We start from the raw sequence: 57,671 nt of genomic DNA, 5'->3' as shown, positions 1-57,671 counted from the left end.
TGACCGGCACCGTTATCAACCATTTCTTTTAATCCAGCATAATAGGGCTTCAATCGTAAGTCCGGACTATTTTTCATTTCCTCAATGGTATCTATTACCGTCTTCCTCTTGTTTTTATCTGACATGAGGTTCACATTATTACCATTTTCACCTATGATGGTCATATCGACTATCCCGTTTTCAAGCTGACTAATGGTGGTGAATTGGGAGTCGACCTTTTTAAATAAGTCAATCTTATCGATTAGATCAGTGGATTTTAAATACTGATGAACATCCATATTGTAAGAGGTATTAATGACCAATCCGTCAATATTCTCGATTTGAGATTGGATATATTGTGTAATTTTATCCAAAAGTTCGATCGAATACTCTTCGTTTTTTTCATAAATCATTTTCTTAGATTGAGAATAAGTCAAGAGCATGACCACTGCGACGACCGATACGAAAAGAATAAATATCATTAAAAATTGTAACTTAATAGGCCTTTTCTTCAAATAATCCATCGAATTTCCTCCCTGATCAGATGGGGGATTGTAACATACGACTTACCAATTTCCCCCAATATATCATTCCCGCGAAACAGAGGCAATATTATAATAGAATTAATAGATAGCGGCAGAATCAACTGGTTACAGCAAAAAAAACCGCCAGTAGGGCGGTTTTTTTTTGCTGTTAAATGTCGGGGAGTCTGGTCGTCAAATCCGCTTCGACGTACTGCAGCCGTTCGAGAATGAACGCACAATTCAGCTTCTTTTCCTTCAAATCTTGAATCGTATAGTAATAATGATTGCTCGCTTCAAAGCCGATCCGCGAATCCCGGATAACAAGTTCGTACAACTGCTGAACGTTATCCGCCTCCATGCGGACGAGCTTCATCAGCCTACGGCATGCCTTAAGCTGGGTATCTATGTGCTTCACAGCCAAGTAGCGATTGCGTGTTCTCACAAATGTGATCTGCAAATATGTGCTGTGAAAATGAAGATAAGCTGCGGTAGCCGTTGTCATCAGGTCATCGAATTCGTGTGCGGCTTCCGGCGGCACGCGTTTGCGAGCTTTTTCTAGTTGTTGCAGTCCTTTCTTCCATCCGTTTGCTAGCTTCTTGAACTGAGCAGCGAAGACGGATTCCGGATAAATTCCACGCCAACCCTGAAGATCATCGTATGGAAATCCAATCATCGTCGCTGCCTGACCCGTAGGCTCTAGATACAGCAGATTTGCGGAACCGTAATTTTGCGGAGCGACATACAGCACACTTAGATCGAACGGAAATTCCCGGAATGCTCGGCTGAATGCGGCCGAAGCGGCTTCGATCACTAGACCCGCGTCGCTTCCAAATTTACCCTGTAGCAGTTTACGAATACCACTCTTAGCTACATTGCCAACGTCCATCTCCATATCCCAGTAGTATTCTGCCGCTAGCTCTAAATTGAGGGAAGGGTAACCTCCCAGCGTCCAACTTAACATCAAACTATCAATTCCTGAATCATGTAAACGATTCAGATGCTCCTCCAGCTGCTGAAAAACAGGTAAAAATGGAACTGCAGAGCATTCCCATGTATTATTGAACTGTACCTTCGCCGCCGTCCGCAGCCCTCGCGATTTGGCCTCTCGCCACGTACTTAATGCCTTCTCTCCCGGTCCAATGTTGGACATCGAGTAATCGATCACCTTGCCTTGAATGCCGGCAACGTTCGTCGGAATTGCTTCCTCGCTTGTACACATGACAATCGCATGATCAGGTAGTGCTGCAATTGCAGTTGAGAAATCGCTCTCCTTCCAACCCCAAACCGTACTCCACCCCCATGTCCAACAAAGAATGCGTGCATCTTTCTTTTCTTTGTACGCGCCTTCTGCAATTAGTCGGTTCACTTCACCTGTCACTTCACCAGGTGACCTCAGACTGCATCGAGGACAATTAGTCTTACCGTCAGCCGCTCGAGAATAGCAATGAGTCCAATTTTCCGACATGGTAATCGTAAACAAGCCTGCCAAATTGGGCACCTCGCGGAACAAACGGGAAATTGCGCTGCTGAGCAGCTCTTGTATGTCTGGATTAGACGTACATAGCATCGCTTGTCCGTCCTCGATATGCCCCTGCCAATCCGATTTATCCGCGAAGAAAGAAACGGGCATGGACCTCGGCTCATTGCAGTACAGATAGACACCGATACCATATCGCGCAGCACGTTCCACAAGCAGACGTAATCCGATGATGCGCTTCTCCCAATTGTGGGATAATTCCGGTGCTGGTTCCCATGGCACCAGGCTGTACAGCACGCTTTGCAGCCAGACCCCGTTGACACCCAGATCGGACAGCCTCTCAAGCAGCTCGTCCGGGTATGGGTCCAACTCGGGTTCGAAAAGCGGATCCCCGTAAACTGCGCTATAGGAGTAAATAATGCGCGTATCGAATTTGGAACTGCGACGATAATCTCCCACAGTTAAATAGGGAACACCGACTTTTTGCATCTGCCCGGCAAGCCATTGCAGCGCACGCATCACACCGGCTTCATCGACGGCACTAATCATAATCTCATCAGCTTTTACCGAGATCCTATGGCTTTCTGCAAGTAGGGAATAATTCGGCGCAATTTCGACATGCAAGACAGGTCCTTCTAACGCAGATTCTCGCCTTAGCACCCACTTGCTGCCCCATACCTGCTCATGCTTGTTCACGAAACGTTCCGCAGCAGCCTCAATCAGAGATTTCCCTTCCGGAAACACAATCGTCCATGGAACATCCAGCCTTACCTCATCCGAACGTGGATCCCGTATCGAAACACGGCGCTTTGCATTCTCCTTATACTGTGTTAGAAAATCGAAAGGCTGTTCGAGTCGATCCGAAAAAGCAGTCGTAGCTTCTTCTATTGATTCAAAGTGCGTCACTGCTGTCTCTTTTATCCATCGCGTCCGTTCACGCTCCTCCGGATTCAATGGACGGTAGTGTACCGGTTCGATCCAAGGCTTCTTGCTGCCCAGCTTAATCCACAGGAAATCATCTTCCTTCAAAGTGAAGGCTAGTTGCTCCTCTGTCCAACCGAGCAGTTGCAGCAGTTGCTTGAACTGCAGCAGATGCCAGTTGGCGCGAATAATCGTAATATAGCCTCTTTCCAGCCATTTCACTTCGTTCCTATACGGCGATTCTTCAAGCCCAAGCTCCCAGGCAGCTTCCCTAATTTGCGCCTCCGTAGCGCCAAGCACCGACGCTATTCTGCTAATCGGCACGAGCCCCCAATTTCGCCAAATAACAGCCTGCATTCGTGTTGGGAAATGCGGCAATGTTAAAGCTAGCTGGTCCACGCTTTCCTGCAGCTCCAAAATCATCTCAAACACCTCATCCCAATCATTTCAACGCTACCTGACACGCCTATCCAATCGCAACCTCTTGTCCTGTCTCGCACGATGCGACTATCGCGTCTGCGACCTCGACACCATGTACAGCGTCGGCGAACGAAATGACGGACGGCTCCTCACCCTGCGCAATACAACGACAAATATAGGTCAACTGCTCACGCAAGCTTCCTACTGTTTGTCCATGAAGCTTTACATGTATATTCATATCAGGGGTTAGTCTGCCACCACCATCCCAAATGTGCAAGCCAGAATGGCTCGTTTCGAAGTGCGCCGTTCCGCTTTGGCCGATCACTTCGATCGCGTCGGCAATTTCAATGCCTGCCGCGTCCGGCGTCATCCAGTTGCTGTGAAGGACGGCAATCGCGCCGTTCTCGAATTCGAGGTTTGCCCACAGCACTTCAGGGGAGGAAGCGCCCGACACAGTTCTTCCGTAAGCCTTTACCTTCTTAACCCGGCACCCGGCATACCAGATGGCCAAGTCGATATCGTGTATCATCAGCTCGTAAACCGTATGCACCCGCTTAAAGGTTTCAAATAAAAAGTGCTCCCGGGCCCGTTTCATATACATGCTCACCGGAGTGCCGACCTTATCCGACTGAATCGCCTCTTTGATCGCCGCATAACGGGGATCGAAGCGCAGCAGATGTCCAGGCAGCAGCAGCCTGCCGCTGGCTGCGGCGGCAGCCTGCATTTCCCGCGCCTCTTCAGGCCGGGTCGTTACCGGCTTCTCGACAAGGACATGCTTGCCTGAGTGAAGCGCTTTCAAGGTCGGCTCCAGATGCTGGCTTTCAAAGGTAACTACACTGATCAAATCGATATCATCGTTCAGCAACAGGTCATCCGCATTGGAATAAAGTTGCTTAATGCCGTATTCTCTGCCGGCGCGCTCTAACCGTTCTGAAGAACTGTCGCATATCGCCGTCACTTCAGCCTGCCCGAGTGAGCTGAAAGCCTCAAGATGACACATGCCCCATCTGCCCAAGCCGATAATTCCCACTTTCACCTTATTCATCCGTTCCAACTCCCATTCACAAATTAGGCGGCACATCCAGCCGTTCGAAGCAATCATACGCTTTTTCAACATGCTTCCAAGCGTCGGTCAACAGAAAAGATCCATGCCCGGGAAATAGGCTATCGATGTGGAGTTGGTGCAGCTTAGCGGCCGTATCCGCATATTCGGGAATGATACAATCCCAGATATTCTGAATAACAACTTTACCACCGGCAAAAATAGAATCGCCGCCGAACAGCAGCTTTCTCCCCTCCCGCTCGATCAAAAAGGAGAGATGCCCCCGCGCATGTCCCGGCGTTTCCAACACCTTCAGCACGACGCTCCCAATCGTAATTTCATCGTTCTCTTCGACGCCTCTAGCAACCGGGCACGACGGAAATTCATAATCCAAAGGATATACGCCTGCCCGAATCGCAGCAGGAACACTGAACTTCTCCAAATCCCCATCGGCAAGCCAGCGTGAGACTTCCTTGGAAGCGATGACTTGCAATCCGAACTTTCGATAAAAAAAAGCCGCTCCAGCCGCATGATCTCCATGTCCATGGGTTAGTAGCAAATATTTGATTTGCTCGGGTTCGATGCCGATACTTTCGATATTTGCGAGGATCCGCTCTGGATTCACGCCGCCTCCAGCATCGATCAGCGCAAATTCCCCATTACCTCCATCCAGCAAATAGATGTTGCAGTCCATCGAATCACTGATCTGAGCGCCAAATTTACCGCTGCCAACCATGTAAATGCCCTTGTCGAGCTTGATCATGACGGTATATAGGCGATGCATTCGATTTCGACTCTCATTCCGAGGGGAAATTTGCCGATTTCAATCGTACTGCGAGCAGGTGGTTCTTCCTGGAATAATGATCCATAAACGCGGTTATACGCCTGGAATTCGTCCAAATCATCGAGGAACGCTGTCACTTTGACGACATGTTCCAATGAAGTTCCTGCTACCTGCAATATTTCCTGTATATACTCCAGCACGACACGCGTCTGCTGCTCCATATCTCCTGAATACAGCACCGCCCCCGTCGTCAGATCGAACGGGCATGTTCCTGCCACATACACCATATCGCCAAGCTTTATGGCCTGCGAATAAGCACCGCTCGGTTTCGGCGCCCTATCTGTATGTATGATTTCTTTTCTCATCGGTGAACCCACTCCTCTTGGTTAACCTTATAGTTGCAAGCCAATTGATAGTAAAATTCTGCCGCCCGTATGACCTCTTCGACCGGAACCCATTCTTCTGCGGAATGCGCCTGCTCGATCGAGCCTGGACCATACACAATAGAAGGAATTCCTTTCCAGGCTTGAAGCTTGCTTGCATTGCTGCCGTATGATACGCCTCGCAGCGATGAATTCATGCCAAGCGTATCGGCAACCTGCTGCGCCGACCGCACAACCGCAGCGTCGTGAGGCGTGTATAAAGCGGGATCGAGCAGCAGCGGTTCTACGGTTAGCCTCAATTGGCTCAACTCTGCCCTTATCCCCCGTTCAAATTCGGATAAAACATGCTCGGGCGACTCTCCCGGCACAATACGGCGATCCACGCGAATTTCGCAGGCTTCTGGAACGATGTTAATCTGACTGCCGCCGCTGATCGTGCTTACAACGATCGTGGGTTTCCCGCACAATTTGCTGCTGATCCCCGCCAGCCTCGGCTCCACCCGCTCCCGCACATAGCGGACGACGTCCATCATCGCATAGATGGCGTTCTCTCCCTTGTGCGGAACCGAACTGTGAGCAGCCTTGCCATGCGTCCGGACCGCGAATCGCGCGCAGCCCTTATGCTCCACGACGATACCAAGCTCCGTAGGCTCCCCAACGACTGCGCCAGAAATCGGAATATCCAGTGACATAAATGCTGTAAGTCCCCGAAATGCATACTCCTCATCTACCGAAGCGCAGAACACAAGATCAGCGCCAAGAAGCTCCGGATGTAGAGCGCAGCGCTCCATCATATGGATCATTCCCGCCAAAGCACCCTTCGTGTCACAAGCTCCCCTGCCATACAATCGACCATCGCGATAGGTTGGCACAAGCGCATCTTCCATGCTGCCGATCGACACCGTATCCATATGCGCTTCGAACAATAGCGTAGACTCTGGCTTACCGACGCGCAATTCGGCAATGATATTGTCGCGTCCGTCGGATACGGACTGACGAGTGACCCTCAGTCCCGCTTTTCGCATCCTTGCTTCAATATAATCGGCAACGTCCCGTTCTCCCCGAGCGTCCTCCCCATAATAGGGATTAACGCTTTGTATGCGCACTAGATCGTCCAATATTCGAACAACAGGATGCGTTGCACCTTCCGCTTCAATCCCCGATAAATCCATTCATCTCACCCCTAGAACCAGTTGATGTCATCGTACTCCCAATCCTTCGCCTCTGGCAGCTCTCTAAATTCGTTGAATGATCGAAGAATATGCCCCCGCATCACCTTCTCGGCATAATCCGGATCGCGGCGTACAAGTGCGTCAATCAGCTCTGCGTGCTGGTCGACTTCCTTCTGCTTCGTCGAGACTCTCCCCAGTATTCGTCCGGCCAGTGAAATATGGAACGTAATTGAATCATAACTTGCGCTTAACCTGGAATGATTGGAAAGCCGAATTATGCTTTGATGAATAAATACGGAATCTTCCAACAAGGAATCTACCGAATCATCCGCCATCTTTCTCTTCATCTCTTCGAAATGCTGCACCAGTCCCTCAACTTCCACATCCGATGCAAGCTGGACGGCCAATCGAATCGCTAGACCTTCCAGCATAGAGCGGAGAGAATACACCTCAAAAATATCCTTTATGTCGAACGTGCGCACCATCGGCCCCTTATTCGGCACGATCGTAATAATGCCTTCGCCGGACAACTGCCGGATCGCTTCCCGTACAGGCGTCTGACTGATGCCGAGTTCCTTCGCAACCTTCGTCTCCACGATCCGGTCGCCGGGATTCAGCTTCCCATCAAGTATTTGCTGCTTGATATATTCCGCCAAATCGACGCTCATACTCTGCTTTTCCAGAAATGTCTGTCTTGTGATCTGTTCTTTCATCCGAGATTACCAACTTTCCATCGCATAATTAGTTACATGTCTATATAATACATTATATACAAAAGGATCGTATAGAATGTTCACACGATAGACTATAAATATCCTACTATGGCTTTAACAAAATTTTCCCACTCGTTACCTTGCCTGCAACCAATTGTTCAAAAGCCTGAGATCCTTCAGCAAGTGAACGAATCTCTGTCCATCCAATCTCTGTGACTTTTCCTGAGACCAATAAATCTACTGCATCCTGAAAATCCTGCCTCGTATAACAGAACGATCCAAGGATCTCGATTTCCTGACGAATCGCATAATTGATCGGCAGTACCGTTTCATCTATACCAAGACCAATGTTCATCAAGGTTCCACCAGGATTAATTAGCTTTACAGCCGCTTCTCTTGTCGGTTGGAAGCCTGCCGCATCGATAATGACATCGATTCCTTTGGAGCCAAACGCTTGCTTCGCTTTTTCCTCCAGATCATCCTTTCGTGCATTTGCAGTCTCAGCAATGCCGATCCCTCGGCTCATCTCCAATCTCTCCTGATTCGTATCAACGATCATCACCTTTGAAGCGCCAAGAAGCACAGCTGATTTCGCACATAGAAGGCCGATGCCGCCAGCGCCGAAGACAATCACATTCGCAAAGGGATGCCGCTCCATCGCCCTTCTCGTCGCCCTTAGTGAGCAGGCAAGTGGCTCCGCAAGCGCGGCGCGAAATGCGCTCAAGGACTCTGGCACTTCTACCACCGCCGAAGCCGGAACGACCGCCCACTCCGCGAACGCACCGGGACGATGAATGCCTATAATTTTTCTACTCTCGCATAATTGTGTTAGTCCTTTGCGGCAGCAGTCGCATTGTCCGCAGTACATCAGAGGATTTACGACAATCTTCCTGCCGATCAATGCGTCGTTCATCGAATTGCCCACCTGCTCCACAATACCGCAAAACTCATGTCCCATAATTAAAGGAGGTTTGCGAAGGCTGTTATGTCCCAGGTATCCTTCGATTTCTGAGCCACATATTCCGACTGCCTCGATCCGCACCAGCACCTCATCCGCCAATGGAACGGGACGCTCTCGATCCTCCCAATTCATTGTTTCCGCGGCACTCCACACTAAAGCCTTCACCAGCGAACCTCCATTCTTCTAAAAACAAATTTACATTTCTTTATCCTTATAAGACGCCAGCGCGTTAAATAACTTATCAATATCTTCTTCATCGTTGAACAAATGTACAGATACTCGAAACCGTCCATCTCCACCCCAGACGTATATATTGCGATCGCCCAAATATTGGGCAATAATATCCCCATCTTCTGCAACAATGCTAATGTTGCCCGCTCTCTTTTCAGGCTCCAACGGTGTCATTACTTCGAAGCCGCAATCAAGGAACCGCTCGATCACTTGGCCGCCAAGCGATAAAATATGCTTTTCAATCCGATCGATTCCTTGCTCCAGCAACAGGCCTGTAGAGAAATTCGTTACGTATACGGTTGGATAACTTGGATAACCAAGTTCAAATCTGCGCGCATCATCATGAAACGTGAACGTTTCAAAGCGATCCGCCGCGAACATATCGGTTACGCTTCTCCAGCCAACCGCACGCGGCATGAAATCTGCAACACGCGCGCGATTAATGGCAAGGATCCCCATACCGTGCGTTGATAGCAGCCACTTATAGGTGCTGGATACAACAAAATCAGCATCATTCATGTCTACAGGTACTGCGCCAAGCGACTGCGTCGCATCGAGAAATAACAGCGTACGAGTATCCTTTAGCCGAGCATATAAGGAACGGTAATCCAATCTCATACCGGACTTGTAGCTCACATGACTGGTCATGACCAATCTTGTGCGCTCATCTACCTGAGTCATGATGTCTTCCACCGTAACTTGCCAGTTCGTATGATGAACAACGCGAACCTCCAGCCCTTTCTGGTTAAGTAGTACCCAGGGCAGCACGCCCGCAGGAAATTCCAAGTCATTGATCACGACATTATCACCCTCTTGGAAGTCAAGCGAATGAGCGATCATAGAAATTACTTCTGATGAATTGGAGAGCAGCGCGATATCAGAAGACTTGCCATTTAACAAACTTGCTATATTAACCTTGCAAGAATGCTCGATTTCCGCATTTCTGTCACGTCCGTGCGGTCCCTTTCCACGGTAATGAAAGTACTCAGTTACAGCATTGAGACAGCCATTATGGGGCGGAACCTCCGCTCCACTATATAGCCATGTACAGTCTTGCAAGCCAATGAAACGATTTTTATCGATTAACGCTTTCATAAATGGTCTCCTTCTCCATGCCCTATTAACCTAATAGTTTTCTATTATTCCTTTACGCTTCCGATAACGATACCTTGAATAAAATACTTTTGCAGGAACGGATACACTAATAATATGGGGAGTGATCCCATGAAAATTTGCGCAGCCTTCAACGTTCTGTCATTGATTTCAGCTAACATCTTAATCTCCTGCTCCGTAATCGACGTAAAGTTTTTCTGAATGACGACTGTTTGCAAATAGCTTTGCATCGGATAATGATCCGGAGAGTTCATTAGGATCAGTCCGTCAAACCAAGAATTCCAATGCCCTACGATGGTGAACAATATTAACGTAGCAAGCGCAGGCATCGAAAGTGGGACAAAGATTCGGAATAAGGTCGTGAAATGTCCAGCTCCATCAATGAACGAAGCTTCTTCCATCTCCTTGGGCAGATTGCGAAAAAAATTCAATAGTAGGATGACATTAAATACCGGGACAGCGCTCGGAATGATCAAAGCCCAGATCGTATCCAGCAGACCAGTCGCGCGAATCGTCATATACCATGGAATCAGGCCGCCGCTGAATAGAATTGATACAAACAGCACCCAAACATATATGGTACGCCATTTAAATGACGTTACTTCCTTGGAAAGCGGGTACGCCATCAGGATGGTCAGGAACATATTGATCGCTGTTCCTAGCGCAACACGTTCGATCGTAATCCAGAATGAAGCGACAAACTCTTGTTTGGAGAGGACGAATCCATAGGACTTGAGCGTGAAGCCGACAGGCCATAGCTTGACGACTCCTGCCGATGCCTCCGTGTTGCTGCTGAGCGATACGGCAAGTACATGTATGAGCGGCAGCAAACAAAGCAAGGATATGCCTATTAGAAAGGTATAGTTGCATAAATTGAATATTTTCCGGCTTAAAGATGCACTATGGGGCACAACTAACCCTCCTAAAAGATGCGATATTTAGCAAAGCGGTAAGCAAGATAATAGGTCAAGGAAATTAAAATGGCTGCCACGACCGAGCTAAGCAATCCTACTGCCGTAGCCGGTCCGTACTGGGCGTCAATTAAACCCATCCTGTAAACGAATGTTTCAATAATATCTCCGCTTTCATACACTTGAGGACTATACAAATTAAATACTTGATCGAATCCGGCATTTAAAATGCCACCTAAGCTGAGCGTTGCCATTAACACGATAATCGGTCTCATCCCCGGAAGCGTGACGTGCCACGTTTGCTTGATTCGGTTTGCTCCATCGATCACTGCGGCTTCATACAAGGTAGGATTGATGCTCGTTAATGCCGCCAAATAAATAATCGTACTGAACCCAAATTCCTTCCATAAATGCGATAAAACAAGAACGTAAGGGAACCACTGATTGTCGCCCAAAAAGTATATCGATTTGATCCCAAATAGGTCCAAGAAATAGTTGACGATGCCGCTTGAAGGTGACAAAATATCGATCAGAATTCCGCCAAGTATGACCCATGATAGAAAATGAGGCAAATAAATCAGCGTTTGAATGCCACGTTTAATAAATTTATGAATCACCTCATTCAATAGGAGCGAAACGGTGATCGGCGCAATGAGGCCCGTAACGATTTTCATCATGGCGATAAACAACGTATTTTTGAATACCTGCAGCGTATCGGGCAAGCTAAAGAAAAATTTAAAATTCGCTAACCCAATCCACTGCGAGTCAAAAAATCCTTTGGCTGGTATATACTTTTGAAACGCGATGACGATACCGAGCATGGGACCGTAGCTGAAGATAAGGACTATAATCAAACCAGGCCACAGCATGAGATGCAAGGGGAAACTGGATGTTCTGCTTTTCAATCGAAACCCACCTTCAGCAATTTTGATCATTTAAAGGGGAAAGCGGGGAAGAGCGACCCATTTTTAGCGTTCCCTTCCCTCAGCTTCGTTCCTGAGTATGGATGATTACTTATTGTTCGCCGCCCATTCGTTTACTTGCTTCGCAACTTCGTCTCCGCCGTACTTGTTCCAGTCGCTGATGAATTTATCGAATTCGTCGATTGACATTTTACCCAAAATAATCTTCGTAAACGTCTCGTTCTCCAGCTTCGATAACGTCGGACCCTTATCGACCGAAGCCGATACAGCCGCACCGTAGAACGCATTGGTTTGGTACAAATTGTTTTTGCGATATTCGTTCGCCTGACCGAGCGATCCTTCCACGCCGTAAACTTTTTTCCATGACCACAATGCACGGTCGCCGTCTAACGCGGTTTGCACGTTTTTCAGAACCGTTTTATCGCCTGCGCCTAAACCAGAAGTGTCTCCCGATTTTAATGCTCCCGAAATTCTCAGCCATCCATCGGAGTTTCCAAATGATTTGCTGGCGAGAATCGCGTTCATTTGCCAAATTTCCGCACCTTCTTCACCTATCATCATTTCCGATATAACTTCTGGATCGATACTTTCGTTAAGGGCGAGATAATAATCAAGCATCTTCAGCATCGCCTCTGGACGAGCGGAGCCTTTCTTCACGACCCAATAACCGAATGTGGGATTTACGCCAAGCTCCGCTTGGAATTTGGCTGGTTCGGAATCAATGGATACGATCGGATAAAACTTCCATTCCGCTTTCGGGTCTTTATCTGCGTTTGTTTGAAGCGGATACATAGGTGCCCAGAACGGGTTGTAAAGCATTCCGATCTTTCCAGCCGCAATATCTTCTCCAACTTTATCGAACGCTTTGGAGCCGAATTCCGGATCAATCTGGCCGTTCTTAAACATTTCCTGGAGCACACTTAATGCTTGTTTCATTTGCGGTTGAATTGTGCTGTATACAAGTTGGCCGCTGTTATCGTCGAGCCAGATGCCTTTGTAAGCGTGAAACCCGTTCAGAAATCCGTTGATGGCAGCGAAGTCTTTGTCGAGCGCCAATCCAAACGTATCATTCTTGTTGTTGCCGTCCGGATCCTGCGTTGTGAACGCTTCGGCTATCGCCAGCACGTCCTGCATCGTCTTAGGCTCGGGCAGATTCAGCTTCTCCATCCAGTCAGAACGGATCCAGATCATCTCGGCCGCTTCTCTTGTAGGAAAAGTATAAGGAACTGCCATCAGCTTCCCGTCGTAGGTTGCAGACTTCATCACAACATCCCCTGCATCCTCCATCACAGATTTAACGCGATCGGAAGCATACTTGTCGTACGCTTCGGTCAAATCTTCGAGCAAATCCGCATCGCGCAATTGCTTAAATTGCTCCTGATCAACTTTGAAGAAATCGGGCAAGTCTCCGGATGCGATCGTAAGATTCATCTTCTGTTTATACTGAGCCTGATCAACTTCCCATAAATATTTTAGTTTGATGCCTAAATCCTTCTCATAGCCTCTTGTCCACGGATTGTTATCAAGGGTGTCGCCATTCGTATATTTAACAGTCGGTTTTTTATCCGTAACAGTTGTAATCGTAATGACTGGATCGTACTTGCCATCCTTCATTCCGTCGTCCGATGCCGGCTGCGATGGTTCCGCGGTTTGCGATTGCGTTGCTGTCGAAGTCGGTGTTGAGGATACATTATTTGTCTCTTCTTTTTCACTACAAGCAGAAAGAACAACGGTAACCATTAATAGGAATGAGAATATCATTGCAAACGTGCGCTTCATAGAATAACCCTCCTTGTTTTTTAACTTCCGCTTCTTACGTAAATGAATAGGCACATATCTCTTTATGTACTGCAACACCTCCCTACAAAGTTATTGGAAATTTCCTTTCTTCTAGTCTTTTCATGGAGGAAGTAAGCTTGCATCTTATGCATTATATATAATATATGATATTTAAATTAACAGCGTATTGAACATTTGTCAACAATTAATTATAGCGCTTTCAAAAAAAGCTCATCCCATACTCCGACAAAATTATATACATCAAATACATGATAACAGCGGTCTTCATTTGCCCATACCAAAGCTTTGACGCCTTCCCAGATTCGATGTGCCCGTTCGTCATCGCCTTGATAAAGCGATTGCAGAGCATGCGTCATCTCCGTCCATATCTCCGCATGCAACTTTAAATAGCTCCACGAAGCGGCATGACACAAATTCGTCTGATGGGTATTCTTCTCGATCACACTTTGAAATTGACAGATCTGTGAATGGATAAGATGAAAGACAGACAGATGCTCCACGTCGCTCCAAGCAGCCTTATTCTCCAGATGAAGATCGAAATACAGTCTTGATAATTCCTCCGAATATTTCAAGCACAGAGAGCCGTCCTCCCCATAAGTGCTCTCGAAATAATCGTCTACCATTACGGCGAAGTCCAGCTCCTTGTTCCATAATGTCCTGGCCATTACCGACATGCCAATGCCGTTTGGGAAGAAAGCTCGCTGTACCTGGCAGCTGACAAAACCATTCAGGCCGATCCGATGAAGCTCTCGGATATCATCGTATACGATTCGAGCGATATGGATATAACCGGAATCCCTCTGATGAGCCCACATGTAATGATAGTCGAAATCGAAGCTGTCTCCATGAAATCCGCTTTTCCATGAATGAAGGAAGCTTACATTCTCCTCAATAGTTAGCGGCAGCTCTACCCGGTTTCTAGAAAACGGGGGTATAACAGGAACGCGATCCATCATCGCGAAAGATTGCCGATAGGAGCGGGTGATTGGAGCAAATTGCATGACGAAACGGTCTGGATTATGGATCTTCTCAAACTCTGGTGGCCACAGAAGCTCATGATAAATAAGAAATACGATGCGGGTTACCAATCCTTGGGCAGTCAAAGCTTCGTCCAGATCGTTCATCAATCGGACATATAAGTCGGAAGGCATAACGTGAACGCACCGCTCGCACTCGCAATGATTATTGAAACCATCTGACAACCACACATGCAGCAAATCAACCTCCGGATGCAAGGAAGAATAAAGCACGATTTCTTCAATCATTCTGCTGCGGACTTCTGGATTCGAATAACAGAGCTCCGTATTTATCGGAATGCCTTGCCATAATTGCCGTACTCCATCTACTTGTGCGAAGTATTGGGCAATATCCGGATCAACCTCCTGACCCCACTTTTCCCAGCTTAATCCCTGGATTCCGAAAGGTGCGCAAGTCCACCCATGTCCCACCGCCTGATAGATCAATCCTCTTTTTTGAATCTCTTGCTTCAACATCGCGACATATTCTCTAGCTGCTTCGACGTTAAATTCTCCAGATGGGCTTTTCAGTGGATTGTTCAAATGGTTGTACCACCGTTCGAAGAAAAAATACGCTTCCCTGAACTGAATGAAATAGCTGTTGAATCCAACCTTAGCCATCCAATCGATCATATCGGCCACATGCTCGACACTGACTGCCCCTTCAATGCAAATGCCCCTGTACCGATATGATGCACGCTCACATACGGCTGCCTTGAATGAAGCAATCTCTCTCTTCGGCAAATATTGTCCGTCCGCGCCAGGCCTCACCCATCTGCAGCCGAGCTCAGTCAGAAATCGATAGACGGAAAGTAACACGCTACGTGGATTTGACCCACTAATGATTCCATGTCCTTGAGTTACATCGATCCACATCGCATCATCATACGCTCCCAAATCAGTTACAGTAGACGGAGCTTCCGGGAAATCATAAGGAAGACCAATCCAAATCCCTTCATTTTTAGGATCATATTGTTCCGCACTTTCGAGGTTAAAATTGGAAGATGTTACCTCTTCCAAATAACGGGCTAATTCATGTGCCGCGAAATGAATCGTCTCGTTAACATGTGCAATGACGTGAATATAATGAGTACGTTGTTGATCAGATTTCCGATTCATACCACCCCTCCCAACTTATATATTATGCATTATATATAATTTTCAATAAGTGTCAATAACTATTTACACACAACTACCTAGCCATTGTACTCAAAACGTGTATGACAAAACATGTATTGACAAAGTGAAAGTGATACCATTAAAATCGAGTTGAATTATATATAATATTTTATATATTGTACGTGAAAGGGGCGAGATATGTAGGTATCGGTTCCACGATTCAAGTTCATTTTCAATGTAAGCGTTTCCTTTTTGATGAAGTTATGACTAAATGATTCGTGAATGGAGTGATGGAATGAAAACGCACCGATTGTTGCGCAAGCTCTTTAGCTTCACTTTAACACTGTGCCTTATCTCATCAGCTTTCGGGACTCTGATCGGCGGCAAGCAAGTGTATGCAGTTGAACCTTCGATTAACCCTGTAGCCGGAACAGCTGTCTCCAGCTTATCCGATGTAACAGGCCACTGGGCTGAGGCTCAACTGCTTGACTGGTTAAACAAAGGCTTTATCAAGGGTTATCAGGATCATACGTTCCGGCCCAACAACAAGCTCTCTCGCGGTGAATTAATGGCACTCGTCAACCGCTCCTTCGGATTTGTAGAAGAAGCACCAATCTCATTTAGCGATGTCGAGATTGGCAATTGGGCATATACCGAGGTGGCCAAGGCCGTTAAAGCACAATATGTGACCGGCTACTCAGATGGAACTTTGAGGCCACAAAAGGAAGTAACCCGCGAGGAAGCGGCGGTTATGATTTCCCGATTACTTGATCTGAGCGACACAGATGGATCGTCGAATTCCTTCACAGATGCAGACTCCTTCTCTACTTGGAGCAGGGTGCAAATTGCCGCCATTGCAGACATGAAGCTGATGATCGGTTTCGAGGATGGAAGCTTCCGGCCTCATCATACGATTACACGCGCGGAAATCGTAGTCGCCTTAAACAGAGCCCTGGAATATAGAAAAGTCCATTCTGCCGCGATAGCCGGAACCTATGGTCCTTCGTCGGGGGTTCAAACGATTGAAGGAAACTATACCGTACATGCGGCTGGCGTTACGCTTCAGAACATGGTCATTACTGGAGACCTGTTGCTCACGGAGGGGATCGGTGAAGGAGACGTTTATCTGAAAAACGTAGAAGTTCGTGGACATACGGAGATTAGAGGCGGCGGAGAAAACAGCATACATCTCACGGATAGCATCCTATCTGCTGTTACTATTGATAAAAAGACTGGAACCGTCCGCATTGTTCTACAGGGGAAGACGGTTATTGCTTCAATAAATATCCTTACTTCCGCCATCTTTGAACTAGAAAGCAGTTCCTCCATTACATCAATGATCGCCGAAGCCTTAATTAAAGTGCTCGGTCAAGGAACAATTAAAAGTGCTATCTTGAAGGAGCTGGCGGCAGGCTCCACTTTCGAAAAAATGCCATTGCAAATTGATGGAACGGGAGCTCCTAAAACAGGAACACCAACCGGCTCTGATGGGCCCGGCAGCCCTGCCGAGCCTGGTAAGATGTCTGTCGTAACCAATGGTCAATCCAATGCAGTGATCATACTATCTGATGACGCATCCGAGAAAATAATCGCTGCGGCGAACACACTTACAAAATATATTCTTAAGTCTACCGGAACTCAGCTTTCCGTTATGACAGAATATGAATATTCCCAAAATACTGAAAACAGAGATAATAATCGGATTTATATCGGTAAAGCAGCGCCCGGCCAAGAAACAAAGGCTTCTAGCATGTTGGAGGGAATGCTGGATGACGGATTCATAATCCTTCCCCGTCAGAAAGATATCACTATACTAGGAAAGAAAGAGATTGGGACAGAATTTGGCGTATACGAATTTTTGGAGCGCTATATAGGTGTGCGTTGGCTGCTTCCCGGTGAAATCGGTGAAGATGTTCCTCAGCTTGCGAATTTGACTGTTCCGCTTACGAATGTGAAACAGGAACCAGCATTCTGGTCACGCATGATGTGGCCCCTTCAATATGTGAATGAAGGTGGCAATGACCCATCACAATATGAGTGGGCCGTTCGAAATCGGCTGCGAGTTCAAAATGTCGGATTCGATCATAATTTATGGTGGATGTTCCTGCCTGGTGTCAATTATGAGGAAAATCCCGACTTCTACCCGCATGACGAAGAAGGCAATCCGCTTATCCCTGTTTATTTCTACGGCTGGCAGCCGTGCTATAGCAACGATGCAACTGTAGATTTCGCAGTTAATTGGATCTCGAACTACTTCCGAGACAATCCGAATGCTTCTTCAGTCTCTCTTGGGGTTAACGATAATGGAGGCTTCTGCGAAGCACTGCCACATCATCCGAACTATACGGATAAAATAAATTCCCTCGGACTGCCGGATATGTCTGAAATTTATTATGCCTGGGTCAATAAAGTCGTCGAGAGAGTGCTTGAACAATATCCGGACAAATGGTTCGGGCTTCTCGCTTATCAGGAAGTATATGACCCGCCTTCATTCAAACTGAATGAGCGAGTTGTTCCTTATTTGACAAAAGACCGACTTGCATGGAGCGACCCAGAAGTGCGTGAGTACGATCAAGCGATCGTCGAGCAATGGCTGCAAAGAGCGGAATATATCGGATTTTACGATTACAACTACGGAACACCTTATGTACTGCCGCGAATCTACAATCATCTAATGGCGGACAACTATCGTTATGCTGCCAACAATAACGTAGTTGCTAGCTACGGCGAACTATTCCCGAACTGGGGTGAGGCGCCGAAAATTTGGCTGATGACCAAGCTGCTTTGGAACCCCGAGCAAGACGTCGACACCTTGGTTGATGAGTGGTACGAAAGAGCCGTCGGTCCTGAAGCAGCCCCTTACTTGAAAGCTTATTACGACCACTGGGAAGATTTTTGGGAGAACCGAATTACTGAGACAGATTGGTTCCAAGGTCGGAAGAACACTGTCTATTTCATGTACAACTCTGCAGCTTATTTATCAGCGGTAACGGACGAGGAGATCGCCCAAAGCAGAAGCTGGCTGGAATCAGCCGTTGAGAAATCACAGACGGATGCTCAGAAAGCGAGAGCCAATCTTCTACTTAAAGCCTTCGAATATTACGAAGCTTCTGCATTAAGCTATCCGAAAGCGGTTGGACCGCTGTCTGATGCGGATGCAGCCCTAGACTTACTGGAATACTCACTCGATTTTGAACCAAAAATGGCATACGCCAGAAAGCGGATCGAGTTAGTCGAAGAGTACAAGTCAGATAACTTGCTGAGACATCAATGGGATCCGCGCAGCGAAAGCACATTGCTCTGGTCCGGATTGAACGCCAACGCCTTCTGGAGGCTCGCCGACTATATCGATACTTACGAAGCGAATGGCGGACCTGTAAGACTACGGTTGAATGCGTTAACAGCCGCCGATCAGCCCGATATGACAAGAAACTATGCCGAGATGCTGTTAAGAGCCGTCGATGAAGGACCGATCAATTTGAACTCTTCCTTCGAAGAAGCAGGCGATCCCGCCGACACCAAAGTGACAGCCAAGGACTGGGGCGCAAATATTGTCAATTTCGGAAAGTTTGAATGGAAAGACGATACAGAGCCATCTGTGGAAGTCAATTCGGGCAACTCTAGCATCTATGTTCACAACTTCTACTACGGCGACATTAATCAGACTGTCGATGCGAAGACTGGCTTGATCATATCGCGGCTCAAATACTATGTGACCGAAGATACGAGGACTGTCGGGGATATATGGATCGAGCTGAATCTGCTTGATGAGAACGGACAGAAGCTGTCTACGATCAAGAGCGAACGGCAGCCTTTCTACTTGTCTCTGGGCAGATGGGAAAACATTCAGATCATGGATAAAATCCCGGCGCGCGTAAACGGAATTCCTGTCAAGAAAGTGCAGATGGCTGCCATCGTCAACGGCTTCTTCGAGGGTGGTACGATGTACATTGACGATTACGAGCTGTATCAGGCGAATGAAGCTTTCGGACTGCCGCTCTTAGCTGCCGCGCAAGCGGCGGAAAGCTCGATCGACGTTGTCTTCAATGAAGCAACGGAACAAGCGCCGACCGCAGCCGATTTCACCGTACGGTTAATCAACAGCGAACAACCGGTCACGATCAATTCGACTCTCGTATCTTGGGATGCGAACACCCTTACGGCGAAGCTATCGGTTCCTCTTATTACAAGAAAGCCGTGGGTGCAGCAAGCGACATACGAGATCACCTATCAGTCGACCGACACGATATCCACCAACGCCGTTGAGATTCCGCGATCGGAAGGCTATACGACCGTCAGCAACGATTCGTCTTTCGAGCAGTGGAATGCCGCAACCGGACTTCCTCAGAACTGGTGGTATTCCGCAGAGGGGATCTCCCGTTCCGATACGATTAAACGTACAGGGCAATCCGGCATGGTTGCGCAGTACCGCTACGCGGGCGGGATCGTTCAGGATCTGTCGGCACTGGAGCCAGGACATTATATCGCGGTGTTCCATTATAGAACATCTGCCACATCAAATGGAAAAGTGCAGTGGGTCATCACGCCCAAGAATGGAACTACACCGCTTACAGCGTTAGTATCCAATCCAAGCCAAGCCTCGGCATCTGACGGTAACTGGATGACGCACACCTTCGAATTCGACATGGCTGCCAGCTACAGCGGCCAAGCGGTTACGGATACGCAATTACTCATTCTGCTTACGGATTTCGAGCCAGGCAATACGATTTTCATCGATGACGCGGAAATTATCCGCGTGGACGCAGCCTCCACGCAGCCGACGTTATCGTCGGCACAGGCAGCGGATGGCTCGATCGACGTTGTCTTTAATGAATCACCAGAACAGGCGCCGACCACAGCAGATTTCACAGTAAGGTTGATCAACGGCGAACAACCGGTCACGATCAATTCGACTCTCGTATCATGGGATGCGAACACCCTTACGGCGAAGCTATCGGTTCCTGTTATTACAAGACAGCCTTGGGTACAGCAAGCGACGTACGAGATCATCTATCAGTCGAACGACACGATATCCACCAACGCTGTCGAAATTCCGCGCTTGGAAGGCTATACGACCGTCAGCAACGATCCGTCCTTCGAGCAGTGGGATGCTGTAACCGAACTTCCCCAGAACTGGTGGTACTCCGCCGAAGGGATATCCCGTTCCAATACGATTAAACGTACGGGACAATCCGGTATGGTCGCGCAGTACCACTACGCAGGTGGAATCGTTCAAGATCTGTCGGCACTGGAGCCCGGACATTACACCGCAGTGTTCCATTATAGATCATCTGCCACATCAAATGGAAAAGTGCAGTGGGTCATCACGCCCAAGAATGGAACGACACCACTTACAGCGTTAGTATCCAATCCAAGCCAAGCCTCGGCATCAGGCGGAAACTGGAAGTCACATACCTTTGAATTCGATATGACCGCCGAATACAGCGGCCAAGCGGTCACAGACACGCAATTACTCATTCTGCTAACCGATTTCCAGTCCGGTGAAACGATTTACTTCGATGACGCAGAAATTATTAAAGTAAACTGAACGAAAAACGGTGGGACTACATCTTCCCACCGTTTTTCCCACATTCGTTGTTCTGATTTGTCATCTTATTTTGAAGAGGATGTGTCCGGACATGAAAAAAATCGGATCTATTAAGAAAGCCGTTGTCACCTTGATGTTCCTCATTCTGCTCATACCTCAACCATCGCTTGCTTATGTCAATACGGATTTCAAAATCGGCATTTATTGGCCGCCGATAACTTCTCATACGAATGCCACGCAATACGATTATTTGCAGGAAGCGAATATCAATTGGATTGTCAATACCCCTTCAACGGATTTAATAACCGAAACGATCAGCAATACGATGCTGGACTTGGCAGAAGACAGAGGAATGAAGGTAGTCGCTTCCGATGCTCGATTCAACGATATTTATCTTAATACGGCTACGAATGCGCAAATTGACGCAATGGCCGATAGCTACAAGAATCATCCTGCACTAGGCGGATACTACATCATGGATGAGCCCTTTGCCAACCAAATCCCATACATCGCCAATGCGAACAGCAGATTTTTGTTCAAAAAATCGAACACCGTCAATTTCATCAATATGCTCCCGATCAATCCAACGAGTGTAGAAACAGAAGTATCCCCGGCTCTGGTGCTGGCTCAGAATACAACGGACTTCGGCTATTTCGTAACTAGCGCCAATCCACTCGGACAAACCTTCACAACGCCTTCAGATGTAGTGTACATCGAATCGATTGAGTTAAATGTGGATGCTTATCATTGGGAAACTGGTGAGACGCTGACTTTAAAGCTATGGAACTCCCCTTCCAAGACTACCTTGATCGCTTCAAGTACGCTTACAGGGAGCACCAATGTGCATCCGAATTTTCCGGTGAAAGCCTCTGTTTCCGCCAACACGTCCTACTACTGGGAATTAACCCACAACGGAGGTGGTGACAATTCCATCGGATGGATCGGCTCAGCGACGGGGAATGTTTACTTGAACGGTACAGCTTTTGTGAACGGTTCCACCGTAACGGGCGATTTTTATTTCCGACTGTACAAAGCTTCCCAGAAAGCTCCCTATTCGATTTTCGCCCAATTAGGGACGGGATCAGGTTATTTCGTTACAAGTACAAACCGACTGGGGCAAACCTTCTACACACCCGCCGAGTTTACCTTCCTCGATCTGATTGAATTGAATATAGACAGCAGCCAGTGGAGCAGCGGCGAAACGCTGACACTTACCTTATGGAATTCGCCGGCCAAAACGACGCAGATCGGCTCGACCTCATTATCGGCGACCAACAATGGCAACTATCCAAGATTTCCAATAAAAGCCGTCATCTCACCGCTTACGTCCTATTATTGGGAATTAACCCATAATGGAGGCGGTGACAACTCGGTCGGGTGGGTAACGGCCTCGACAAATGACACTTTATATGGAGACGCTTATGAGAATGGTGCTTTAAAAAGCAACGACTTATATTTCAGCCTGTATTCAACCCGGTATCAAACTCTAATACCATCGTTTGATGAAAGCGACAAGCTCGTTCATGCCGATTCTCTTGTCGCGCTAACGCAATCCATGACAAGCAACGGCAGCTTCGTTACGAGTACGAACCCTGTCGGGCAAACCTTCACCACCCCTTCCGATACCTCCTTTATCGACTACATTGAGTTGTATCTGGATCCGACAAGCTGGGGAAGCGGTGAAGCGTTAACGCTTATTTTATGGAATTCCCCGGCCAAAACAACGAAATTAGCGTCCTATACATTAACGGAACCACGAGACGGCCAGTTCCCGAAGTTCCTTCTTAATACAAGCGTTACGCCCAACACGTCCTATTACTGGGAGGTCAGCCTCAACGGCGGAGGAAACAATTCGATCGGCTGGGTAATCCGAACATCAACTGATGTTTATGCAGGTGGAAGCGCATATGAGAGTGGTACGGCCAAATCCTACGATTTCTGGTTCAAGGTATACAAAGACCGCTTATCCAAGGATAAATCCGTCAATCAGACATCTGCCAGCACCGGTTCATTCGTTACTTTAACGAACAGATTGGGCCAGACCTTTAAAACGCCGTCCACACTGGATAGAGTACTGCAGTATATTGAATTGAATATCGATTCCACTTCTGTCCAGTGGTCGCCAGATGAGTACTTGACATTAACGCTATACAACAATACGTCCAAACAGCAAATACTCGGAAAATCCACCTTAAACCGTTCCTTCAACAGTGACCGTCCGAGGTTTTATGTTTGGGCCGATTTGCAGCCGAATACAACTTATTACTTCGAACTGACCCATAATGGTGGCGGTAACAATTCCATCGGATGGGTAGGCCATTCCAGCGCCAGCGTTTACAGCGACGGCAGCGCTTATGCCAACGGTACCATGCAGAGCTCCGATCTTTATTTCAGAGCCGTGTTCAGCTCCCGTTATCAAGACTATCTGGAGGAGCTTGTCGATGCGACTGGTGCAGCGGACCTGGGCTACTTAACCTTTGATCATTATCCGATCATTTACGCATCGGGAATGAATACCGGCTATTACCGGAACAAAGAGTTGATTCGATCCATGGGGTTGAAAAAAGGTGTGAATACGGCGGCTTTCCTGCAGTCGTTCGGCATCTTCGGCAGTTACAGGCGTCCGGTCGAGAACGAGCTGAGATTCAACGTATATACGAGCCTTGCTTATGGAAATAAAGCGTTGTTCTGGTTCACCTGGTGGACACCGACAAATCAAGGCACGACAAAATTCGTGAACAGCATTATCGATGCGAACGGTGTGCCGACAGATTTATTCGTTCCGGTTAAAAACTTGAACACCGAAGTGAAAAATTGGGGCGCAACCCTGATGGGGTTAACTTCGCAGGCCGTATATCATTCCGGAGTCGTGGAGGCCGGTTCGCAGAGCGTGCCATTGACATTCTTCTGGCAGTCTGGCAAGAGCTCCGATAACGTGATCGTATCCTACTTCAAAAACGCGAGCAACCGGAAATATATCATGGTCGTCAATAAATCATTGGACACTGCTGAGACATTTACTTTTAACGTTAATCCGAAGCCTTCGACAGTAACAGAGGTATCCAAAAGCACCGGGCTGGAGGTGAACACGAGCTATAATCCCACCACCGGAACGCTGTCTCAACTACTGCTGCCAGGCGAAGGCAGGCTGTATGCCCTGCCGAACGGGTATTAATAGTCATTCTTTAAAATCAGATATGTGAGTAAGAAGGGCCGGTCTCATTAAGATCCTTGAAGCATCTTAAGAGACCAGCCCTTTTGCTGTTACCCCTTCAGAAAATCAACGAACTTCACTGGCGAGCCGCTAGCAACGGATTGTACAGATAGCGGGAACACCGAGCTCCATGTCATCGCGTCATACACATCTATAGCAGGCTTTCTATTCTCTAGAATGGAGGAGACAAATTCCTGCATAACGAAGAAATCCCCTCCACCATGACCTGTGCTAAGCGCTTGTTCCGACCATTCCTTCCAGTGAGGATTCTCCCACTGCTGCTCATAGGCCCACAAAGATTTCCACTCCGGGTGTTGTCCTGCAATTTGATCTTTTTCAAACCATACGAGTGGATCTTCCCCGCCAAACCTCGGCGCTAGATAGGAGCCTTCTGTGCCTTGCAGTCCATAGTGCATCATGTTGTGAGGACGGGCTGACTGTATATCGACGCGAAGTGAGATCAGGACGCCGTTCTTGGTGCGAATAAGTGTACTGGAGCTGTCCCCTTGATTCCAAAAACCAGCTTGAGAGCCTGGGTGTTCTGCGCCAAAATGCTCCAGAAAATATTTCGAGGACGCCCGGCTTTTGGAGTTAACGGTAATAAGCTCATCGAAAGCATCACCACCCTCCTTGTTGATCCCGAGCCACTTAGCGATCGGACCGAGTGAATGGGTAGGATATGTACTACCATTAAAATCTCGAATATACTCGCCACGCCAGGTCAAGCTGCTGTCACTGCCATGCAGTAACTCTCTTACATCGTGAATATAGCCGCACTCCGCATAAGTAATTTCCCCAAATGCCCCAGCGCTGGCCATATGCTGGACCATCATATTTTCTCGTGTATAACAATAATTTTCCGCCATCATATAAGTCAGGCCTGTTTCCTTGACCGCTTCAATTAACTTCCAACTATCTTCCAAGGTATGCGAACCGATCACTTCACTTAGCACATGTTTTCCCGCTTTAAGCGCAAGGACTGCCTGACTTGCATGGATCAACATTGGTGTTGCTAGGAATACTGCATCAACCTGGGAGCTTTCGAGCAATTTCTCGTAGCTTGTGTATGTGGTGATGCCCGGAAACTTCTCCTTCCACCCCCTCAACACTTCCGAATTCAGATCGCATACCGCCGTCAATTCCGCCTTACCTAACAAGCTGCTGAGCGCATTACCGAAAGCTGCTCCTCTTTGCCCGCCAACAACCGCAAGCCGAACCATTTTACTCACCTAGACCCCTCCTCAAGAAATTGTAATATTAAATACTTGCTCGAGTAATTATTGCTCTGCAACAAGGCGATTGGTTAATGCTCCGAGCTTCTCAATTTCAATCGTTACGACGTCACCGTCTTTCAAATAAATTTGACGCTCCGGCGGATAGCCCATAACGACGCCTTCTGGCGTTCCGGTAAGAATGATATCTCCCGGCGATAGTGTGAAATGCTGCGAAATGTAGCTGACAATTTCGTCGCAGTAAAAAATCATATCACTCGTATTAGACTCCTGGCGCACCTCTCCGTTAACGATTGACTTGATCGTCAAATCATTTGGATTACCCACCTCGTCGGCTGTAACTAAATAAGGTCCGAGCGGAGAGAATCCATCACAAGTCTTGCCAAGCAACCATTGCGGTGTCCGCAACTGCAAATCGCGAGCAGACAAATCGTTCACGTTGCAATATCCGAATACATAGTTCAGCGCTTCTTCTTTAGGCACATATTTCGCCTTTTTCCCGATAACAATGACCAACTCGGCTTCATAGTCAACTTTATGGGACACTTTCGGAAGGGATACATCTTCCTTATTCCCTGATAATGTATTGTTAAATTTATTAAATAGGATTGGATACTCGGGTACAGGCAAATTGGTTTCCTCTGCATGTTTGCGATAATTCAAACCTACGCAAATGATTTTCCCTGGATTTGTCACACAAGGTCCCAGCTGAAGATCGTCTTCGTTCAACCAAATGGATGACAAGTTCGCAGATGAAGCTTGCTCCTCCAATGCTTGCAGCGCGTTGATCGCTGACGCTCCTTGCTCGATTACTTCATGAATCGATGAAGGTATATTTAAATCCAATTGCTGTGCGGCCGATGCAACGTTTAAAACCCCTCTGTCCGTCCGAATGCCAAGCATGTATTGTTGTCCCTTTTTGTAAGTCAGTAGTTTCATCGTTTTACCCCTTCGTTAAAATAGTATTTTCGTACTTGTCTCTATTCTAAAACCCACCAGTAAATCGTAACGTACCAAACAAATCTGGAACATGATAATTAGCAATCCCGATCTGAGTCCAAGCTTGATAATGCCGCATCCCGCTTCGATCATCATCGATGCGGAAGAAGTTCACTCTCCACTCCGTTCCATGAGTAGGATACTGCTTAAAATTCATGAATGGAATGGTGAGCGTGTAAATCCTTTTCTCACCCACCTCATCAACTGAGGTTACAAGACCCTTCGTTTCCCAATCGTGATCCAGCGTAAATGCAAGTGGATCGTCCTCATTATCATGCGTAACCCAGACGTCGAACACAACATTGTTAGGGCTAACAACAATTTCAGCATATTCCTTACCGAGGCCTGTATCATCTATGAAAATCTCACAAACGTCCTGATCATACAACGGGTCATTCCGGTTCTTAAAATCAGAAATACTGTAAGAATCTACACATTCATATCGGACATAAAGGGCATTAGCATCCCAGCAAGCCTTTACAATAGTCTCTTCTTGGACTACACCGCCGGTCACGACATCTATCAAGTGAATGGCATCCGCATTCTCCCAGACTCCGTCCTCATAGTCAACGTGCTTACAATTGTATGTTTGGTCAGCTTCGCGTTTGATCATTTGATCCTCCTAATTAAAACCCGTATCTACTAGACCAGCCAATATTATATTCGTTAATGTACTATTACGAGTGTAAGCGGACATTCCTTATTCTTCTTTAGCAAAAAGACCGCGAAAAGTAGCAATAAGTCCACAATCTCCCGCTACTGGGAACCAAACAGCAGAAAGCCGTGGCCATCACTTCAAAACGAAGGGCGACTGCGGCTTTGATCATAAATACTATTTCATCTTCTACTTCATCTTGCTTAACTTTTCAATCGCCTGTTGCTCGTCCGACAAGAACAAGAAATCGTTACCATTATTGCATTCAAAAATGAAATCTCGAAGGCTTTTACTTGAATACACGGAAAAATCTCCAATAATAGCAACCTTCACACGATAATTGATGAACTTCTGAAAGATTTCGCCTGCAAGGCGTGTTTTCAAATCGAAAAAGCTTTCGCTTAACAAGGATTTGTTTAGAACGATACGATTGCAGTCTGCTTCATATTGTACGGTTGCCATAAGATCCAATGCTGACTGAACATCCACTATCAATATCTCGTCGCTGCTCACAACGGCAATATTCTCCGCACCTACTTCAACTTTTACTATATTCATAAACATCCTCCTAAAAGTTTTATGCGACAACATTCAGTAGCAGTCCTTTGATTGTAGCATTCCTATTTCGGGCTTGGTTTCACCTTATCTAATATTGTATTTATACCATGCCTTACCAAGAAGCACCAAAGTTTTCGCAATTTAAAGCATTGAGTCCCTATAACACAGGCAACCACATCCTCAGGACGTGGTTGCTTCGTTTTATTGGCGGAGTCTGGTGGATTGAGAACGCTGGTTTCATAATGCCACAAATACGTAACATATTGCCCGTTGTGCATTATTGCCCATTAGGCAATAATATACTTATGCATTTATTTTTGAAAAACCTTCCAGTCTATCTGAAAAGAGGTGATCGCTTAGGCGTTTCATGATGAACAAACAAAGCCTACGCCATATCAAAAGGGAAGCAACCGCGAATGCCCTTGCCGATGCAGCGTTCGCGCTTGCTCTGGAAAAGGGGTTAGACAGCTTCGTCGTCGAAGATGTCGTGCAGCGCGCCGGTTACTCCAGAAGAACGTTCGCGAACCATTACTCCTGCAAAGAGGATGCAGTGGCGATGGCCGCTGTCATCTTTAAAGGCGCCGATGAAGTCGCCGATTGGATCGGAAGCTTAAACGAAGACATGGCCCCGCTTGATATCCTATATCAGTTGATGAAGTTGCAACTGACTGGAGAACATTTTTGGAAATTGCGCCAGCTCGTTTCTCTTTCGAAGCAGCACAAGGCGCTTGAGCCCTATATCCTCAGCGCGCTTCGCAGCTTGCAAATAACGGCTCAGGACACTATACACGAGCTGTCACGCGGAAGATATCCAGAGGGGTATACTCACCTACTCGTCGGCGCCGTTTATGGAGCCGTTCTCCCCTTGCTTGACGGCAGCATGAATGTGCTGCTCCCAGGTCAATCTACCGCCGAAACATTGGAGACTATCACGTTCGATGATTATTTAGACACCATGTTTAGTTATTTGCGAAACGGATTCTAGTCCAATACTTCACGTTATTTCTACATGCAAAGGAGAAACATTAACGTATGTCAACTTTTCTATACAAATTGGGCAAGTCAGCTTATACCAAACCATGGTATTTCATTGTCAGTTGGATCGTGATCCTTGGAGTTGTGCTCGCCTTACTCGGGGTCAACGGAATACATGTCAGTTCGGATATGAAAATTGAAGGAACGGAATCGCAGAAGGTTTTAGACAAGTTGTCGGCAGAGCTGCCGGAAGCTTCGGGCGGACAAGCCAGCATTGTGTTCACGGCACCAAAGGGCGAACGTCTGGACACGCCAGAGCGTTTGGCATCCATTAGCAAGGCTGTTAACGATGTATACAACCTTGAGTTTGTCATTAACCCGATCGAATTGGCTGCAAAAGCCGGAGCATCGATGACCGATGCTGCTCAAGGGAACGAAGCTGCACAAGCTGGGCAAGGGAGCGCATCTGATTCGGCGCAAGCAGCTACAGGCGAACTTCCTCCCTACGGCCCACTTATAGTAAACGGTGTTCCGATACCTGGCGCGATGCTTGCATCTGACGGCAGCGTTGCCCTGTTCCAGTTCCAATTCACCGTTCAGCAAATGTCGCTGCCTGAATGGGTCCCTGATTCAGTAATCGATGCTGTCATGAGCGTCGAGCAGACTGGGATTACCGCATTGCCTAGCGACTCGCTTTCGACTAAACCTGCCATTGGATCAACTGAAGCAATCGGTATTGCCGTTGCCGCCGTTGTCCTCTTCATGACACTCGGTTCGGTTGTTGCTGCAGGCTTACCGCTTCTGACCGCTCTAATGGGAGTAGGCATAAGCGTAGGAGGAGCTTTTGCCTTCTCAAAAGTTTTCCATATGACCGATCTTACGCCTGTTTTAGCGCTTATGGTCGGACTGGCCGTCGGTATTGACTACTCGCTGTTCATCGTCAACCGTCAGCGCCGCATCATTCTCGACCAAGGACTAAGCGCTCGTGAAGCCGCTAGCAGAGCGGTCGGTACAGCTGGCAGCGCCGTATTCTTCGCGGGCTTGACCGTTATCATTGCGTTGTGCGGCATGCTTGTGATCGGGATTGGTTTCCTATCCGCGATGGCGCTTGTTGCTGCTTTGGCCGTTCTCGTCAATGTTCTCGTTGCTCTAACCTTACTGCCAGCTCTGCTCGGCCTGGTTGGGGAACGCATCTGCTCAGCTAAAGCTCGTGCGACAAGCAGCAGCAAGGCGAATAAACCTTCACATGGGTTCGCTCACCGATGGATGACCGGCGTAGTGAAGGGCCGTTGGCTTATAGTTGTTGGCGTCATTGTTCTTCTAGGCACAGCGGCACTCCCTGTCGCAAAAATGGACATGGGTATTCCATCAGGTGCCACGGCAAACTTTGACACTGCATCCAGACAGAGCTACGATGCTATTTCAGATGGTTTCGGCGAAGGCTTCAATGGACCACTGCTTCTCGTCGCTGAGCCTAAAGGAGCCTCAGGCACCATCTCGATGGAGACGCTGGGCGGGCTGGTTCAGGAGCTCCAGCAGCATGAGAACGTTTCGCTCGTAACACCTATGGGCATGAACAAAACTGGAGATATGGCGATTATTAGTCTCATCCCGAAAACAGGACCAACAGATTCAGAGACCAAAAACCTGGTCAAAGAAATTCGGGCTTCCGATTCGAGCATGGCGCTTAAGTATGATGTCACGATTGGCGTTACTGGATTCACCGCTATCAACATCGATATGTCATCGAAGCTAGCTGAGGTGTTCCCGCTCTACGTCGGCATTATCGTGATCCTATCGCTGATTATACTGCTGCTCGTATTTCGCTCGATCATCGTTCCACTCAAAGCTACGGTAGGCTTCATTCTCAGTGTGTTAGCCACATTCGGGATCACTACGGCCGTATACCAATGGGGATGGCTTCACTCCCTCTTCGGCTTTGATACCGGTGGACCGCTGCTCAGCTTTATGCCGATTATGGTTACGGGCATTCTTTATGGGCTGGCGATGGATTATCAGGTCTTCCTAGTCAGCTCCATGCGCGAGTCTTACGTCCATGGGCATCATGGTACGGAGAGTGTTGTTCATGGATACAAGCAAGCTAGCCGCGTTGTTGTAGCCGCAGCCGTGATTATGGTATCCGTCTTCGCCGGGTTTATTTTCGCTCATGATATTATGATCAAACAGATTGGTTTTGCGCTGGCGATCGGCATCCTTATTGACGCCTTCATCGTCCGCATGGCGCTCGTCCCAGCAGTCATGGCCGTCTTCGGTGATAAAGCGTGGTGGCTGCCGAAATGGCTAGACCGTTTGCTGCCGAACCTGGATGTAGAAGGTGACAAGCTGCTAGCAGAGTTGAAGAAGCAGGAAAACGCTTCACAGCATGATTAACCCACGAAAGATTTACTGATTATTTTTCTCTTAGAAAAAATCTATCATTTGCACTTGGACATTCGTAGAAAAAAAGAGGTCAGCCAGAATATCTGGCTGGCCTCTCAATCACTTAGAATAAACTCAAATCATTGAATCCAAATGGAGCTGTCTACAGCTTTAAGGATGATACGATGCAATCATTTCATCACCTTCTTTTCTAATTATGCGTTCTATTTAGTGTTTTTTCTTTCTCGACTATTGTCTGGTCATATCTGGTAATTTTATAGTCTAGGCGTTCCAGTACCTTATTCATATCTTCTATTCTTGTTAGGAGCTGCTTACGCTGCTCGATTAGGAGTTCTTTTCTAGCCTCCGTTGTTTCATCACCCTGTTGGAACAACCCAACATACTCAATCAAAATTTCTACTGGAAGACCTACACCTCGCATACATTTGATAAATTCAACCCACCTGCAGTCTTCTTCCGTATAATCCCTAATTCCACTCTTATTGCGGTTCACCCGTGGAATAAGTCCTATTCGTTCATAATAGCGGAGTGTATCCTGTGACAAATCAAATTTTCCACTTACATCTGATATCAACATACAAATTTCTTTCACCTCCCTATTTCAGATCAAAGGGGCGTTCTTGTCGTTTCTTATATTAAATGGCACCAACTACCGGATGAGGAACATAAGGCTCTTCCAACGAAGCAACTTCTTCCTGTGTTAACGTAACTGAAAGAGCTACTACCGCATCATCGAGATGGGATATTTTTGTAACGCCGAAAATCGGAGCTGTTACTGGTTCTTTCTGCAACAACCAAGCAAGTGCAACTTGAGCACGGGGAACACCACGTTTTTCCGCTAATGCAGCTACACGGTCTACAATCAATCGGTCCGTATTGGCAGTCGCATCGTATTTGGATTTTTGAGCTTGGTCGGTTTCGTAGCGATACGTTGTTTCCGACCAATCACGCGCTAATCTTCCTGATGCGAGCGGACTATAAGGAATTACTCCGATTTTTTCCGCCTTACATAGCGGTATCATCTCTCTCTCTTCTTCACGGTACATGAGGTTTAAATGATTCTGCATGGATACGAACCTAGTCCATCCATTGTTCTCGGCTACATGTAATGCCTTAAGGAACTGCCATGCGTACATCGCAGAAGCACCAATGTATCTTGCCTTACCAGCCTTCACAACATCATGCAATGCTTCCATCGTTTCTTCAATTGGAGTATTGTAATCCCAGCGGTGGATTTGATAAAGGTCTACATAATCAGTGCCCAATCGCTTCAGACTCTTATCTATTTCACTCATAATTGCTTTTCGGGAAAGCCCTGCTCCATTGGGACCTTGATGCATGCGGAAATGAACCTTAGTCGCGAGGACAATTTCATCACGATTGGCATAATCCTTTAATGCTCTTCCAACGATTTCCTCGCTTGTTCCGTCTGAGTACACATTCGCTGTATCAAAGAAATTGATACCAAGCTCCAACGCTTTTTTTATAATTGGACGGCTGCGCTCTTCATCAAGTATCCAGGGATGAGTCCAACGCTCCGCTACACCAAAGCTCATACAGCCTAGGCAAAGCCTAGATACATCCAAGCCTGTATTTCCGAGTTTCATATATTCCATTTAATTGTTCCTCACTTTCAAATACATTTTGTTTCCCTCAGATATAGTTTACCTCTTGGAGATAACTCCAAGTCAAACGTTATAGCTAAACAGCTCGTTAACATTGAGAGTAATTTAAATTTGCATATCAAAATAAAATTTGATAAAATACCTGACGAACGTTCGTTAATGTCGAGGTGATTTTAATGAAAAGTAAAGAGATTAAAGACATCGCTTTAAAATTTTTCACCATTCATGGGTACGAGGGGGCATCTCTGTCTCTAATTGCTGAGAATGTCGGTATGAGAAAGCAGTCTCTCTATGCTCATTTCAAAGGAAAAGATGATCTATTTCTACAAGTTTTACAAGATGCCAAAGAGGCAGAAATCTCATCGAAACTAAACTATTTGAGTAAAGTGGATACACTATATCCTAAAGCAGATTTATTAGGATATCTGCAATTGGTCATTGATTTGTTTCAACAGAGCGAGCAGTTAAAGTTTTGGCTGCGTATGTCTTTTTTTCCACCTCTCCATCTCGCACCAGCGATTAATGAGGAAGTAATCGATTCGGAAACTCAGATCCAAACCATATTAGAAAGCAAATTTCAAGGTTGGATCGATGCCAAAGCCATCATGGAAGATACAGCCATCATCCCTACTCTTGCCTTCTTGGGTGTAGTTGATTCGATCATGCTGGAGCTTGCATATGGAAATGATGAAAAACGTCTACACGATAAACTTAATGCCTCTTGGACCGTATTTTGGAGAGGTATTTCACAGCTATGATTTGACAGAGAGAGGTATTGCTTCATGAAGAAACCAATAAAAGAACAAAAAACAGTCTTACTCATTCTGCTAAGTAATATATTCATTGTTTTTTTGGGTGTAGGACTTATCGTCCCCGTCATGCCATCCTTTATGAATAGTATGGATTTATCAGGCCAAACGATGGGTTATCTATTTGCAGCATTTTCATTCGCACAACTAATCATGTCTCCCCTAACAGGACGATGGATCGACACTTATGGCAGAAAGAAAATGATCGTAATTGGCTTATTCCTCTTTAGTGTATCCGAAGTGATCTTTGGTTTAGGCACACATGTATCCGTTCTTTATTTCTCCAGAATTCTAGGAGGCATTAGTGGTGCATTTATTATGCCTGGCGTAACTGCCTATATTGCAGATATTACTTCAGTAGAGGAAAGACCTAAAGCGATGGGTTATATTTCTGCCGCCATTAGTCTCGGTTTTATTATCGGCCCAGGTATCGGAGGTTTTATTGCTGAGTTAGGTATACGTGCCCCGTTCTATTTTGCTGGATGCTTCGCATTAATAACATGTATTTCTTCCCTATTTATTTTAAAAGAGCCACTAACCAAAGGGCAGCTTTTGGAAATCACTCGGCTTAAAACGAATTTAAGCTTTGTGAGTGATCTTAAACGTTCGCTTCATCCACAATACATTATTGCCTTTATTCTCGTGTTTGTACTGGCTTTTGGTTTATCCGCATATGAAACTGTATTTAGTCTGTTTTCTGATCATAAATTTGGTTTCACACCACGAGATATTGCAATCATAATTACAATAAGCTCAATCTTCGGGGTCGTAGTTCAGGTCTTTATGTTTGGTAAAATGGTAGATAAACTCGGTGAAAAGAAACTCATTCAGCTATGCTTAATTGCTGGCGTAATATTCGCTGTAGTATCAACCATGGTCTCTAGCTTTTTAGCTGTCTTATTAGTAACCTCCTTCATCTTTCTCGCATTTGATTTGCTACGGCCAGCTTTAACAACCTACTTATCAAAAACTGCTGAAAAAGAACAAGGATTTATCGCTGGTATGAACTCCACCTATACAAGCTTGGGCACTATTATCGGGCCCTCGATTGGCGGTATATTATTTGATGTAAACATCAACTATCCGTATCTCTTTGCTGCTGTCATTATGCTCATTGGTTTAGTCATTACGATGGTGTGGAAAGAAAAACAATTGGCTAGCAGCTTAGCTGAATAAAGAAAGCCAATGTCTTTGAAAAAGACGTAGATTTCTCTACAATAAACCAAACCATTCTAAGGAAGTGGTTTGGTTTATTTTTTTGTGGAGACAGCGGCGTATCCTCGATCAATCCAGATGTCAAATCGCCTCTTCACATAACAGCATTTATGTAGTAGCGATGGAGCGAGCATTTAAGATCACTCGCTTGCTTCTGATGCCATAATAACCGATTTTATTTCAACAATCGTCCTCTAATGACAAAAAATGTAATACAATAAAGATACATAAATTTTTAACAATTAATCCATCTGTAACTTAGGCTCCTACTCAGAATTGAGGTAAGCTAATGTCCTTCGAGTAAAGTACGATTGGATTGGAGCCGCTGTTTGCGTTGTCGGAGTCTCAATTATGCTTTGGGCTCCTAGAAGTTAATAAAAATTTCTTAATATACAATTTATTAATTATGATGCCATTAATATTAAGCACTCACATGTCTGGTGTGTTACAACAATATTAGCCACTCCACATGCCATGAGTAGACAGTGAGAACAAGCTATACGTGTGTTCTTTATTGTAATCTATCATCAAACATTAATTGGAATTGAATACCGAACGGATCTTCAATAATACCGTATGCTTTGCTAAACACATTATTCGATAAAGGAATAATGATTTTCACTCTATCATCTGTAATTAAGCTATTATAAAAATGTTCAATTTCCTCTAAGTCAGCACTTTGAATACATAATGAAGTGTTATTACCAACTGTATATGCTTCATTGGTATTCATTGTATCTTCCGCTATCATGACTTTTGTTCTTCCGATTGATAAGACAGAATGAGAAATATAATTCTTATTCTCATCAGTAAGCTGTATGGAGCTTTCACGTTTTGCCATGTCTTCATAGGTTACACGTAACAATTCCTCTGCGTTAAAATGGTTTTTGTAAAAATGTATAGCTTCTTTTGCTTTTCCGTTCATGGATAAGAAAATAGCTATTTCTAGTGTTGTACTCATGGTATCAATCTCCTTTTATATCATGATTTGAGGTGGATATCTTATACATTTGATATATGACCTTGAACTTATCATAATAGATAAAGGTATCAAAACATGACACCTTTATAAGGAGATTTATTATGAAGAAATCAGAAAGATTAAATGACATGATCAGATACTTGAACGGTCGAGAGTTCTTTAATTTAAATGACCTCATGGATCAATACAATATTTCAAAAAGTACAGCTCTTCGTGATATTAGTTCATTAGAACAATTAGGTATGCCTATTTATTCGGAACATGGCAGACATGGACGATATGGTATCTTAAAAAATACATTATTATCCCCCATTATTTTTACTATTGATGAAGTGTATGCTCTGTATTTTGCCATGTTGACGTTAGAGTCTTATCAATCAACACCATTTCATTTAAGTGTTAATCAACTACATGAAAAGTTTGAAAACTGTCTTTCCAAAAAACAAATAAAGCAGATTCACCAAATGAAAAAAGTCCTACAATTTGAAATCTATCAGCATTATAATATCAGTCGTTTTTTAGATAAAATTCTAGAAAGTATTCTTAATGAGAGCAGCTGTAAGATTCAGTATTTAAAAGAAAATCAGGCAAAAAGTTACCACGTTCAATTCTTCAAAATTTCCGCTAGGTTTGGTCAATGGTATGCTACTGGAATAGAGTTAAATACAAATAAATATAGAGTTTTCAGATGCGATAGAATAACCCTTATAGGAGAAGAGGAAGTCAAATCTCACTTTTCTATAGATGAACTCCTTAGTCGTTCATTAGAAATTTATCAATCTGAGAAGAGTATTGACTTTGAAGTAGAGATTTTAGAACAAGCCAAGGATATTTTTTATAAAGAACATTATCCTTCTATGAAATTAGAAAATGGTCATAAAACAGTCATTACGGGATTCTATAATCTGGGTGAAGAAGAGTTTATAGCTGACTATTTGATGAGATATGGTCATTTTGTTATATCCGTGAAGCCTGAATCATTAAAACAAATGATCCAAGATAGAGTTGAGAATCTCTTAAATCACTATCAAAAATTGTAAATCAGCATGCAGATCGCAATACTGTACGAGTTTTTTTTTCCTACCTTGCAACACAAGAGTAACGGTAGAATTATTTCCTTCTTAGCATCTGGGTAAACCAAAAGCTCCTATCTCTTTGGCCTCATAGACCAGATAGGAGCTTTATTTATAAGCTTATGGATATATGCGATCCGGAAGAATGTTCAGCCAAATCTCAGTTTCTTTATCCTTTTTGCTGTAGTCATGATAATTAGTTGCTTCAAGGACATCTCTGTAATGCCACTGTTCTGGCTTGTTATCCGGCCACTGCTTCGCGTCTTTGTGAATGTCTTTGGTCTGGACATGTCGATCTAATACACTATTGATTAAGGTCATAGCTTCAGCACGTGTGATGTATTGATCAGGCCTAAAGGTCTTATCTGCATATCCCTTTATCCAGCCTTTGTTCGCAGAGGATGCAGTGTACTTCTCCGCCCAATGACCACTGATATCTGTAAAGAAATCATTCGTTATTTCATCTAGTTTATCGAATCTCGAAGCAATTGCAGCGAACTCTGCTCTAGTTATATACTGTCCCGGTGCAAATGTTCCATCTGGATAACCATTGATTACTTTGGCTTTATTCATTGTAGCAATGTATTTGTTAGACCATCGATCACTCGTCAAATCAGAGAATGAATGCGTGTTGGAAAGATAATCTTCGCGGCTGTTATCTTCCATTAATCGGTAAAAAATAGTAGCAACCTCTTCACGATCAATACTGTTTTCGGGCTTCACCATTCCATCTGGATAACCAATTATATAGTCAAAATGAAGATCATACTCTAATTTAGGCGGCTGTATAACAGGAGGTGTTGGTGTTGGTGTTGGTGTTGGTGTTGGTGTTGGTGTTGATATTGGCGTTGATATTGGAATTGGTTTAACAATAATATTAATCGTCGATAAATATTGTTCGCCACCTTCACCAGTTCGGACTTTGACTGTAAATGTATCTGGACCTACATAATTCTCACTTGGCGTATATGTCCAAATCCCATCCTCATCCTCATCCCATTCTACCTTTCCGTGGCTAGGGCTGCTAGCAAAGTCGAAATCTAACCAATCCATTTCCAAATCTACTGCTACGGGACCTCCAGATACAGCCGTATTTATCATCGTTGCTTTCGTCTCATTGATTATGCTAGGCGGATTATTAACGGGATACTCAAATGGAGGAATAATTAAAATATCCCATTTAATTGTGTATACATCTTTATTCGTAGTAGCAATTATAGTAAAGCTATCTTCACCCGTAGAACCTGGATTTGCTTCATATTCAAAAATAGGATAAACATATCCACCATCTATTATCTTCCCAAGATCAGGACCATCTGTTAAATTGTAAGTAATTCCTCCATGTTCAGGATAAGGAACTTTTATATTCCCCTGAAATATCTCCCCAGATTGCACTACGTCATAGTTCGGTATATTGGAATAAAGTGCATCTACAGAATAGTAATTCATACTCGAATCAATTGTAATACTTTCCTCACTAGTAACTGGAGTTGCAATAGTATAGCCTGCCACTGTGCTAAACTTAATTGTATAGGTACCATCTGCAACATTATGAAAAAAGAATCTACCGTCCTCATAGGTTCTCGTTTGCGCTACTTCCACACCACCATTCATAAGCACTACAAGTACACTCTGCTCTAATGGGTAGCTTGAATCAGCATCATCACCTGTATCATTGCCTGTTACTTTACCAAAAATTGTAGCTTTCCCTGGCGAAACAGCCGAAACGCTTGGAGTAACAATGAGCACATGAGCCACGAATCCAACTACAAGTGATACCATACATAACCATGAAAATACTTTAATCATATGTCGTCTCATTAAAGATTACCCTCCTATAATTCTGGTTTTTGACCCAACCACTTCTTTGCCCAGTTTCCTCCACTCCACAATGCTTTGATTTGACATAAATATCCTTAAATGTACCATCTCACCTTCGCACATTCTATTATCCGAACGTAGCAAAATAGTCGAAGTTGGGTATACTTTCGTTCTCCTCAGGAACAAGAAAAAACGCCTTCGGTGTCTTCGGGCGCTAGTTCAAAAATTACTGATCCTTTTTCTATATAAGCAAATACCTCGTCATCGTTAATATGAGAAAAAGCGATATAATAAGAGGTTTCTTTTTTGTATTCAACATATAAAAAATAAAGTCCTAGACTGTCACTGCTTGATTGAATTAACGTGTCCCATTAGATCTAGATAGGTGTTAAACAGCGTTGCAATATTGGTCATGTTGCCAATTCCGGACTTCATAATATCGTCTGGATTAGCCTTGATGTTATACTAGAACCTTTTTTTCGAGATAAATGTGGCTTTAATTCATCACCCTCTTATAGCGACACACAGGACTCCACATGTGTGGAGTGGCTAACTCCGCGCAGGTAACTTCACGATCAGGTCTGAACATACCGTTCCCCGTTAATTTGATAAAAGTTATTGACATAAGAAATGTCTCAGTGATATATTGTGCATGCACAACATACACAGTTTTGAAATGGAGGAGACGATATGCTGGCACTAGATATCAAAAATTTAAATAAAAAATATGAACATTTTCAATTAAAAAACGTATCTTTTCAACTGGAAAAGGGTTATATTATGGGATTTATCGGAGCCAATGGTGCGGGGAAAACAACCACAATCAAATCCATTTTGAATTTGATACGTATAGATAGCGGCGAGATTCATATTTTAGACAAGAACATGACCGAGCATGAACTTGAATTGAAACAAGAAATTGGCTCTGCATTTGGAGACATTAACTTTTATACGCGCAGTAAAATCAAAACGTTAACGAATGTGATCAAAAGGTTCTATTCGAATTGGGATGATGAAACCTATTACAAGTATTTAAAAAAATTCAACTTGATTGAGGACAAAAAAATAGCAGAATTATCAACCGGCATGAAAGTAAAATATAGCTTGGCCCTTGCTTTATCACACGGCGCAAAGCTTCTTATACTGGATGAACCAACAAGCGGACTTGATCCGGTTGCCAGAGACAATCTGCTGGATATTTTTCAGGAGCTGGTACAAGATGGCGAGATCAGCATCCTGTTTTCAACTCATATCACATCCGACTTGGAAAAATGTGCAGATTATATTACCTATATCCATAACGGACAAATTATCAACAGTGCGGAAAAGGAAGAATTTATCGATACGTATCGATTGTTAAATGGTAAGAAAGAGCAATTGGATATGATCAAAAACCAACTAATCGCCTACAAAATAAATTCCTTTGGCTTTACAGGCTTGATCCATACAAAAGACTTTGATCCATCATTAGAAATTAAATCGTCCGTACCGAATATTGAGGAGATAATGATCTACTGCTCAAAAAAGGAGGATATGTATGTATAACTTATTAATTAAAGAATTAAAGTTAGGAGTAAATCCTTTCTTCTATATCATGCCTTTTTTGACAGGCGCCTTAATGCTAATTCCCGGATGGTTATATTTCCTTGTCATCCTTTACTTTTGTTTTCTTACGATACCGAACATGTTTGCAGGCTATAAAACTCAGAACGATTTAATATTTTCAAGTATGATGCCTGTAACTAAAAAAGACATTGTAAAAGCAAGGGTGTCCGTTATTGTAATCCTGGAGGTCATGCATATTGTTGTTGCCATGATCTATGGTGTGATAACGCTACGTTTGTATCCGAATCTGAAGTATCTTTTCTTCGCACCCTCCTTTGGTTTCTGGGGACTTTGTTTCGTCATGTTGGCGATTTTCAATATTATCTTTATATCGATGTATTACAAGACGGCGTATAAATACGGCGCAGCAACGTTTGTATCCATTGCAGCTGCTATGCTTTTTGCCGGGGGAGCAGAATGGCTCGGCATACAAAATTCGTTTGTATCTGATCTTTTCAAAGGAAATGGTGCTGACAACTTAGCCATTCATCTATCCATCCTGATCACTGGCATCGTGATATTTGCGATATTTACGATAATCGCTTATCATATTGCCAACAAACGGTTTAAGAAAGTGGAAATTTAATGAACATAGCGATTTCGAACACATCTGATAAACCCATTTATCAGCAGCTTTTTGAACAAATCAGCGCACAAATTCTCAAGGGGAAACTAGAAAATGGGTATAGCTTGCCACCCATTCGACAAGCGGCTACGGAGCTTCGTGTTAGTATCATTACCGTCAAAAAAGCGTGGGAAGAGCTCGAACGACTTGGTTTGATTTACACCGTAACCGGCAAAGGATGTTTTGTCGCTGATCTCTCACCCGATGAGATGCTTCAAAAACGCAATGAAATGATCCTGAAGCAGATGGTTATTGATACTTCCTATTACAAATCCTTTGGCCTCACAATAGATGAAGTTTATGAGCTTTTGAAGGAAATCTATTGAACATGTAGAAATGAACAGAAAACCACGTCCTATGGACGTGGTTGATTTGTTATATTGGCGGAGCATAGGGAATGACCTTGCACGAAGATGTCCGAATCTTTGATCAGATGCCTGACGAAGCGTAATCGACGAGGACTTTTATTCCTTCGATGCTTATTCACTTCATTCCGTCCGCGCGGACTGAACCCCGGGGTTCGCCCTCTTGTTGGGTCCGTCTCCACCCCCATTATTTCAAGTCCCCATTCCAGAATATGCTCATTAAAGATTATGTATCATCTTGTTCTTCCTTTGAAAGCTTTCCATTTATAATTTAAATCGTGTATTATCATTATCCTTCAACTATTCTGTACAATTGCGCTATCCTCCCTTTCACTGAACAGGCTGCCGATTGTGCCGGCAGCCTGTTCTCCGCTGCCGCTCGAATACGCAGTCCGAACATCTTTTAAGCCCCCCCTCCGATTAGTCTGTAATTTCAATTCAAGCATAAGCGTACAACACGCTATCAAGCCTACCAACCTCAAAAAGCGAATTGAGGGATAAAAAGAGGCCAACACAACGGATAAAAAATTAAAATCGGGATAAAATCTGCATCTTTCGGAAAATTCCCTCCCCCTCTACCGGACAAACAAAAACGGCTGGGCGAAGTAAACCTCCTCGCCCAACCGTTTTTGCTTCAGTCTTGCACGTTCTTTTCGTTCATCTTGGTCACGACCAGTTTGTCGCTCATTTCCTTGCCGGCGTAAGCCGCGGTGATCTTGGTCTTCCCTTTGGCAACCACGGTAACCAAGTCGGCTACGCTGATCGTTGCAACTTCCGGAACACTGCTCTTGAAGCGCGCTTGATGCCATATACTTCCTACGGTATTGCGGGATTCTCATACAAAAATACTTGATCGAATGAAAGAAGATCTCGAAGCTCATTCAAAGTCAATTACAGCAATGGATTGCTGGTTTGCCCAGATCTCCAGATAGTGAGAATTGTACATAATCCCCAGCACGTTACCAAATGGATCCGTGACAGCCGGAACACGTCTCATAAAGACAGCGTTTATTTTTGTCGTCCCGATTGATCGTGAGGCACTGTGACAGTTACTGATGTATCCGTCTTGTTGCCCGCTTTATCGGTCGCCGTGCAGGTTATGGTGTAGATGCGTCCCGATCCACTGCCTGATCTTTCGGCACGCAATCGAAATGAAGTGACAAACGGACTGATATTGGCCTCAATGTCACCTTGACCACTATCCGGTTCATTGCTCGTTATGGAGGTTAAAACTACCGATTCAACGCCTGAAGCAGCATCACTCGAATCAAGTACAGCATGGACAACGACCATTTGATGATTAGCCGGCCATATCGACGTTTTGTCTAACTGAACAGATAGTAATGGTGCTGTCTTGTCAATTTTAAACTCGATAGATTTGTTCAGTTCTACATTGCCTGCCAGGTCCGTGCTGCGATAATTTACCTTATAAATCCCTTCTCCGAATGCAGGAATGGAACCCGTATAGGGGAGCCATTCCCCGTCATTCACTTGATATTCCGTTTTAGCCACACCGGATAGTTTATCATAAGCAGACAAACTTACCGTAACATCCGATTTATACCATCCGTTGCTGCCGTTAGGTTTGGCAGGTTCTACAGTTGCGGTGCTTACGGGTGCCGTCTTATCCAGCTTCGGCCTTAATTTGGTGCTAAACGATTGCCCATAAGACTGAGCCGTATCGATAGTCAATTGAACGGTTGGAGACAGCCGCTCGATACGGATACGCGGATCATTCGATATGACCCCCTCTGCCTCCCGGTCGATTTCGATCCGGATGCTTCCGGCATTTTCTTGCGTCGGGTCGGAAACCGAAATTTCAAGCTCGTTCGCGTCCTCTTTAAGTAAAACGGAAGCTTTGCTGTCGCTCGTAATGCCGCCCGCCGTCGCCGTCACATTCTCCCAAAAGTTCGCTCCCGTCAAATGCAGCGTACGATGCCGGGCGGCTTGCACCGAAGCCGTATTAGCGAGTATGGAAATAGCCGGATTGCTCGCATAGGCGCCGACTTCATCGCTCGTACGATTCGGAAGAATGACGTAAGCGTAGCTGCTGTCAGCCGGATTCGCCCCGTGGTCGAACCATATCGTTTCGTAGTTTGTCGTTTGGGTATCGTTTACGGACAGCGGAACGTTGCCGATCGAGCTCCACGTACCGGTCCGCTGCTCGCGCAGCATATGAACGTCGGACGGCTCGGGGAAATAATAGCCGACATCCGAGCCGGTTGCCGTATTGCCTTCGACATGCACCCAGGAGACCTGCTCGAGAAGCTGCGGTCCCGCCGTCAGCGCATTCGGTTGTACGCTCCCGTCTACCGTAACGACATTGGCATTATTGTTTCGCAGCTTGCGGTTATCGACGATCGTTTCGATCGTCCTCCCTTCGGAGCTGTTGATCCCCGCACCTATCGCGACGACTTCATCGTCGAACATAAACCATGATTTTCTGGCCTCCACCGCTTCTCCATTGCCGTCGGCATCGAAGCCGCGGTAATCCATCCCGGCTATGCCATACGCTCCGAGCGTCGTCCCTCCGGCCCAAGTCAAGGGGCTGTACTTCTTGAATCCCGAAGAATCGGTTCTCGCTTGCGTGTCGACCGTCGTTCCGGGTAGCCGGTAAGGGTCAACCGTCGGCCAGAAATTACCGTCGAATTGCCCATGATCCTCATTGTATAGATAGGTCATGCCGTCACCGGTAAACCAGCCGCGCTTATTTTCCCCGACGGTGAATTCATAGTTCGGAATCCGCTTGGAATGCATACTGATACCGAATCCGAAGTCCGGCCGAAGGTGAACGGCTCTATCCATCTTCGGGAATACCTTGCTCAGCATAAGTCCGTCGGCAGGAGCGACGTTCCCGTCCTCCAGCAAGCTTTTGACTCGTACCGCATTGTAAATGCTGCCCGTTTTGCCGATGTAGGACTGATATGTATCCTCCTGCACCCACTTTTTGATCATCCGCTTGTAGTTCTCCTTATGCTCGGCGGGGGCGGATTGGGAGAGAAGCGTCATTGCGTTAATCAGCGTGGAACCCGAATCGTGACTGTTGGTATCCCCTTTGGCAATAACCCTGCCCCTCGTCATGTCCATGAATCCGCCTTTGTGCATAAAGGGCTCGAAAGAATCGTATATCCATTGATATACGTTATCGACATCCGGATCGTCGATTGCCCAATCCGAATCGTTTACAAGATACAGCGCCGTAGCCACCGTATTCAGCAAGCTCAAGCCGTACCCACCGTTATAAGGAATCGATTCGTGCTGAATGAAGGAACCGTCGGGATAAAAGCCGTCCCCCTTCGAAACATACTTGAACAAGCTATATGTTCCGTTCCCTGTTGTAGGTTCCGCGCTCTTATATGCATCGCTCAGGAGAAGCTTGCCTGTCGTAACGATCCCACTGTCCTTGTTCAAAATGCCCGCCAACATGTAAATTTGGCTCAGCCACGCCCGATTGGCCCCTGTCGCGACCGTTTTGCCGGCGTTGTATTTGTTCGGATCTTTCATATAGAAGTACATGGCGTTCGACCAATCGGCAATCCGGGAACCGGGCAGTTGATCGTAAAGCAGCACCATGATGTCGTTCAGCAGCATCGGGATACCCATTTCCCAATGATAAGGATTATCGGAAAGAGGGGTGACGCCATCGTACCAATTGCGGTGCAGCCAGCTAAGGGCATCAGTCATTTCCTCCAGAAGCTCACTATCCCGATAATACGTCGAGCCTTTCGTGGAATAAGCGAGCGACAACGAGCGCAGCCGAGAATAAGAATTATATAGATTGACGACGGTGTTCGATCCGCCTGGCACGTACACTAAATCTTCCCAAATGGATGCTCCCGGACGAACGAGGTTCACATAGTCGACGAAAAAGCCGTATCCAGTGCTTTTATCGTTCTTTCCTGCCGATTTAAGCCGAAGTTTATGCGTTCCCGCTTCCAGGAATCGCGTCCCCAAAGCCTGCATATCGACCGTTCCCGCGGAAGTGGAAGTGTAATGGTCCTGAGGCGAGCCCTGAGGTACGCCGTCGATCTCCGCCTGGATGATCCCCCCGCTGGTCAAGGTTCTCGATCTGACCCACACTCCATACGTCCCGGCAGCAGGAACCGTTATCGTATATTCGATATAGTCGTCGGGCTTGTTCAACGTAACCCGGTCTCCTTTGCCGCCGCTTAACCGCGCATCGTTAACCGTCTGCCGCTTTACCCCCGTCGACATAACCGCCGCGAGTCCTTCTCCATCGAGGAACGGAGCCGGTTCGGTTCTTGCAGGCAAAGCGTCCGGCAGAGGTATCTTGACCAATTGGATGCTATCGATCGCCAAATCGTATTTACTGCTCGCGTCATTGCGGCCTGTAATCGTAAAACGGAATTTGCTCTCGTCGGAAGCAACGCTCAAGCTCCCCAAATTTAACGTTTCCACGACTCCCGCCGACGAGCCCCCAGCCGCCGCATTCGGGTAATACATATCCTGCGGCTCTCCCTGCTCTTGCCCGTTCACGGAAAGCTGGAACCGGCCGTAGCTCGAAGCCTTTTTGACGGATACAAGCACCTCGTATAAGCCTGCTCCGGGAACGTTCAACGTGTACTCGATGTAATCCCCGTCGGCGTTAAGATTGACCTTATCCCCTTTGCCGTTGCTGAGTCTATTGTCGGCAAACACGACATGGGTATCGGCGGACGATAATTCCGCCTGCAGATCCTCCGCTTCGTAATTCGGCAAGGACGGATCTTCCCTAAGCATTTCGTCGTAATATCCTTTTGCCGTCTTATCGATATAGCTGATTTTGTCACGGATTACGGAATCGTCAGGATCGTACGACTCCCCTCCGGTCAACAGCTCGTACCAACGGCCGCGGAGCTCGTCAAACCGGTCGGCAGTCGATGCCGAAGCCGGGAGCACGGAAAAATTCGAAAGAAGCAGTAAACATGTCAGCAAGGCGCAAAGCGATTTCCTTTTCATTACCTGGTTCCTCCTCAAAATTATTTCCATTAGGTAGCGCTTTCATTTGACCGATTATTAGAGGCCCGGGTTCATCCCGCAGAGCCTCTACTTTCACTTTTACACCGCGCCGATCGAAGGCCATGCAAGCTCAATGCCTTCCCGCACAAGAAGCTGCTGAAAATCCGCCAGTCTGGACGGATCATTGCGTACCTCAGTGGGAACCAGTCCACGCTCCAAGCAGTAAGCCGCTAAATAGCCAGCGGCCTCCCCGATATTCCATTCCACGGGGTGCAGTCGGTAACAGCCGTTCGTAATATGCGTCGTACCGATATTTTTGCAGACCGGCACTAGGTTCAGGACACGTTCCGGAATAAGGCTTCCAAGCGGAATTTGAAAAGGCAGACTCGAAATATCGATATAATTGCGGTTTCCTACGCTTGGATGCAAATCGATCCGGTAGCAGCCAACCCCGATCGAATCGGCGAACGCTGCGGTCGGCTGATCTCCCTGACATTCCTTGGCTATATGCTGCTCCAGCACCGTAAACTCGGCTTGGATGCGGCGGGACTCGCGTATGTAAGGACTCATGGCCAGCCCGTCCTCCGTTCCGACGACGTCTTTGCGCAAACGCAGTCCGCGGAATCCTTCACCCCCGTCCGGCCGGGGTGCCTCGGTCTGCATCCAGTACAGCAAGGACAAGCTCAGCTGCTTGGCCTGCTCTAGGTGGCGGAGCCTCTCCTCTTCCTCTACGTCGATAACGGAGCCGAGCCAGTAGTCGTTTTGCGGCCAATTCACGAGTGTAACATCGCTTCTGTATAAGCCGTCCCGAAAGTTGCGGCTTGCCGCAATCCGGCGATATTCCCATAAGGAGTATGTCTTTCCGTCCGGGAACAATCCGTAAGTTCTCGGCTGAAGCGTAATCGGATTGGAGCCTGTCCAAGCACGGCCAGAGCGACCCTTGGTTCATGGCAAAGCCCGCTTACCGAGCCGCTGCCCGGATTCAAATGCGGGTTGCTTAACGCTTCCGGCACGAGCGAATAATTCCGTTTGTAAAACCGGCGGACGCCTTCCCTGAACATCCGGTATGTACGCGTACAGCCAAATTGCTCGATCCAAGGATGCTCATCGGGTGGAACCGCCTGACTGGTCAATTGTCCGCCAATCCACTCCGTCTCCTCCGTCATGACGACCGTTTTTCCCATCTTCGCTGCCGCCAGAGCGGCTGCGACTCCCCCAACTCCTCCGCCAATAATCGCTACGTCAACATGCTGTTCCTTCATCCTGATTTGCCTCCTTACACATGGAAAGATTCCTTTAATTGATTCCTTTTTAATTCCTTTTCAATGAAATAAGAGAAGAAAAACACAATGCTGATTCCCTTCTGATTTACTTAAAATTATAGTTGAAGCCGAAATAACTGTCAATCTTCATTCCGCCTGTCTCTCCGAGCACGTCGTCCCTCCATGCAACCCGCTGTAAATGTATAGCGGCAGCTCGAAAACCCGACATGAAAACCCTTCCTCTATGTGACGCCGGACAAAATAAAAAGCAGAACAAGCGATTCGCTTGCCCTGCTGTGCTTTGTGCTGTATTGTTGTGTGCCGTGAGAAGTGCCGGATTCCTTCTCTATCGTTTCATTTCTTTACTCAACAGCAAATCCGCCACACTGTCCTGGAACTGCCCTTCATCCAACACCCCGGACCAGTAGTCTTTAATTTTCTGCCCGACGGCATTAAGCGTTTGAATGGAAACGCCCAGATCGCGATGGTAGGCATACGTCGGGAAAAGCTCCCGGTACATCATATACCTGGACGGACGGTTCAACCCGTTTGCGGCAAGCTTATCCGCGACGCTTTTGAGAGCCGGTATGCTGACTGTCCGCTCATGAATCATGCGCTGCGCGTGCAAGGAAGAAAGAAACCGCAGAAGCTGGCGGCCGGCCTCCTTCGACCTTGAGTTTTTCATGATGGCCGTACCGATCGTAACGAGAAGCGATTTTTGCGGATCGCCGCGGCGAAATGTTGGCAAAGGCGCAATATCATAATCCAAGGGAAGCTCGTTAAACTGGTTCAGGTTGTAATAGGTGGACAAGATCATCGAAACGTCGCCGCGAATAAACAACTGATTCGTTTCCTCGCTGCTGGCCGCAAAATATTTCGGAAAAATGTCCTGGTCGCCGATTATCCGGCAAAAGGTCCGAATGCAATCGACCAGAATCTCCCGGTCCCCGCCCCTTTCTTCGCCATCCTTCATTGCCTGAATTCCGGCTTGCAGCAAAAAAACCGGATAGCGGGTTCGCGACAGAACCTGAAAGTAAAAACCGTGTTTATTGCGGTATTCCGCCAGGCTTCGCCCCGCAGCAATGACATCGTCCCACGTCCAATAGCTGTCCGGCTCCTGCAAGCCGGCCTCCGCAAAATGCTGCCGGTTATAACAAAGGACGACGGGTGACAGTGAAATCGGACTTGCGTACATGCGGTGATCGTATCGGAATGCCTCATTCGTAATCGAATACAGCTCGTCGTTCGTCTCTACCGGCTCGAGCAGGGATAGCATGCCGGACTCCGCCATTTCCTGCAGCATCGCACTATTAAGGTATACGACATCGAGCATCTCGTTCGCAGACATTTCTTTGATCGATTTAACGTAATGGTGGAAGTCGAGCGACACCTTTTTGATGTGGATGGACGGATGAAGACGGGTGAACTCGGCCAGCAATTCGTCCAGGAGAATGTCATTGTTCATGGAATAGCTGCATCCGAAATTGAGCGTGATCGTTTGCGCCTTGCTCTCGGCTACTACGCTTCCGACCCTGTCGATTTTGACGATCAAGCCTTCCTCGACCAATATATCCAGCCCTTTGCGAACGGATTTATTGCTCATCTGAAAGTCTTTGGCCAACTGGCTTTCCGCGGGCAGGAAAGAGCCCGGTTTGCGCATGCCGCTTACGATTTCCGTGCGCAGCTTGTCGACCATCGCCTCTAATTTTATTTGGAATGCATTCATTGTTAATTCCTTTCTCATGTATATATAAATGATATTATTCTTTAATATACATCAATAGATACATTCTCTCTTTTCGAGACAGCTTTGTCAACATTCCGCCAATTTGGTTACTTGTAAAAATAAAACGGCTGCGGATTCTATCGTTAGATCTCACAGTTACCTCAGTGATCCAACCTCCATACGCATTTCATGACAAGTTGACTCTCGATTAATTCTGCGGTCAGCTCTCCGTTCATTTTGACCATTAGACTTTTGGCAATTGCTAATCCGAGCCCAGTTCCTTTACCCGATCGGGAGCGGTCGGCCGTATAAAATCGATCGAACAGATTGTTCAGATCGCTTAGCTTCAAGTGATTAGCTTGGTTGCGGATAGACAATACAACCGTCGATTGTTGCTTCTCCATATTGATCCAGATTGGCCCATCGGAATGATGGATCGCATTTGTTATCAAATTCTCGATTACACGCTTTATGGCAGATTCATCTGAAGTCAAGAGGAGCTTTTCTTCGGCAAGCTGAATAACTGCTTCCCCTTTGCGTTCGTTAAATTTGTCGTAGAACCCCAGTAAGATTTCAGGGACCAAAACGTTCATGTTTACCTTTTCCGTTTTTAACTCGTAATCCATAGATTCGATGACTGATATTTCAAAAAAATCGTTTAGCAATACTTGCAGCCTTTTCGTTCGACTTTTGGCGATCGATACATATTCTTGTCTCTCTTCATCGGTTACTTGATCCGATTCTAAGAGCTGAATATATCCGAGAACGGAGGTTAATGGCGTACGCAGGTCGTGAGAAATATGGGATATACTCTGTTTCAGCTCGTACTCCGTCCGTCTTCTAAGCGCTTTGGCATCCTTAACCAAATCCATAAGGTTGTTTATTTCGTTAGCCAGTTGTTCTAGATCGCGTTCAAAAAATTGAAGATCAACTTTTTTTTCGGTTAACCCCTGATTGTAGGCGTATAGTTGATGATGAATTCGTTTCATTTCTTTCTTCAATAAATACAAGCGGATGAGTGCAGCAACAGCCAGAAAGCCTACAGCCACAACCAAATAAATCAACATGCTCTCACCCGCTTCTCTAGTTACTTAATTTCTTTGCGTCGATATACCCATGCGCTCAAGATCCCGAAACAGACAAATGTAATAATCGGGATTATGATCATCCGAAGTAATAGACTACTGTCAGGGGAAACAGTTCCTATATCATATAGTAGCTTAAACACCGTATAGCTATATATCGTTTGAATAAATGAAATATAATTACCCAATACAGTAAAGAGCATGTCGATGAATAGGAAGAACACCATCGTAAAAGCAATCGTTTTACCACTTTCCGCCATGAGAGTCGCAATCAATGTGGCTATCGATGCTAATGCTGCTACGCAAAGAACAAGCAATCCAAACGTTCTTAAGAAATATAGAGATGTCGATTCATCGGGCAGCTCCCCGAAACCGGACAGCAACGTTGCAACGATACAATTGATTACGGGAAACAGCAGGCCAAGAATAACGGAACCCAGTGCGTACACAAGTTGTTTCGCAGCGATAATCCTTCCTCTACTATTACCGCTAGAAGCGATACTTTTCATCACGCCGGTCGTATATTCGCTAGATATAAAGAAACCGGCAAGCACGCACATCCCAATGATCATAATATAATTTCCCAAAAGCGCGCTTTTCCACATTTCTATCCCGGTAGCCGGATATTCCCCATCCATCGTGTGGTCGATGTATTGAAAGATGGACCAAAATAAAGCGGAGGCCGAGATAATCAATATGAGCGCCCGGAACGACCGATCCTTGCGTAGTTTATACCATTCCGATTGGATGAGGTTATTCATTCCACTCCCCCCCCAATTCGGCCCGTAAAGTACGCTTCCAAATCTTCGCCCATGGGCATAAATTGTTCGATAATCAGTCCAGCCGTCGTTAGCGCCACGGAAACTTTGCCAGGAGTATCTACGTAACTGTACAGTTTGATCGTCCCGTCCGGCAATACTTCAAATTGGGAGGCACCCAATTCCCCTTCAATAACGGCCGCCGCCTTCGCGGCATCATTCACCTTAATATGCAGGTAGTGCTGGCATTTCTCATTAAGTTCATTAGCAGACAATTGCTCCAGTAATTCCCCTTTATGAATAATGCCAAAATGGGTGGCCAACAGATGAAGCTCACTTAAGATATGACTTGATATTAAAATGGTAATTCCATTTTCCCGATTGAGCTTTTTGAGGAGCTCCCTCATTTCGACGACCCCCATCGGGTCCAAGCCATTCGTCGGTTCGTCTAGAATCAGAAATTCCGGATCTCCAAGAAGAGCAATCGCGAGTCCTAGCCGCTGCTTCATTCCTAATGAGAAGTTTTTCGTTTTCTTCTTGCCCGTACTTTGCAGACCGACCAAAGACAGTGTTTTCTCGATGCACGCTTTGCCCGGGATTCCCCGTAGAAGCCTATGGGTGTCCAAATTTTCTCTAGCCGTCATATTCGGATATAAAGCCGGACTTTCGATGATCGAGCCCATTCGTTTTCTAGCTTCGCTCAGATCCTGTGCATCCCTCTTGCCGAACAATTCGATGGAACCGTCTGTCGGGGAAGCCAGCCCGCTGACGATACGGATCATCGTTGATTTACCTGCACCGTTCTGTCCGATAAAACCGTAAATCGCACCTTTTTTGATGGACAGATTCACTCGATTAAGCGCATAGTCCATCTTGTAGACCTTGGTTAAATGATCGGTCTTCAGTACATATTCACTCATCGTCTCACTACCTCTCTCTGGGATAGCTTCATTATCGGAGGCAAAGCATAAGCGATCATAAAGGGATTATTAAGAAAACATTAAGTTGTTATTTGAGCCGGTATCCCATCCCCCATAACGTTTCTATATAATCTTCTTCGGGATTTACTTTGGATAGTTTATTTCGTAAATTGCTCATATGGACGATAATCGTATTGTCATCCCCCACAAAGGTATCCTCCCATACGCTCTCGAATAAATTTGCCTTAGAGAACACTTTCTTCGGATAGGACATGAAAAGCTCGAGAATAGCAAACTCCCTTGCCGTCAGCATCACTTCCGATTGGTTGATCGTTACGGTCTTTGTATCCTTGTTTAAACTAATGTCTTTATACTGGATTTGATCGCTGGGAGCCTTGCTGATCAATCGGCTGTACCTTCTTAAATGGGAGTCGATTCTAGCTGACACTTCTTCGATATCGAATGGCTTCGTTATATAATCATCCGCGCCGATGCGTAGAGTGGTTACTTTCGTCTGCTGTTCTTCATTAGCTGAAATGACGATAACAGGAGTCGGATTCTTTTCGTTTATTTTTATAAGAAGCTCCTCTCCCGTCAGGCCGGGAAGCATCAAATCAAGCAGTATCATATCCCATTCCTGTCTTTCCAGATAGATCATAGCTTCCGTCCCGGAATACGCGGGCAGAGGAGAATAACCGCTTTTCTTTAAGATTTTGCACAACAGTTGGTTGATGTCACTATCGTCTTCAACTACCAAAATGTGTGTCGTTCTATCCAACATTCTCACCTACTATCTGTAATATTAGAAAGATACTTTCGACAGGAAGTGTTAAAAGCCCTTTTGAATCGATTAAGTACAAATTGATCATAAATTTACTTCTCTAAAAAATCAAACCGTATCCCTTAAATTAACCACCAACTCCCACCTGCTTTACTACTATTTGTGATGAGGTTCGCCACAATTGATTTTGAACTATTCTGCCCGTTAATGAAGCATCGTCAGTCTAACACTTTATTTTCCAGCCTAGAACTTTATCTTCTTCTGACAGTAAGCAAGAAGTGTAGCAGTGAAAACTATTATCATTGACATTCACCGTGAAAGAATAATCTTACTTTCAGTTACAATACTAGATGTCTGCTCCCATCATTTAAACGCGAATAATATACTTTCTATCCATGCATTTCCCAACAACGGTCCGAGTCCGAGATACGAGCGAAGAAACAACAAAGATTACGTCCCCAATTCGTCCCCAAGATTATCAATGTGGGATCGTAAGTTATTGTAATCTTAAACAAAAAAAACCTTGCTACGCAAGGGCTTGAGTCGTTTATGGTTGGTAGAGCCTAGGGGGATACAGCTCGTCAAACTCGCTTACCCACTATGGGATGTCCGAATCTTGATCCAATTGCTGACGAAGTTTATTCAACGGGGACTTTTAGCGGTAGATTCAGACGCCGTGCTCCTCCACTAGATGCATTTCCTTCGAAGCCCATTCACTTCATTATGTCCGCGCGGACTGAACCCCGGGTTCGCCCCCTGGGCAATCCACCAAATAAACAGAAAACCACGTCCAGAGGACGTGGTTTGAATTGTTTATTTGGTGGAGCCTAGGGGGATCGAACCCCTGACCTCATCGCTGCCAGCGATGCGCTCTCCCAGCTGAGCTAAGGCCCCAAATGACGACAAAGCTGATATTATCACATGATCGCCAAAACTGTCAATCTTTATCTGTTGGACTGCTCAGTGGTTCCTTGGAGAGCAGACTGTTGAGCTCTTTCATAAACATTTCGATATCTTTGAATTGGCGATATACGGATGCGAAGCGAACATAGGCTACCTCATCAACTGGATAGAGCTCATTCATTACGATCGCCCCAATTTCACTGCTATCTACCTCGGCTAGAGCTGTTGTTCGAAGCTCCTTCTCTACCTCGGAGACGATAACCTCGAGACGCTCGGCCGGTACAGGGCGCTTCTCACAGGCGCGAATGAGTCCGCGCAAAATTTTATCGCGGCTGAATTCTTCGCGGCTGCCATCTTTTTTGATGACGATTAGTGGTGTCTCCTCAATCATTTCGAAAGTCGTGAAGCGTCGGCTGCACTTCTCGCATTCACGTCGGCGGCGGATAGACTTGTTTTCGTTGGCCGGTCTGGAGTCTAATACTTTGGTTCCGGCATAGTCACAGATTGGGCATTTCATGGTGCTCCATTGCCTCCTTTCTCAATCAAACGATCATTTTCAAAGCTTTTTTTTAACCTAATCTTTTTTCCAGACAATTCCTGTAATGAACTTTTGATTTTCGCACATAATACATTTACCAACCGCAAGGAGGTGAACATACATGAGCGCATCACGCAGCAGTAACCAATTGGTTGTTCCACAAGCTACAGCAGCACTTGACCAAATGAAATATGAAGTGGCTCAAGAGCTAGGAATCTCTATGCCGCAAGACGGCTACTTCGGTAACATGGCTACAAAAGACGCAGGCTCCATCGGGGGATCTATCACCCGTCGTCTAGTACAAATCGCTGAGCAATCACTTGCCGGCGGAGCACGTTAATGATTTATTAAAAGTTGTATGAATATCTGTAGCTTTGGCTGGGCCCGTTCAAGAAGAGATGGGCCTCCAAGGCTTCAACTTATGTTCACTCGTTATCACTCATTAGAAACTAGGATAGAGACCTTTGTACTTATTATAATAATAAATGACTCTATGTACATAGTGCCTTGTTTCTCCGAATGGAATTTGATCTACTGTTTTTAGCTTTCCGTCCCATACACCCGAGTCAAGCCATTTGCGAACATTGCCTGGCCCCGCATTATAAGCGGCAATTGCGGCAATTGGATTTTGATCAAATTGCTGATGCAATGATTTTAAATACCAGGTTCCAACCTCGATATTTACATCAGCGCGATGTCGCAGTTTATCCTCTGTTACTTCCTTGAATCCTGCCCTTTGAACGACCCATTTGGCCGTCTCCGGCATAATTTGCATTAAACCAAGTGCACCCTTCTTCGAATCCTTACCTGTCTTATAGTTCGTTTCACTACGTATAATGGCAGCGACCAAATGAGGCTCCACACCATAATTCGATGCGCTTGCACGTATATCGTCCTTATAATAGATCGGGTACATCATCGTTGCGAGCCAGTCCGACTTCAGAAATAATATCGTTAATAGGCCGATCAACAACACAAGAAATACTCTCTTCTTAAACAATATTCTCATGTTAAGCCCTGGTCTTTCCAAAATTGATCAATTTGCCGTCTAGTCTCATCCAGTGTTCCGTTGTTATCAATTACCCAGTCCGCGAGCTCACGCTTTTGTTCGATATTCATTTGTAGAGAAACTCGCCGCTCTGCTTCCGCCACAGTAAGTGAGTTTCGCTCGATAAGTCGTGCGATCTGGGTCTCCTCAGGCACATAAACCACCATTATACCTTCATACAAATGCTGCTGCTTCGTTTCATAAAGGAGCGGCACATCCGCAACAATAAGACGTTCCGGATACTGCTCCGCGTATGTATGAATGCGCTGCTGCATGCTAGCTCGAATGGCTGGGTGAGTAATTGCTTCCAATTGCGCTAAGGACGCTTTGTCCTGAAACACGATCTCGCCAAGCGCTTTACGGTTAAGTGATCCATCCGGCAGCAATACTGCTTGTCCGAACAGAGAGGCGATAGCCTCCAGCGCCGACTCTCCGGGAAGTACGACCTCCCGCGCGACTTGATCGGCATCGACCAGCAGCGCACCGCGTTCGACAAGCATTTTTGCGATTGTGCTTTTTCCGCTTGCAATACCGCCGGTTAATCCGATTATCATCTTATTCACCTCTACTTATAACAACTTCATGATCCCCATCATGATCAATAATATGCCTGGCAAAAAAGATAATGCTTGCATTCCTTTCCAAGAAGAGAAACGAAACCCGAAACGGATCCCTCCGACTAGAAAAATAGCGCTCGCTGCAGTTATCGTTAACGCGGTCAGCAAGGCAGGCAAACCGATCATTGCCGCACCAAGCCCCGCGCCAAACGCATCAAGTGACAATGCAACTCCGAGCATAACCGCTTCCGATGCGGAGATCGTTCCCGATTTGTCCACGTCAGCCGCTTGTGGCGTTCGCAATATTTGAATGACAAGTCCTAGACGCTTCAGTTCCACCATGACGATTAGTGCTGTATTCGCAATGTCGTCAATTGGTGATATCTCCTGCGTGACTGGAGCTGAGCCGCTATTATCCGCCCTTGCTTCATTACGCTCACCGGTTTCATCATTTTGACGCCCGCGTTTTAGCTGATACAGTGCCCAACAGCCAATAATAATAAGGACGCAAGCACCAATCAGCCGTGCAGTAAATTCGGGTAAATATCCGGTTAACCAGCCGCCAACCTGCATCGATAGCCAAATAATGAAGCCCGAGCAGCAAGCAATAATGAACACCGACAAAAACGGAATACGGATACGCCTTAGACCGTACGTTACTCCTACGCCAAAACCATCCAAGCTAACGGCAAAAGCTAAAACTAACAGTGACGCTAAATGCGCGAACAATCGTAAGTCCCTCCCCGCACAGCGACAGCCTCGTGCATCCCAAGCGTAAACGGCTGGAGCCGTCCCATGGCGGCGTGAGCTCGTTTCGCGATGAAATATAGGCTGAGTATAAGGGTGAAACTTATACTTACCTATATTTCAAGCAGGCTATTGCACTAGACATCCGCCTATTGCTCATAATACGGATATCATATGCGGAGAGTTAATGACGGTGCATAGCGCCGCCGATCTGAAACTACAGTTTCCTTACTTAGAGCTTCTCAATGGCTGGCATTTGCTGCAAATATGCGTGCCTCTGCCTGCCACCGTAAACTTCTCGATCGGTTTAGAACAGGAAGGACAAGGCTCGTCCTTCCTGCCGTATACGAGCAGCTGATGCTGGAACATTCCCATCTCGCCTTGCCCGTTCACATAGGATTTAATAGACGAGCCGCCTGCCTCTACAGCACGACCAAGTGTTTGACAGATAGATTCGAACAGTCTCTTCCACTCAACCGGTCTTAAAGTGTCTGGGGTCCGCTCCGGATGAATTCGCGCTTGAAACAACGCTTCATCCACATATATATTTCCTAGCCCCACGATATGCTCTTGATTGAGCAGCAAGGGCTTAATGCGAGTCGTCCGATGTGCCAGCTTATTCCGCAAAACCTCCATTGTGAATGCAGGCTCCAGCGGTTCAATTCCCAGCTTATTAAGCGGAGGAAGGTCTAGCTCTTCTCCCTTTAGAAACAAGTGCATCGTGCCGAATTGACGTACATCCTTGTAGCGTAAATCCGTACCATCTTCAAAATGAAATAGTACATGCGTATGTCGTTCAATTGGCTCGTCCGATTGAAACACGCCGTACCTGCCTTCCATTCGCAAATGGGATACGATAACGAGATCATCCAATATGATTCTCAGAAATTTGCCGCGACGCTCAACCGTTTCAATCCTTTGTCCGATAAGTGCATCCGCAAACTGTTCCGGTTCTGCAGGGCGCTGTATAATACGCGGTAATCCGACGGTTACTGCTTTTATCCGTTTACCAGCTACTAATTCAACTAATGTTCTTTTTACCGTTTCTACCTCTGGCAATTCAGGCATTTCTCTTCACCTCAACTACCATTATAACCGAAAAGGACTACTTAAGCGTTACTTTGCTTCATACCAATTTGCACCGTAGCTGACATCAGCTTTGAGAGGCACATCAAGCTTCAAAGCTGCGGACATGAC

Annotated in this window: 46 protein-coding genes, 1 tRNA gene and 2 pseudogenes (2 of these 49 cut by a window edge); 12 read left to right on the top strand and 37 right to left on the bottom strand. The window is 45.9% G+C overall.

All coding sequences use genetic code 11. The features are described from left to right. From AC0YN7_RS07065 to AC0YN7_RS07005, 13 genes are all read right to left on the bottom strand, one after another. A protein-coding gene (locus tag AC0YN7_RS07065; protein ID WP_475809253.1) for a sensor histidine kinase crosses the window boundary here: on the bottom strand, positions 1–503 show its beginning. Its footprint begins 1,270 nt before the window's first position; only the first 503 of its 1,773 coding nucleotides appear in the window; its start codon is at positions 501–503; the stop codon falls past the left edge of the window. Positions 504–672: 169 nt separating this feature from the next. Then, positions 673–3,324: a hypothetical protein gene (locus AC0YN7_RS07060; protein WP_475809252.1), complete on the bottom strand. Its 2,652-nt coding sequence runs from the start codon at positions 3,322–3,324 to the stop codon at positions 673–675. Positions 3,325–3,367: 43 nt separating this feature from the next. Then, entirely contained in the window at positions 3,368–4,438 is a 1,071-nt protein-coding gene (locus AC0YN7_RS07055) for a Gfo/Idh/MocA family protein (protein WP_475809251.1), read from the bottom strand. After that, positions 4,383–5,147 (bottom strand): MBL fold metallo-hydrolase, encoded by a 765-nt coding sequence (locus AC0YN7_RS07050; RefSeq protein ID WP_475809250.1) that lies wholly within the window; start codon positions 5,145–5,147, stop codon positions 4,383–4,385. Before AC0YN7_RS07050 ends, AC0YN7_RS07055 begins: the two co-directional genes overlap by 56 nt. Further along, complete coding sequence (locus tag AC0YN7_RS07045; protein ID WP_475809249.1) at positions 5,123–5,512, bottom strand: RidA family protein; 390 nt, start codon at positions 5,510–5,512, stop codon at positions 5,123–5,125. The genes AC0YN7_RS07050 and AC0YN7_RS07045 overlap by 25 nt, the downstream gene beginning before the upstream one ends. Further along, on the bottom strand, positions 5,509–6,702 hold the full coding sequence (locus tag AC0YN7_RS07040; protein ID WP_475809248.1) for a M20 family metallopeptidase: 1,194 nt from the start codon (positions 6,700–6,702) through the stop codon (positions 5,509–5,511). The genes AC0YN7_RS07045 and AC0YN7_RS07040 overlap by 4 nt, the downstream gene beginning before the upstream one ends. A gap of 11 nt (positions 6,703–6,713) precedes the next feature. After that, the gene (locus AC0YN7_RS07035; protein WP_475809247.1) at positions 6,714–7,415 is read right to left on the bottom strand and encodes a GntR family transcriptional regulator; all 702 of its coding nucleotides are present in this window, start codon (positions 7,413–7,415) and stop codon (positions 6,714–6,716) included. Between the two features lie 106 nt (positions 7,416–7,521). Then, the gene (locus tag AC0YN7_RS07030) at positions 7,522–8,541 is read right to left on the bottom strand and encodes a galactitol-1-phosphate 5-dehydrogenase (RefSeq protein ID WP_475809246.1); all 1,020 of its coding nucleotides are present in this window, start codon (positions 8,539–8,541) and stop codon (positions 7,522–7,524) included. Between the two features lie 30 nt (positions 8,542–8,571). Next, positions 8,572–9,702, bottom strand: a complete 1,131-nt coding sequence (locus AC0YN7_RS07025) for an aminotransferase class V-fold PLP-dependent enzyme (protein WP_475809245.1) — start codon at positions 9,700–9,702, stop codon at positions 8,572–8,574. 44 nt (positions 9,703–9,746) lie between these two features. Next, positions 9,747–10,631 carry a carbohydrate ABC transporter permease gene (locus AC0YN7_RS07020; protein WP_475809244.1) on the bottom strand — a complete coding sequence of 295 codons (885 nt, stop codon included), beginning with the start codon at positions 10,629–10,631 and terminating at the stop codon, positions 9,747–9,749. An 11-nt stretch (positions 10,632–10,642) separates the two neighbouring features. Further along, a complete protein-coding gene (locus AC0YN7_RS07015) occupies positions 10,643–11,500 on the bottom strand; it encodes an ABC transporter permease (RefSeq protein ID WP_475809500.1) in 858 nt (285 codons plus the stop codon). Positions 11,501–11,641: 141 nt separating this feature from the next. Further along, positions 11,642–13,333: an extracellular solute-binding protein gene (locus AC0YN7_RS07010; RefSeq protein ID WP_475809243.1), complete on the bottom strand. Its 1,692-nt coding sequence runs from the start codon at positions 13,331–13,333 to the stop codon at positions 11,642–11,644. 209 nt (positions 13,334–13,542) lie between these two features. Then, positions 13,543–15,489: a hypothetical protein gene (locus AC0YN7_RS07005; RefSeq protein ID WP_475809242.1), complete on the bottom strand. Its 1,947-nt coding sequence runs from the start codon at positions 15,487–15,489 to the stop codon at positions 13,543–13,545. Between the two features lie 295 nt (positions 15,490–15,784). On the opposite strand from AC0YN7_RS07005, the gene AC0YN7_RS07000 reads away from it, so the two are divergent. Continuing rightward, positions 15,785–21,037 carry a DUF4838 domain-containing protein gene (locus tag AC0YN7_RS07000; protein WP_475809241.1) on the top strand — a complete coding sequence of 1,751 codons (5,253 nt, stop codon included), beginning with the start codon at positions 15,785–15,787 and terminating at the stop codon, positions 21,035–21,037. Between the two features lie 91 nt (positions 21,038–21,128). Continuing rightward, a complete protein-coding gene (locus tag AC0YN7_RS06995) occupies positions 21,129–24,212 on the top strand; it encodes a hypothetical protein (RefSeq protein ID WP_475809240.1) in 3,084 nt (1,027 codons plus the stop codon). Positions 24,213–24,301: 89 nt separating this feature from the next. Here AC0YN7_RS06995 and AC0YN7_RS06990 read toward each other — a convergent pair whose 3' ends face one another. The 4 genes from AC0YN7_RS06990 to AC0YN7_RS06975 form a co-directional block, all read right to left on the bottom strand. Continuing rightward, on the bottom strand, positions 24,302–25,471 hold the full coding sequence (locus AC0YN7_RS06990) for a Gfo/Idh/MocA family protein (protein ID WP_475809499.1): 1,170 nt from the start codon (positions 25,469–25,471) through the stop codon (positions 24,302–24,304). A 57-nt stretch (positions 25,472–25,528) separates the two neighbouring features. Beyond that, entirely contained in the window at positions 25,529–26,422 is an 894-nt protein-coding gene (locus AC0YN7_RS06985) for a fumarylacetoacetate hydrolase family protein (RefSeq protein ID WP_475809239.1), read from the bottom strand. 46 nt (positions 26,423–26,468) lie between these two features. After that, positions 26,469–27,095, bottom strand: coding sequence for a carbohydrate-binding family 9-like protein (locus AC0YN7_RS06980; protein ID WP_475809238.1), 627 nt, complete (start codon positions 27,093–27,095; stop codon positions 26,469–26,471). A 231-nt stretch (positions 27,096–27,326) separates the two neighbouring features. Continuing rightward, a complete protein-coding gene (locus AC0YN7_RS06975) occupies positions 27,327–27,695 on the bottom strand; it encodes a DUF4180 domain-containing protein (protein ID WP_475809237.1) in 369 nt (122 codons plus the stop codon). 367 nt (positions 27,696–28,062) lie between these two features. Between AC0YN7_RS06975 and AC0YN7_RS06970 the strand changes: the two genes are divergently transcribed. Further along, a complete protein-coding gene (locus AC0YN7_RS06970; RefSeq protein ID WP_475809236.1) occupies positions 28,063–28,680 on the top strand; it encodes a TetR/AcrR family transcriptional regulator in 618 nt (205 codons plus the stop codon). Positions 28,681–28,727: 47 nt separating this feature from the next. Then, positions 28,728–31,061 carry an MMPL family transporter gene (locus AC0YN7_RS06965; protein ID WP_475809235.1) on the top strand — a complete coding sequence of 778 codons (2,334 nt, stop codon included), beginning with the start codon at positions 28,728–28,730 and terminating at the stop codon, positions 31,059–31,061. A 199-nt stretch (positions 31,062–31,260) separates the two neighbouring features. Here the strand turns inward: AC0YN7_RS06965 and AC0YN7_RS06960 are convergent, their stop codons facing one another. Together AC0YN7_RS06960 and AC0YN7_RS06955 are read right to left on the bottom strand one after the other, a co-directional pair. Continuing rightward, positions 31,261–31,647, bottom strand: a complete 387-nt coding sequence (locus AC0YN7_RS06960; protein WP_475809234.1) for a MerR family transcriptional regulator — start codon at positions 31,645–31,647, stop codon at positions 31,261–31,263. A gap of 58 nt (positions 31,648–31,705) precedes the next feature. Further along, positions 31,706–32,686: an aldo/keto reductase gene (locus AC0YN7_RS06955; protein ID WP_475809233.1), complete on the bottom strand. Its 981-nt coding sequence runs from the start codon at positions 32,684–32,686 to the stop codon at positions 31,706–31,708. 185 nt (positions 32,687–32,871) lie between these two features. Here AC0YN7_RS06955 and AC0YN7_RS06950 point away from each other — a divergent pair, with 185 nt between their 5' ends. The 3 genes and pseudogenes from AC0YN7_RS06950 to AC0YN7_RS06940 all read left to right on the top strand — a co-directional run. After that, positions 32,872–33,453, top strand: coding sequence for a TetR/AcrR family transcriptional regulator (locus AC0YN7_RS06950; protein ID WP_475809232.1), 582 nt, complete (start codon positions 32,872–32,874; stop codon positions 33,451–33,453). Between the two features lie 24 nt (positions 33,454–33,477). Further along, positions 33,478–34,680: an MFS transporter gene (locus AC0YN7_RS06945; RefSeq protein ID WP_475809231.1), complete on the top strand. Its 1,203-nt coding sequence runs from the start codon at positions 33,478–33,480 to the stop codon at positions 34,678–34,680. Positions 34,681–35,025: 345 nt separating this feature from the next. Continuing rightward, positions 35,026–35,094, top strand: a pseudogene (locus AC0YN7_RS06940) (YnfA family protein); the annotation flags it as partial. 136 nt (positions 35,095–35,230) lie between these two features. On the opposite strand, the gene AC0YN7_RS06935 reads toward AC0YN7_RS06940, so the two are convergent. After that, positions 35,231–35,680, bottom strand: coding sequence for a VOC family protein (locus AC0YN7_RS06935; RefSeq protein ID WP_475809230.1), 450 nt, complete (start codon positions 35,678–35,680; stop codon positions 35,231–35,233). Positions 35,681–35,802: 122 nt separating this feature from the next. Here AC0YN7_RS06935 and AC0YN7_RS06930 point away from each other — a divergent pair, with 122 nt between their 5' ends. Beyond that, positions 35,803–36,741 (top strand): helix-turn-helix transcriptional regulator, encoded by a 939-nt coding sequence (locus tag AC0YN7_RS06930; protein WP_475809229.1) that lies wholly within the window; start codon positions 35,803–35,805, stop codon positions 36,739–36,741. A gap of 153 nt (positions 36,742–36,894) precedes the next feature. On the opposite strand, the gene AC0YN7_RS06925 is transcribed toward AC0YN7_RS06930, so the two are convergent. Beyond that, entirely contained in the window at positions 36,895–38,595 is a 1,701-nt protein-coding gene (locus AC0YN7_RS06925) for an S-layer homology domain-containing protein (protein ID WP_475809228.1), read from the bottom strand. 690 nt (positions 38,596–39,285) lie between these two features. Between AC0YN7_RS06925 and AC0YN7_RS06920 the strand changes: the two genes are divergently transcribed. From AC0YN7_RS06920 to AC0YN7_RS06910, 3 genes are read left to right on the top strand one after another with little or no spacing between them, the layout of a single operon-like run. Then, the gene (locus tag AC0YN7_RS06920) at positions 39,286–40,140 is read left to right on the top strand and encodes an ABC transporter ATP-binding protein (RefSeq protein ID WP_475809227.1); all 855 of its coding nucleotides are present in this window, start codon (positions 39,286–39,288) and stop codon (positions 40,138–40,140) included. After that, a complete protein-coding gene (locus AC0YN7_RS06915) occupies positions 40,133–40,786 on the top strand; it encodes an ABC-2 transporter permease (protein WP_475809226.1) in 654 nt (217 codons plus the stop codon). Before AC0YN7_RS06920 ends, AC0YN7_RS06915 begins: the two co-directional genes overlap by 8 nt. Further along, positions 40,786–41,151, top strand: coding sequence for a GntR family transcriptional regulator (locus AC0YN7_RS06910; protein ID WP_475809225.1), 366 nt, complete (start codon positions 40,786–40,788; stop codon positions 41,149–41,151). The genes AC0YN7_RS06915 and AC0YN7_RS06910 overlap by 1 nt, the downstream gene beginning before the upstream one ends. Positions 41,152–41,824: 673 nt before the next feature. Here the strand turns inward: AC0YN7_RS06910 and AC0YN7_RS06905 are convergent. From AC0YN7_RS06905 to nrdR, 11 genes and pseudogenes are all read right to left on the bottom strand, one after another. Continuing rightward, entirely contained in the window at positions 41,825–42,001 is a 177-nt protein-coding gene (locus tag AC0YN7_RS06905) for an Ig-like domain-containing protein (protein ID WP_475809498.1), read from the bottom strand. Between the two features lie 197 nt (positions 42,002–42,198). Further along, the gene (locus AC0YN7_RS06900; RefSeq protein ID WP_475809224.1) at positions 42,199–46,149 is read right to left on the bottom strand and encodes a polysaccharide lyase family 8 super-sandwich domain-containing protein; all 3,951 of its coding nucleotides are present in this window, start codon (positions 46,147–46,149) and stop codon (positions 42,199–42,201) included. A 99-nt stretch (positions 46,150–46,248) separates the two neighbouring features. Continuing rightward, positions 46,249–47,411, bottom strand: a pseudogene (locus AC0YN7_RS06895) (FAD-dependent oxidoreductase). A gap of 106 nt (positions 47,412–47,517) precedes the next feature. Then, positions 47,518–47,640: a hypothetical protein gene (locus AC0YN7_RS06890; RefSeq protein WP_475809223.1), complete on the bottom strand. Its 123-nt coding sequence runs from the start codon at positions 47,638–47,640 to the stop codon at positions 47,518–47,520. 117 nt (positions 47,641–47,757) lie between these two features. After that, a complete protein-coding gene (locus tag AC0YN7_RS06885; RefSeq protein ID WP_475809222.1) occupies positions 47,758–49,137 on the bottom strand; it encodes an ABC transporter substrate-binding protein in 1,380 nt (459 codons plus the stop codon). A 161-nt stretch (positions 49,138–49,298) separates the two neighbouring features. Beyond that, on the bottom strand, positions 49,299–50,204 hold the full coding sequence (locus tag AC0YN7_RS06880; protein ID WP_475809221.1) for a sensor histidine kinase: 906 nt from the start codon (positions 50,202–50,204) through the stop codon (positions 49,299–49,301). Between the two features lie 20 nt (positions 50,205–50,224). Further along, complete coding sequence (locus AC0YN7_RS06875; protein WP_475809220.1) at positions 50,225–50,983, bottom strand: ABC transporter permease; 759 nt, start codon at positions 50,981–50,983, stop codon at positions 50,225–50,227. Continuing rightward, a complete protein-coding gene (locus AC0YN7_RS06870; RefSeq protein WP_475809219.1) occupies positions 50,980–51,900 on the bottom strand; it encodes an ABC transporter ATP-binding protein in 921 nt (306 codons plus the stop codon). Before AC0YN7_RS06870 ends, AC0YN7_RS06875 begins: the two co-directional genes overlap by 4 nt. An 88-nt stretch (positions 51,901–51,988) precedes the next feature. Then, a complete protein-coding gene (locus AC0YN7_RS06865; RefSeq protein WP_475809497.1) occupies positions 51,989–52,678 on the bottom strand; it encodes a response regulator transcription factor in 690 nt (229 codons plus the stop codon). Positions 52,679–53,499: 821 nt separating this feature from the next. After that, positions 53,500–53,575: transfer RNA gene (locus tag AC0YN7_RS06860), tRNA-Ala, on the bottom strand. Between the two features lie 43 nt (positions 53,576–53,618). Then, positions 53,619–54,101, bottom strand: coding sequence for a transcriptional regulator NrdR (gene nrdR / locus AC0YN7_RS06855; RefSeq protein ID WP_475809218.1), 483 nt, complete (start codon positions 54,099–54,101; stop codon positions 53,619–53,621). Positions 54,102–54,243: 142 nt separating this feature from the next. On the opposite strand from nrdR, the gene AC0YN7_RS06850 reads away from it, so the two are divergent. Next, on the top strand, positions 54,244–54,462 hold the full coding sequence (locus AC0YN7_RS06850) for a small, acid-soluble spore protein, alpha/beta type (RefSeq protein ID WP_475809217.1): 219 nt from the start codon (positions 54,244–54,246) through the stop codon (positions 54,460–54,462). Between the two features lie 102 nt (positions 54,463–54,564). Here the strand turns inward: AC0YN7_RS06850 and AC0YN7_RS06845 are convergent, their stop codons facing one another. The 5 genes from AC0YN7_RS06845 to polA all read right to left on the bottom strand — a co-directional run. After that, positions 54,565–55,131, bottom strand: coding sequence for a lytic transglycosylase domain-containing protein (locus AC0YN7_RS06845; RefSeq protein ID WP_475809216.1), 567 nt, complete (start codon positions 55,129–55,131; stop codon positions 54,565–54,567). Then, positions 55,128–55,724: a dephospho-CoA kinase gene (gene coaE, locus AC0YN7_RS06840; protein ID WP_475809215.1), complete on the bottom strand. Its 597-nt coding sequence runs from the start codon at positions 55,722–55,724 to the stop codon at positions 55,128–55,130. Before coaE ends, AC0YN7_RS06845 begins: the two co-directional genes overlap by 4 nt. 15 nt (positions 55,725–55,739) lie before the next feature. Then, complete coding sequence (locus AC0YN7_RS06835; RefSeq protein WP_475809214.1) at positions 55,740–56,456, bottom strand: MntP/YtaF family protein; 717 nt, start codon at positions 56,454–56,456, stop codon at positions 55,740–55,742. A gap of 246 nt (positions 56,457–56,702) precedes the next feature. Continuing rightward, positions 56,703–57,542, bottom strand: coding sequence for a DNA-formamidopyrimidine glycosylase (mutM, locus tag AC0YN7_RS06830; protein ID WP_475809213.1), 840 nt, complete (start codon positions 57,540–57,542; stop codon positions 56,703–56,705). Positions 57,543–57,590: 48 nt separating this feature from the next. Further along, positions 57,591–57,671, bottom strand: partial view of a DNA polymerase I gene (gene polA / locus AC0YN7_RS06825; protein ID WP_475809212.1) — the final stretch only. The gene runs 2,598 nt beyond the window's last position; 81 of the gene's 2,679 nt are visible here — the last part of the coding sequence; its start codon lies off the right edge, out of view; the stop codon is at positions 57,591–57,593.

Source organism: Paenibacillus sp. J31R122 (assembly GCF_056269185.1).
The sequence above is the reverse complement of the archived record's forward strand: the minus strand, read 5'-3'. Positions and strand labels throughout refer to the sequence as shown.

What these genes read in the sequence shown, in the direction of transcription:
- coaE (WP_475809215.1), bottom strand. Translation starts at nt 55,724, where the DNA reads ATGATAATCGGATTAACCGGCGGTATTGCAAGCGGAAAAAGCACAATC.
- AC0YN7_RS07000 (WP_475809241.1), top strand. Translation starts at nt 15,785, where the DNA reads ATGAAAACGCACCGATTGTTGCGCAAGCTCTTTAGCTTCACTTTAACA.
- AC0YN7_RS06945 (WP_475809231.1), top strand. Translation starts at nt 33,478, where the DNA reads ATGAAGAAACCAATAAAAGAACAAAAAACAGTCTTACTCATTCTGCTA.
- nrdR (WP_475809218.1), bottom strand. Translation starts at nt 54,101, where the DNA reads ATGAAATGCCCAATCTGTGACTATGCCGGAACCAAAGTATTAGACTCC.
- AC0YN7_RS07050 (WP_475809250.1), bottom strand. Translation starts at nt 5,147, where the DNA reads ATGCATCGCCTATATACCGTCATGATCAAGCTCGACAAGGGCATTTAC.
- AC0YN7_RS06930 (WP_475809229.1), top strand. Translation starts at nt 35,803, where the DNA reads ATGAAGAAATCAGAAAGATTAAATGACATGATCAGATACTTGAACGGT.
- AC0YN7_RS07060 (WP_475809252.1), bottom strand. Translation starts at nt 3,324, where the DNA reads ATGATTTTGGAGCTGCAGGAAAGCGTGGACCAGCTAGCTTTAACATTG.
- AC0YN7_RS06965 (WP_475809235.1), top strand. Translation starts at nt 28,728, where the DNA reads ATGTCAACTTTTCTATACAAATTGGGCAAGTCAGCTTATACCAAACCA.
- AC0YN7_RS06910 (WP_475809225.1), top strand. Translation starts at nt 40,786, where the DNA reads ATGAACATAGCGATTTCGAACACATCTGATAAACCCATTTATCAGCAG.
- AC0YN7_RS06970 (WP_475809236.1), top strand. Translation starts at nt 28,063, where the DNA reads ATGATGAACAAACAAAGCCTACGCCATATCAAAAGGGAAGCAACCGCG.
- AC0YN7_RS06975 (WP_475809237.1), bottom strand. Translation starts at nt 27,695, where the DNA reads ATGAATATAGTAAAAGTTGAAGTAGGTGCGGAGAATATTGCCGTTGTG.
- AC0YN7_RS06915 (WP_475809226.1), top strand. Translation starts at nt 40,133, where the DNA reads ATGTATAACTTATTAATTAAAGAATTAAAGTTAGGAGTAAATCCTTTC.
- AC0YN7_RS06850 (WP_475809217.1), top strand. Translation starts at nt 54,244, where the DNA reads ATGAGCGCATCACGCAGCAGTAACCAATTGGTTGTTCCACAAGCTACA.
- AC0YN7_RS06900 (WP_475809224.1), bottom strand. Translation starts at nt 46,149, where the DNA reads ATGAAAAGGAAATCGCTTTGCGCCTTGCTGACATGTTTACTGCTTCTT.
- AC0YN7_RS06845 (WP_475809216.1), bottom strand. Translation starts at nt 55,131, where the DNA reads ATGAGAATATTGTTTAAGAAGAGAGTATTTCTTGTGTTGTTGATCGGC.
- AC0YN7_RS06880 (WP_475809221.1), bottom strand. Translation starts at nt 50,204, where the DNA reads ATGTTGATTTATTTGGTTGTGGCTGTAGGCTTTCTGGCTGTTGCTGCA.
- AC0YN7_RS06885 (WP_475809222.1), bottom strand. Translation starts at nt 49,137, where the DNA reads ATGAATGCATTCCAAATAAAATTAGAGGCGATGGTCGACAAGCTGCGC.
- AC0YN7_RS06995 (WP_475809240.1), top strand. Translation starts at nt 21,129, where the DNA reads ATGAAAAAAATCGGATCTATTAAGAAAGCCGTTGTCACCTTGATGTTC.
- AC0YN7_RS06955 (WP_475809233.1), bottom strand. Translation starts at nt 32,686, where the DNA reads ATGGAATATATGAAACTCGGAAATACAGGCTTGGATGTATCTAGGCTT.
- AC0YN7_RS06875 (WP_475809220.1), bottom strand. Translation starts at nt 50,983, where the DNA reads ATGAATAACCTCATCCAATCGGAATGGTATAAACTACGCAAGGATCGG.
- AC0YN7_RS07015 (WP_475809500.1), bottom strand. Translation starts at nt 11,500, where the DNA reads ATGCTGTGGCCTGGTTTGATTATAGTCCTTATCTTCAGCTACGGTCCC.
- AC0YN7_RS06870 (WP_475809219.1), bottom strand. Translation starts at nt 51,900, where the DNA reads ATGAGTGAATATGTACTGAAGACCGATCATTTAACCAAGGTCTACAAG.
- AC0YN7_RS07055 (WP_475809251.1), bottom strand. Translation starts at nt 4,438, where the DNA reads ATGTTGAAAAAGCGTATGATTGCTTCGAACGGCTGGATGTGCCGCCTA.
- AC0YN7_RS07040 (WP_475809248.1), bottom strand. Translation starts at nt 6,702, where the DNA reads ATGGATTTATCGGGGATTGAAGCGGAAGGTGCAACGCATCCTGTTGTT.
- AC0YN7_RS07005 (WP_475809242.1), bottom strand. Translation starts at nt 15,489, where the DNA reads ATGAATCGGAAATCTGATCAACAACGTACTCATTATATTCACGTCATT.
- AC0YN7_RS06985 (WP_475809239.1), bottom strand. Translation starts at nt 26,422, where the DNA reads ATGAAACTACTGACTTACAAAAAGGGACAACAATACATGCTTGGCATT.
- AC0YN7_RS06920 (WP_475809227.1), top strand. Translation starts at nt 39,286, where the DNA reads ATGCTGGCACTAGATATCAAAAATTTAAATAAAAAATATGAACATTTT.
- AC0YN7_RS06925 (WP_475809228.1), bottom strand. Translation starts at nt 38,595, where the DNA reads ATGAGACGACATATGATTAAAGTATTTTCATGGTTATGTATGGTATCA.
- AC0YN7_RS06980 (WP_475809238.1), bottom strand. Translation starts at nt 27,095, where the DNA reads ATGATCAAACGCGAAGCTGACCAAACATACAATTGTAAGCACGTTGAC.
- AC0YN7_RS07035 (WP_475809247.1), bottom strand. Translation starts at nt 7,415, where the DNA reads ATGAAAGAACAGATCACAAGACAGACATTTCTGGAAAAGCAGAGTATG.
- mutM (WP_475809213.1), bottom strand. Translation starts at nt 57,542, where the DNA reads ATGCCTGAATTGCCAGAGGTAGAAACGGTAAAAAGAACATTAGTTGAA.
- AC0YN7_RS07025 (WP_475809245.1), bottom strand. Translation starts at nt 9,702, where the DNA reads ATGAAAGCGTTAATCGATAAAAATCGTTTCATTGGCTTGCAAGACTGT.
- AC0YN7_RS06935 (WP_475809230.1), bottom strand. Translation starts at nt 35,680, where the DNA reads ATGAGTACAACACTAGAAATAGCTATTTTCTTATCCATGAACGGAAAA.
- AC0YN7_RS06960 (WP_475809234.1), bottom strand. Translation starts at nt 31,647, where the DNA reads ATGTTGATATCAGATGTAAGTGGAAAATTTGATTTGTCACAGGATACA.
- AC0YN7_RS06950 (WP_475809232.1), top strand. Translation starts at nt 32,872, where the DNA reads ATGAAAAGTAAAGAGATTAAAGACATCGCTTTAAAATTTTTCACCATT.
- AC0YN7_RS06990 (WP_475809499.1), bottom strand. Translation starts at nt 25,471, where the DNA reads ATGGTTCGGCTTGCGGTTGTTGGCGGGCAAAGAGGAGCAGCTTTCGGT.
- AC0YN7_RS06890 (WP_475809223.1), bottom strand. Translation starts at nt 47,640, where the DNA reads ATGTCGGGTTTTCGAGCTGCCGCTATACATTTACAGCGGGTTGCATGG.
- AC0YN7_RS07045 (WP_475809249.1), bottom strand. Translation starts at nt 5,512, where the DNA reads ATGAGAAAAGAAATCATACATACAGATAGGGCGCCGAAACCGAGCGGT.
- AC0YN7_RS07010 (WP_475809243.1), bottom strand. Translation starts at nt 13,333, where the DNA reads ATGAAGCGCACGTTTGCAATGATATTCTCATTCCTATTAATGGTTACC.